This is a genomic window from Marinobacter salarius (assembly GCF_032922745.1).
In the GTDB taxonomy this organism is placed as follows: domain Bacteria; phylum Pseudomonadota; class Gammaproteobacteria; order Pseudomonadales; family Oleiphilaceae; genus Marinobacter.
In genome coordinates, this window is record NZ_CP136693.1 from 2117675 (window position 1) to 2175345 (window position 57671).

The 57671-nt window shown below is 57.7% G+C and carries 48 protein-coding genes (1 of these 48 cut by a window edge); 30 read left to right on the top strand and 18 right to left on the bottom strand.

Annotated elements, in window-relative coordinates; all coding sequences use genetic code 11:
• Nucleotides 1-116: 116 nt before the first annotated feature.
• From R1T46_RS09825 to R1T46_RS09840, 4 genes are all read right to left on the bottom strand, one after another.
• Nucleotides 117-1277, bottom strand: coding sequence for an acyl-CoA dehydrogenase family protein (locus R1T46_RS09825; RefSeq protein WP_151982692.1), 1161 nt, complete (start codon nt 1275-1277; stop codon nt 117-119).
• Nucleotides 1278-1444: 167 nt separating this feature from the next.
• Entirely contained in the window at nt 1445-3061 is a 1617-nt protein-coding gene (locus R1T46_RS09830) for an acyl-CoA carboxylase subunit beta (RefSeq protein WP_317308114.1), read from the bottom strand.
• Between the two features lie 10 nt (nt 3062-3071).
• Nucleotides 3072-3938, bottom strand: a complete 867-nt coding sequence (locus R1T46_RS09835; protein ID WP_317308115.1) for an SDR family oxidoreductase — start codon at nt 3936-3938, stop codon at nt 3072-3074.
• Nucleotides 3939-4091: 153 nt separating this feature from the next.
• Nucleotides 4092-5897 (bottom strand): acyclic terpene utilization AtuA family protein, encoded by a 1806-nt coding sequence (locus R1T46_RS09840; protein ID WP_317308116.1) that lies wholly within the window; start codon nt 5895-5897, stop codon nt 4092-4094.
• Between the two features lie 171 nt (nt 5898-6068).
• Here R1T46_RS09840 and R1T46_RS09845 point away from each other — a divergent pair, with 171 nt between their 5' ends.
• From R1T46_RS09845 to R1T46_RS09880, 8 genes are all read left to right on the top strand, one after another.
• Complete coding sequence (locus R1T46_RS09845) at nt 6069-6686, top strand: TetR/AcrR family transcriptional regulator (RefSeq protein WP_317308117.1); 618 nt, start codon at nt 6069-6071, stop codon at nt 6684-6686.
• A gap of 260 nt (nt 6687-6946) precedes the next feature.
• Nucleotides 6947-8008 (top strand): hypothetical protein, encoded by a 1062-nt coding sequence (locus R1T46_RS09850; protein ID WP_085681972.1) that lies wholly within the window; start codon nt 6947-6949, stop codon nt 8006-8008.
• Between the two features lie 58 nt (nt 8009-8066).
• A complete protein-coding gene (locus R1T46_RS09855) occupies nt 8067-9077 on the top strand; it encodes a putative solute-binding protein (RefSeq protein WP_317308118.1) in 1011 nt (336 codons plus the stop codon).
• A gap of 16 nt (nt 9078-9093) precedes the next feature.
• On the top strand, nt 9094-11145 hold the full coding sequence (locus R1T46_RS09860) for a TRAP transporter large permease subunit (RefSeq protein WP_317308119.1): 2052 nt from the start codon (nt 9094-9096) through the stop codon (nt 11143-11145).
• A gap of 173 nt (nt 11146-11318) precedes the next feature.
• On the top strand, nt 11319-13979 hold the full coding sequence (locus R1T46_RS09865) for a S8 family serine peptidase (RefSeq protein WP_317308120.1): 2661 nt from the start codon (nt 11319-11321) through the stop codon (nt 13977-13979).
• Nucleotides 13980-14045: 66 nt separating this feature from the next.
• Nucleotides 14046-14516, top strand: coding sequence for a protease complex subunit PrcB family protein (locus R1T46_RS09870; RefSeq protein ID WP_317308121.1), 471 nt, complete (start codon nt 14046-14048; stop codon nt 14514-14516).
• A 114-nt stretch (nt 14517-14630) separates the two neighbouring features.
• Nucleotides 14631-16526: a DNA topoisomerase IV subunit B gene (gene parE, locus R1T46_RS09875; protein WP_317308122.1), complete on the top strand. Its 1896-nt coding sequence runs from the start codon at nt 14631-14633 to the stop codon at nt 16524-16526.
• A gap of 101 nt (nt 16527-16627) precedes the next feature.
• Complete coding sequence (locus R1T46_RS09880; RefSeq protein WP_317308123.1) at nt 16628-18403, top strand: SLC13 family permease; 1776 nt, start codon at nt 16628-16630, stop codon at nt 18401-18403.
• On the opposite strand, the gene R1T46_RS09885 is transcribed toward R1T46_RS09880, so the two are convergent.
• On the bottom strand, nt 18390-19685 hold the full coding sequence (locus R1T46_RS09885; protein ID WP_317308124.1) for an EAL domain-containing protein: 1296 nt from the start codon (nt 19683-19685) through the stop codon (nt 18390-18392). The genes R1T46_RS09880 and R1T46_RS09885 overlap by 14 nt on opposite strands.
• Nucleotides 19686-20240: 555 nt before the next feature.
• On the opposite strand from R1T46_RS09885, the gene R1T46_RS09890 reads away from it, so the two are divergent.
• Both R1T46_RS09890 and R1T46_RS09895 read left to right on the top strand, forming a co-directional pair.
• Nucleotides 20241-20801: a cytochrome b gene (locus R1T46_RS09890; protein ID WP_317308125.1), complete on the top strand. Its 561-nt coding sequence runs from the start codon at nt 20241-20243 to the stop codon at nt 20799-20801.
• A 53-nt stretch (nt 20802-20854) separates the two neighbouring features.
• On the top strand, nt 20855-21436 hold the full coding sequence (locus R1T46_RS09895; RefSeq protein WP_317308126.1) for a YceI family protein: 582 nt from the start codon (nt 20855-20857) through the stop codon (nt 21434-21436).
• Nucleotides 21437-21501: 65 nt separating this feature from the next.
• Here R1T46_RS09895 and R1T46_RS09900 read toward each other — a convergent pair whose 3' ends face one another.
• The gene (locus R1T46_RS09900; protein ID WP_317308127.1) at nt 21502-21741 is read right to left on the bottom strand and encodes a hypothetical protein; all 240 of its coding nucleotides are present in this window, start codon (nt 21739-21741) and stop codon (nt 21502-21504) included.
• Nucleotides 21742-21953: 212 nt separating this feature from the next.
• Here R1T46_RS09900 and parC point away from each other — a divergent pair, with 212 nt between their 5' ends.
• Together parC and serB are read left to right on the top strand one after the other, a co-directional pair.
• Complete coding sequence (parC, locus tag R1T46_RS09905; protein WP_317308128.1) at nt 21954-24278, top strand: DNA topoisomerase IV subunit A; 2325 nt, start codon at nt 21954-21956, stop codon at nt 24276-24278.
• The gene (gene serB / locus R1T46_RS09910) at nt 24271-25494 is read left to right on the top strand and encodes a phosphoserine phosphatase SerB (protein ID WP_317308129.1); all 1224 of its coding nucleotides are present in this window, start codon (nt 24271-24273) and stop codon (nt 25492-25494) included. Before parC ends, serB begins: the two co-directional genes overlap by 8 nt.
• Nucleotides 25495-25533: 39 nt before the next feature.
• Here serB and R1T46_RS09915 read toward each other — a convergent pair whose 3' ends face one another.
• The 3 genes from R1T46_RS09915 to epmB all read right to left on the bottom strand — a co-directional run bounded on the left by R1T46_RS09915 (nt 25534) and on the right by epmB (nt 30852).
• Nucleotides 25534-27621, bottom strand: a complete 2088-nt coding sequence (locus tag R1T46_RS09915) for an EAL domain-containing protein (RefSeq protein WP_036209690.1) — start codon at nt 27619-27621, stop codon at nt 25534-25536.
• A 159-nt stretch (nt 27622-27780) separates the two neighbouring features.
• The gene (locus tag R1T46_RS09920) at nt 27781-29583 is read right to left on the bottom strand and encodes a GTPase (protein WP_317308130.1); all 1803 of its coding nucleotides are present in this window, start codon (nt 29581-29583) and stop codon (nt 27781-27783) included.
• 228 nt (nt 29584-29811) lie between these two features.
• Complete coding sequence (gene epmB, locus R1T46_RS09925; protein WP_317308131.1) at nt 29812-30852, bottom strand: EF-P beta-lysylation protein EpmB; 1041 nt, start codon at nt 30850-30852, stop codon at nt 29812-29814.
• A gap of 45 nt (nt 30853-30897) precedes the next feature.
• Between epmB and efp the strand changes: the two genes are divergently transcribed.
• Both efp and epmA read left to right on the top strand, forming a co-directional pair.
• Nucleotides 30898-31473 carry an elongation factor P gene (gene efp / locus R1T46_RS09930; RefSeq protein WP_317308132.1) on the top strand — a complete coding sequence of 192 codons (576 nt, stop codon included), beginning with the start codon at nt 30898-30900 and terminating at the stop codon, nt 31471-31473.
• Nucleotides 31474-31484: 11 nt separating this feature from the next.
• On the top strand, nt 31485-32459 hold the full coding sequence (gene epmA / locus R1T46_RS09935; protein ID WP_317308133.1) for an EF-P lysine aminoacylase EpmA: 975 nt from the start codon (nt 31485-31487) through the stop codon (nt 32457-32459).
• Here the strand turns inward: epmA and asd are convergent.
• The gene (gene asd / locus R1T46_RS09940) at nt 32431-33309 is read right to left on the bottom strand and encodes an archaetidylserine decarboxylase (protein ID WP_317308134.1); all 879 of its coding nucleotides are present in this window, start codon (nt 33307-33309) and stop codon (nt 32431-32433) included. The two genes, epmA and asd, sit on opposite strands and share 29 nt — an antisense overlap.
• A 180-nt stretch (nt 33310-33489) precedes the next feature.
• Between asd and motA the strand changes: the two genes are divergently transcribed.
• Together motA and motB are read left to right on the top strand one after the other, a co-directional pair.
• Nucleotides 33490-34341 (top strand): flagellar motor stator protein MotA, encoded by an 852-nt coding sequence (motA, locus tag R1T46_RS09945; RefSeq protein WP_041332403.1) that lies wholly within the window; start codon nt 33490-33492, stop codon nt 34339-34341.
• A gap of 29 nt (nt 34342-34370) precedes the next feature.
• The gene (gene motB, locus R1T46_RS09950; RefSeq protein ID WP_317308135.1) at nt 34371-35330 is read left to right on the top strand and encodes a flagellar motor protein MotB; all 960 of its coding nucleotides are present in this window, start codon (nt 34371-34373) and stop codon (nt 35328-35330) included.
• 5 nt (nt 35331-35335) lie between these two features.
• Here the strand turns inward: motB and rsgA are convergent, their stop codons facing one another.
• On the bottom strand, nt 35336-36391 hold the full coding sequence (gene rsgA, locus R1T46_RS09955) for a small ribosomal subunit biogenesis GTPase RsgA (RefSeq protein ID WP_317308136.1): 1056 nt from the start codon (nt 36389-36391) through the stop codon (nt 35336-35338).
• 228 nt (nt 36392-36619) lie between these two features.
• Between rsgA and orn the strand changes: the two genes are divergently transcribed.
• Nucleotides 36620-37162: an oligoribonuclease gene (orn, locus tag R1T46_RS09960; RefSeq protein WP_036209714.1), complete on the top strand. Its 543-nt coding sequence runs from the start codon at nt 36620-36622 to the stop codon at nt 37160-37162.
• A gap of 17 nt (nt 37163-37179) precedes the next feature.
• Here orn and queG read toward each other — a convergent pair whose 3' ends face one another.
• A complete protein-coding gene (gene queG / locus R1T46_RS09965) occupies nt 37180-38244 on the bottom strand; it encodes a tRNA epoxyqueuosine(34) reductase QueG (protein ID WP_317308137.1) in 1065 nt (354 codons plus the stop codon).
• A gap of 155 nt (nt 38245-38399) precedes the next feature.
• On the opposite strand from queG, the gene R1T46_RS09970 reads away from it, so the two are divergent.
• From R1T46_RS09970 to R1T46_RS10020, 11 genes are all read left to right on the top strand, one after another.
• On the top strand, nt 38400-39971 hold the full coding sequence (locus R1T46_RS09970; RefSeq protein ID WP_317308138.1) for an NAD(P)H-hydrate dehydratase: 1572 nt from the start codon (nt 38400-38402) through the stop codon (nt 39969-39971).
• A complete protein-coding gene (tsaE, locus tag R1T46_RS09975; protein ID WP_317308287.1) occupies nt 39971-40477 on the top strand; it encodes a tRNA (adenosine(37)-N6)-threonylcarbamoyltransferase complex ATPase subunit type 1 TsaE in 507 nt (168 codons plus the stop codon). The genes R1T46_RS09970 and tsaE overlap by 1 nt, the downstream gene beginning before the upstream one ends.
• 43 nt (nt 40478-40520) lie before the next feature.
• The gene (locus R1T46_RS09980) at nt 40521-41867 is read left to right on the top strand and encodes an N-acetylmuramoyl-L-alanine amidase (protein ID WP_407070166.1); all 1347 of its coding nucleotides are present in this window, start codon (nt 40521-40523) and stop codon (nt 41865-41867) included.
• 19 nt (nt 41868-41886) lie between these two features.
• On the top strand, nt 41887-43797 hold the full coding sequence (mutL, locus tag R1T46_RS09985) for a DNA mismatch repair endonuclease MutL (protein ID WP_136633502.1): 1911 nt from the start codon (nt 41887-41889) through the stop codon (nt 43795-43797).
• Between the two features lie 7 nt (nt 43798-43804).
• Nucleotides 43805-44848, top strand: a complete 1044-nt coding sequence (gene miaA / locus R1T46_RS09990) for a tRNA (adenosine(37)-N6)-dimethylallyltransferase MiaA (protein WP_085679784.1) — start codon at nt 43805-43807, stop codon at nt 44846-44848.
• A 40-nt stretch (nt 44849-44888) separates the two neighbouring features.
• Nucleotides 44889-45137 (top strand): RNA chaperone Hfq, encoded by a 249-nt coding sequence (gene hfq, locus R1T46_RS09995; protein WP_007154829.1) that lies wholly within the window; start codon nt 44889-44891, stop codon nt 45135-45137.
• A 119-nt stretch (nt 45138-45256) separates the two neighbouring features.
• Nucleotides 45257-46555 (top strand): ribosome rescue GTPase HflX, encoded by a 1299-nt coding sequence (hflX, locus tag R1T46_RS10000; protein ID WP_317308139.1) that lies wholly within the window; start codon nt 45257-45259, stop codon nt 46553-46555.
• Between the two features lie 78 nt (nt 46556-46633).
• The gene (hflK, locus tag R1T46_RS10005; RefSeq protein WP_036209736.1) at nt 46634-47827 is read left to right on the top strand and encodes an FtsH protease activity modulator HflK; all 1194 of its coding nucleotides are present in this window, start codon (nt 46634-46636) and stop codon (nt 47825-47827) included.
• Nucleotides 47828-47829: 2 nt separating this feature from the next.
• A complete protein-coding gene (hflC, locus tag R1T46_RS10010) occupies nt 47830-48705 on the top strand; it encodes a protease modulator HflC (protein ID WP_036210314.1) in 876 nt (291 codons plus the stop codon).
• Nucleotides 48706-48889: 184 nt separating this feature from the next.
• Complete coding sequence (locus tag R1T46_RS10015) at nt 48890-50071, top strand: ATP phosphoribosyltransferase regulatory subunit (RefSeq protein WP_036209740.1); 1182 nt, start codon at nt 48890-48892, stop codon at nt 50069-50071.
• An 82-nt stretch (nt 50072-50153) separates the two neighbouring features.
• A complete protein-coding gene (locus tag R1T46_RS10020; RefSeq protein ID WP_036209743.1) occupies nt 50154-51449 on the top strand; it encodes an adenylosuccinate synthase in 1296 nt (431 codons plus the stop codon).
• Between the two features lie 25 nt (nt 51450-51474).
• On the opposite strand, the gene cmoB is transcribed toward R1T46_RS10020, so the two are convergent.
• From cmoB to R1T46_RS10045, 5 genes are read right to left on the bottom strand one after another with little or no spacing between them, the layout of a single operon-like run.
• Nucleotides 51475-52470, bottom strand: coding sequence for a tRNA 5-methoxyuridine(34)/uridine 5-oxyacetic acid(34) synthase CmoB (gene cmoB / locus R1T46_RS10025; RefSeq protein ID WP_036209745.1), 996 nt, complete (start codon nt 52468-52470; stop codon nt 51475-51477).
• Nucleotides 52471-52481: 11 nt separating this feature from the next.
• Nucleotides 52482-53237 (bottom strand): carboxy-S-adenosyl-L-methionine synthase CmoA, encoded by a 756-nt coding sequence (cmoA, locus tag R1T46_RS10030; protein WP_036209747.1) that lies wholly within the window; start codon nt 53235-53237, stop codon nt 52482-52484.
• Nucleotides 53230-53601: a hypothetical protein gene (locus R1T46_RS10035; protein WP_036209750.1), complete on the bottom strand. Its 372-nt coding sequence runs from the start codon at nt 53599-53601 to the stop codon at nt 53230-53232. Before R1T46_RS10035 ends, cmoA begins: the two co-directional genes overlap by 8 nt.
• Nucleotides 53602-53634: 33 nt before the next feature.
• Nucleotides 53635-54636, bottom strand: a complete 1002-nt coding sequence (locus R1T46_RS10040; protein ID WP_075196528.1) for a serine/threonine protein kinase — start codon at nt 54634-54636, stop codon at nt 53635-53637.
• Nucleotides 54637-54645: 9 nt separating this feature from the next.
• Entirely contained in the window at nt 54646-55068 is a 423-nt protein-coding gene (locus R1T46_RS10045; protein ID WP_317308140.1) for a hypothetical protein, read from the bottom strand.
• A 145-nt stretch (nt 55069-55213) separates the two neighbouring features.
• Here R1T46_RS10045 and R1T46_RS10050 point away from each other — a divergent pair, with 145 nt between their 5' ends.
• Nucleotides 55214-56329 (top strand): NAD(P)/FAD-dependent oxidoreductase, encoded by a 1116-nt coding sequence (locus R1T46_RS10050; RefSeq protein ID WP_317308289.1) that lies wholly within the window; start codon nt 55214-55216, stop codon nt 56327-56329.
• 15 nt (nt 56330-56344) lie between these two features.
• Here the strand turns inward: R1T46_RS10050 and R1T46_RS10055 are convergent, their stop codons facing one another.
• A complete protein-coding gene (locus tag R1T46_RS10055) occupies nt 56345-57124 on the bottom strand; it encodes a ComF family protein (RefSeq protein WP_036209756.1) in 780 nt (259 codons plus the stop codon).
• Between the two features lie 49 nt (nt 57125-57173).
• Between R1T46_RS10055 and bioB the strand changes: the two genes are divergently transcribed.
• A protein-coding gene (gene bioB / locus R1T46_RS10060; protein WP_407070165.1) for a biotin synthase BioB crosses the window boundary here: on the top strand, nt 57174-57671 show its 5' end (the start). It continues 609 nt past the right edge of the window; 498 of the gene's 1107 nt are visible here — the first part of the coding sequence; its start codon is at nt 57174-57176; its stop codon lies off the right edge, out of view.

Genomic DNA, 57671 nt, shown 5'->3' on the forward strand with positions numbered 1-57671 from the left:
GACCGTCAAAAACATGGATGTTTTTGTCGAGCGTACATGGACGTATTCACAGCGTGTCTCGAAACGGCCCTACCTTCCTGCCTGCCAGTCCTTCCCCCAATGCCAAAACCTAATAATCAGTCCCGTTGTTTACCAGGCAAAGTCCCCATCATCTTGCAGATAATCCCCAACATGATTTCGTCAGCACCGCCGCCAATCGACACCAGCCGCACATCCCGGAACGCACGGGACAGGGGGTTCTCCCACATGTAACCATTGCCCCCCCAGTACTGCAGGCAACTGTCCGTCACCTCACGCCCAAGCCGGCCAGCCTTCAGCTTGGCCATCGACGCCAGCTTGGTCACATCCTTGCCTTCCACATGCAGCTCACAGGCCTGATAGGTAAGGGCACGCAGGGCTTCCACTTCGGTTTGCAACTCTGCCAGGCGGAAGTGAATCACCTGGTTGTTGATCAACGGCTGCCCGAACGTTTTGCGCTCGCGGCAGTATTCAATGGTCTTGTTGATACAGAGCTCCAGCGCCTTGATCACGTTGGCCGCGCCCCACATCCGTTCCTCCTGGAACTGCAGCATCTGCATCATGAACCCGGTGCCTTCCGCACCGATCCGATAACGCTGCGGTACTCGCACATCGTCAAAGAAAATCTGCGCGGTCTCGGAAGAGCGCATGCCTAGCTTGTTCAGGTGTGGGCTGAAGGAAATGCCCGGCGTGTTCATGGGCACTACGATGAGCGACTTGTTCTTGTGGGGCTTGTCGTCGGAGGTGTTGGCCAGCAGGCATATGAAGTCGGCCTTGGGGCTGTTGGTGATCCACATTTTGGAGCCGTTGATGACGTAGTCATCGCCGTCCTGTTTTGCGGTGGTTTTCATCCCCGCCACATCAGAACCGGCGGCGACTTCGCTGACGCCGATACAGCCCACCATATCGCCGGCAATGGCCGGGGCAAGGAAGGTCCGTTTGAGTTCGTCAGAGCCAAAGCGTGAAATGGCAGGGGTGCACATATCAGTCTGCACACCTATTGCCAGCGGCACACCTCCGCAATGGGCAGTGCCGAGTTCTTCGGCGGCCACCAGGTTGTAGCTGTAATCCAGCCCCATGCCGCCATACTCTTCCGGCTTCTGAATGCCCAACACGCCCAGGTTGCCGAGCTTCTTGAAGATATCGTGAATCGGGAACTCGCCGGCTTCTTCCCATTCGTCGCAGTGGGGATTGATTTCCTTCTCCACGAAATCGCGGACGGTTTTTCTGAGGGCTTCGTGTTCGGCTGTGAATTTCACGTTTTTGTTCTCCTGATTGATTGTTAGCCCGTGCCTATTTGGTGATGGTGCACGTTCTCTAGCTTGGGTGGCGGCTGTGTGGGCGGGCCTTCAGAAACACGCTCCTTCGGCACATCCATGTGACGCTCGGGCTCCGCCCCGGTTCCAGCCACCGTAATCAAGACCGCCTACAAGCGGGCAACGCCAAAAGAATTAGGCCGCAACTGCCGAACCTCAGCCTCCCGACAAACCGAGAGCACCAACGCCAGAACCCGCCGGGTATCCCGCGGATCAATAAGCCCGTCGTCCCACAATCGAGCCGTACCGAACAGAGCTGTAGAGCCGTCTTCCAGTTTCTTGGCCGTGGCCTGCTCCAGGAAATTCAGCGTTTTCGGATCCGGCTCCAGGCCGCCCCGGCGCTGTTTGTCCTCGGCCACAATGCGCATCACCTTGCCTGCCTGCGCAGGGCCCATGACCGCCGTGCGGCTGTTGGGCCAGGCGAAGATGAAACGTGGGTCCAGGCCGCGGCCACACATCGCGTAGTTACCTGCACCATAGGAACCGCCGATCACAATTGCGACCTTCGGCACCCGGCAATTCGCCACCGCCTGGATCATCTTTGAGCCGTGTTTGATGATGCCGTTCTGTTCCGAATGGGTGCCCACCATGAAACCCGTGGTGTTATGCAGGAACAGCAACGGCGTGCCGGCCTGATCGCAGAGCTGGATAAACTGCGCTGCCTTGGTAGCGCCGGCAGGCGTGATCGGGCCGTTGTTGCCGATGATGCCCACCGAGTGGCCTTCAATGCGGATGGTGCCGCACACGGTCTGGTCGTCGTAGCCGTTCTTGAAATCCATGAACTTTGAGCCGTCGGCTATGCGGGCGAGGATTTCACGCACGTCATAAGGCTTCTTGGCATCGCTGGGAATAACGCCCAGCAACTCTTCGGCTGGGTAGAGCGGCTCTTCCCATGCCGGCTCCCGCGACGGGGGCAACTGCTCGTTCCAGGGCAGGGCTTCGAGCACATTGCGGGCGTGGCGGATGCCGTCGGCGTCGTCCTCGGCCAGATATTCCGCCGTGCCGGCCACTTCTGCGTGCATCTGGGCACCGCCGAGCTCTTCATCGGTAGCGACTTCGCCGGTGGCCGCTTTTAGCAGGGGAGGGCCTGCCAGGAACATCTTGGCCTGTTCGCGAACCACAATCACATAGTCCGACAGCCCCGGCTGGTAGGCACCGCCGGCGGTCGCATTGCCATGAACCACCGTTACCTGGGGAATGCCAGCGGCGGACATGCGTGCCTGGTTGGCGAAACCGCGCGCGCCCAGCACGAAAATGTCGGTGGCGTAGTTCAGATTGGCGCCGCCGCTTTCAGACAGTGACACCACCGGCAGCTTGTTCTCCATGGCAATTTGTTGCAGCCGCAGGGTCTTGTCCAGCCCCGCCGGCGTAATGGTGCCGCCCTTGATGGCGCTGTTGCTGGCCACCACCAGGCAGCGAACACCGCTAACCGTGCCAATGCCGGCAATAATGCCGCCACCGGACAGGCTGCCGTCCTTGTCGTCGTGCATCTTGTAGCCGGCCAGGGAGCACAGCTCCAGGAAGGGCGTACCGCGATCCAGAAGGCGATTGATGCGATCACGGGGTAACAGCTTCCCGCGTTTGGTGAACTTCTCCCGCGCCGCTTCCGCCAGATCAAGAACCTTCTGCTCCACATCGCGGAAGGTGGCAATGTGCGCTTCCATCACCTCCGCGTTTGCGCGAAAGTCATCCGACTGGGGATTAACGGTGGACTCCAATACCTGCATCGAATTCTCCTCAGTCGTCACTCAACACTTTTGGCGTGACTGCCCGGTGGAACCCATTAAAGGGCTCATTGTTCTTCGCTTTCGGGAACGGCCAAACCCGGCCCCCCTGGGACGCGGCGCCGTCAATTCGCAAACAGTCCCCACTGATAAACGCCGCCGCCGGGCTCAGCAGGAAACAAATCGCTGCACTGACCTCGGACTCCGTCCCCATTCGCTTAAGAGGCACGTTATCCCCGAGGCTACGAATCCACTGCTTCATATGTTCGGGATAGTTATCCATCCCACTGGAGGCAATCCAGCCCGGAGCCACAGCGTTCACCCGAACCCCGGAGCAACCCCACTCAACCGCAGCGGTCTGGGTAAAATTCACCATCCCTGCCCGGGCAGCGCCGGAATGCCCCATGCCGGGCATGCCACCCCACATGTCCGCCACGATGTTCACGATGGCGCCGCCGGTTTTTGACAACACCTGATTGTAGGCCTCACGGGCAATGAGAAAGCCACCAGTAAGATTCGTGCGAACCACCGTCTCCCAACCTTTCTGGTTGATGTTTGCCAACGGCGACGGAAACTGACCCCCGGCGTTATTCACCACGCCGTTCAGCCCGCCATGTTCATCAATGATGGCCGTGACGGTCGCCTTTACAGACTCCTCTTCACGGATGTCACACACGTGAGCGGAAGCGATACCACCGTCCTCGGTAATCTCGGCTCTTACGGTCTCAACCTTCTCGGCCTTCCTCCCAATCAACGCCACCCGTGCTCCGAGCGCAGCGAGTTCATGGGCGTTACAGCGACCAATTCCGGAACCACCCCCGGTAACGATAAAAACCTGATCCCGAAAGAGATTCGGGTGAAAAACAGACTGATAGCTCATAACAAGAGGACCTTTTCAAATGTTCGGGCGCTCTGGTGGGAAGACATGTCCGGGACCGTCAAAAACATGGATGTTTTTGTCGAGCGTACAGGGACGTATTCACCGCGTGTCCCGGACATGTCTTCCCACCAGAGTGCATGCACCAATGTAAAATCAATCAAACAGTTCAGCGCGAACCGGCACAGGAAACTCCAGCAGTTGCTGGGCAAACGCCTTCCCCTGAGGATCAATCCGCAAGCTGGCAACCCCCCCGCCACCAAGACTGTGCTCCAACAGAAAATTAAAGGCCTGAAACCCCGGCAACGCCCAACGGGTCACCCGACCATGCTCAGGGTGTAGCGTATGGGCCATCCATTCCGCCACTGCCAACTCCGTTAACGCCGCCTCAATAAACGGCACAAACTCCGCCTTGCGGGCAATCACCCCGATATTGGTGTGATCCCCCTTGTCACCACTGCGCGCCCAGGCCAGTTGAATCAAAGGCACCGTGGTATCCGTGGCCGGAGCGGCCGCACTGGCAGACTGCTCAACCAGCTGGCTAGGCTCGAACCCACCGTCAATAGCCATGTCTACCGCCTGCTTGTCGCCACCAAGATCCACGGCAACGGATACCTCCGTTTTCGGAACCAGGCACGAATACAACCGAATCTTCGGCCACACCGTCGGCCGTCCACCCACAATACCGGTGATCCCCGGCGCCATCCCCGTGGCCGCCTGGGCGATTTCCCGGGAAAACAGCACCAACGCTTCCTTCTTGAGGTGAGCCGTGCTGATCTTCACCACCACCTCCCGACACTCTCCCATACGCCCCTGAGCACCGTAGGTGGCCTCGGTGCCTAATAGTTCGATGCTGGTTTCCGTGTAGTCCGGCAAACCCCGTTCACTGAACATCCGGGAGGTTTTGGCCAGGATCGCCTCGGCGACTGTCTGGGCCTTGGCCTTCGCATCCAGGCCTGCCAACAGGAAGGTTACCGTGCACTTGAAACCGTCCGGCCAGGTGCCGGACACCTTATAGCTGTCTGAAGCGGGGAGTCCTTTGGCGCCAGAAACCCGAACCTCGTCCGTTGCCACTTCCTCAAGCGAGACCCCGGTAAAATCACAGGTCACATCCGGCAGCAGGTAAGCCCTCGGGTCACCGATTTCATAGACCAACTGTTCTGCCACCGTGCCCCGGGACACTTTGCCCCCGGTACCTTGCGGCTTGGTCATGATGAAATCCCCGGTGGCGGAGACTTCTGCAATCGGAAAGCCCATATCGGCATAACCCTCGGCTACGTCTTCCCAGTCGGTAAAGTTACCGCCAGTGGATTGCGCGCCGCATTCCAGTAAGTGCCCGGCCAGGCTGCCCTGGGCAAGCCGGTCGTAATCGCTCCAGCTCCAGCCAAATTCATGCACCAGAGGCGCCAGCACCAGGGCGCTGTCGGCAACTCGGCCGGTTATGACAATGTCCGCACCCTGTTCCAGCGCTGCGACCAATCCCGGAGCGCCCAGGTAGGCGTTCAGGCTGACCAGCATCGGCGGTATCGGCTGTCCGGTGGTCATCTCGGAGATGCCGGCATCGGCCAGTTGCTTCTTCTTCGGCAGAAGGTCATCGCCCAGCACCAGGGCGATCTTCATATCCAAACCGGCTTTTTCGCACAAAGCCTGCAGAGCATCGCGGCAGGCGACGGGATTGACACCACCGGCGTTCGCCAATACCCGGATGCCTTTCTGTTTGATCTCACCCAGCAAGGGGCCCATCACCGTCTGCACGAAGTCACGGGCGTAACCCTGGCTTGGGTCCTTCATCTTCTGCCCCGCCATGATGGACATGGTGATTTCCGCCAGGTAGTCCGCTACCAGGTAATCAATATTGCCCTTGCGCACCAGTTGAGCGGCGGCGGTTTCGGTGTCGCCCCAGAAGGCGGCGGAGCAGCCTATACGGACGGTTTGTGGCCTGGAGATGTCGGAATCTGGCATGTCTTCACCTTGTTAACGGAAGCCGCGAAGTGCTTTCAAAGACCCTTGATGGGCCGCTTGTAGCGGAGGTCGTCTATCATAAAGCCGACAATACCAAGCAAGCGCTTGGTTTGTAAACAGGCAAATTCGGGATAGAATGGGCGCTCTTCTGTTCCCTGGCTGGAAAACACTGTGAATCAAGACTCTATCCTGCGATCACTGGTTGCCGACAACCTGGTTTCCGATCCCGCCGGAGCCCGTGGCCGGCTTCTCCACGAGGCCGCAAAGCTGTTTCGTGACAAGGGTTATGAGCGGACCACCGTCAGGGATCTGGCCGCCGCCGTTGGCATTCAGTCCGGTAGCCTGTTCCACCACTTCCGCACCAAGGAAGAAATCCTCAAAGCCGTCATGGTGGAGACCATTCGTCTCAACACGGCCCTGATGCAGGCTGCGGTGGATGCGGCCAGTACCCATCGTGACAAGTTACAGGCGCTGATTCGCGCTGAACTGGAGTCCATCAACGGGCAGACCGGGGAGGCCATGGCGGTGCTGGTCTTCGAGTGGCGTAGCCTATCCGAGGCATCCCAGGTTCACGTCCTTGAGCTCCGGGATATATACGAGCAGTTGTGGTTGGATGTGCTGGAGACGTTGCGTCAGGACGGCGTGCTGACGGCAGACCCGTTTGTGGTGCGCCGTATGCTCACGGGCGCCCTCAGTTGGACGGTAACCTGGTACCGACCTGACGGTGGCCTGACGTTGGACGATTTGACGGCGCAGGTGGTCGCAATGATGGGGTTAACGACGCCCTGAACCGGATGCCCTGGCATAAAATGCCGGTCGTGGTACGAATGTCTCAATTGTAATTATTCTCAGAACTCATTGTTTTAAATAAATAAAAAATTTGTTTCCTCCCGTCTATGTGGGCCATTGGCCTGATCGGCATGACCAAATCGGCAATCCAGCCATTTTTGTCTGACAAGATTCAACGCATTCTTGCCCTCGTCAAAGATGAACGGGGCAGTGATTGCGATCGCCCCCGACCTATAAAAACAATGTAAACAGGACGAACTATGAACTCCTCACTGGTGAATTCCTTTGGGCATGCCCTCAACGTTCGCAGCCGTCACCTGCTTCTTCTTGTGGTGACGTTTTTGGCCGGTTGCTCGGCCAACCCCATCTACACTACAACGGGTGTGGTGCTCTCCAATTACTCCGAGGGGGAAGCAACCCCTTACGTCATGCAGATGTCCGATCCGCAAATGGCCTGTGCGTTGGGTGAGGGCGTTGACCCGCTGTTGTACTCGTTTTCCCGCGTGACCGAGGCGCCTGAAAGCACCGGTTCCCTGTTGATGCTGCTGGCCGCGAACTGCTCTGAATACAAGGCATGGGAAGCGGAACTGGAATACCTGCGCGCTGACTTTGCCGGTGATGTACCTGCCGCAAAAGACGCGCGGGAGAAAGCAAAGCGGCTGAATGCCCGAACCGCCAAGCGTCGCTATGTCGCCTATCAGCGCGCCATGGCGGCCTATGACTTTGACCCGGCCGCAAAGGAATTCGAGTGTCCGTTCCTGTTCGATGACCAGGAGGAGCTGACCTTCCTGCTGGGCCTGCTGACCGGCATGCAGGCCATCGTGAACGACGCCAACTCCGGTGCCATGGCAGGGGTTCCCCGCAATATTGCGCCCCGGGCGGAGCGTGCCGCCGAATGCCTGGATAACGAAAAATGGGGCGGTTTACCGAATGCCATACGCGGCATGGTGTGGTTGCTGTTGCCGGACACCCGTCCCAGCCTGTCTCCGGATCCCTGGGAAGTGCTTGAGGATAGCTCCCGCCTGGGAGTTGAATCGGGTATACGGGCGTCCATGGCTCTTGAGGCCGTGGCTGCAGAGACGTTTGGTCGCCCGGAGGTGCTCAAGGATGTCATCGCGCGGTTCGCCGAGGCAGATGGAGAGATCAAAGTATGGGCTGAGTATCGCCTGGTAGACGAGATCGCCCGAGACGTCATTCAGTTCTCGTCCGATAAGCATTGGACAGCCAACTACGGCTACCGCACGCCCCGTACCTATTTTGGCAGGCTGAGCCCGGAACGGCTCGAAGAGCCTGAAACCATGGATCTGGACGGCCTGCTATAAGCAGGCCCCTGACTCACTGCAATTACCTACAAACACAAGAAAGACCCGGAGGTCATTCATGATCCGTAAATCCCTTGCTGCCCTGTCTTTTGCTGCAGTTGCGCCGATGGCCGCCGCACAGTCTGTGACGATGTGCGTTTTCGATGTCATCGGCGCAAACGGTGATATGTACAACATGGTCAAAGACTATGCGTTGGAAATGAAAGCACATGGTGTTGATTTCGAACTGCGCCCTTACACGGACGAAGGCGTTGCTGTCGGCGATTTCAACTCTGGACAGTGCGACGCCGTCGCCGCTACGGATCTTCGGACCCGTCCGTTCAACCGATTTACCGGCAGCATCAGCGCCGTTGGCGCGATCCCGACCTATGACGATCTGAAAACAACCCTCGCCACGCTTGCACAGGCCAAGGCAGCGCCGTTGATGAAGCAGGGCGATTATGAGGTCCTGGGTATTGTGCCGGCAGGGGCCGGCTATCTCTTCGTCAATGACCGGAGCATTGATACTGCGGGAGAGTTAGCGGGCAAGCGTATGGCCACGCTGGACTACCAGAAGGACGCCATCCACATGGTCAACCACGTGAAAGCGACGGTTGTACCCTCCGACATCACCAACTTTGCGGGCAAGTTCAACAATGGCTCGGTGGATACGGCTTACGCACCGGCGTTTGCCTACGAAGCACTCGAACTCTACAAGGGCATTGGCGAAGACGGCGGCATTGTTGATTATCCCCTTGCTCAACTGACCATCCAGATTATTGCCCGTGACGACGTGTTTGACGATACCACGGCCCAGAAGTCCCGTGACGTCGCCTGGGGTATGTACGGCCAGGCCATGGACCTGATTCAGCGCCAGGAGTCTGCCATTCCGGAGGAAAAGTGGATCCGCATCCCCGATGGTGACATCGAAGGCTATCAGGAAATGTTTCGTGAAAATCGCCTGCAATTGAGGGATGGCACCGACGGCGCCAAAAAGGTCTACCACCCGAAGATGATGAGCCTGCTCAGCAAAATCCGTTGCTCCAGCAATCCCGGGGCCTCCGAGTGCACAGCGCCTGACCGCGAATAATAAAGGCTGACCCTCCATGAACTGGCGAGCATTATCAGCGACAGGCCCGAAAACGCTGTACCCCGTGCATCGATTGCACGGGGTTATCCTCCTGCTGCTCCTTATCTTTACGCTTCTTCTGGGTATGGGCAACTCACTCCACTCGCGCATGCTGTGGGTGGGGGAGCAGACCTGGCCGAATTACTACCTGCTGGATCCGGATGCGACGGAGCCGAGCTGCACGTTGTCCATGGATGTGGATGCCGAGGTCAGGAAACGTGTCGAGGCCTACGAGCCAGATCCGGACGACCTTTTCAGCTCGCCGCCGGACCCGGATGCGATCCGCAAGTCCCTGGAAAAAAATCTGGCACTCTGCCAGCAGAAACATCGCCTGTATGAAGAAAACCAGAAACACGCCACCGAGGCGCTGGCAGTTTACAAGGCGGTTGAACAGGGCTTTGCGGATTTCCTGCTGGATAATATCGAGCTCACCAAGTTCCTGTTTATCGCCATGTTTGCCATGGCTGCGGCGATTTCGGCCTTCGACGCCGATCACATAGCCCTGCGATTGCCGCGCAACCGGTCAGAGTGGCGGCTGAGCCAGGGCATGCAGTTCGTGGTCAACGGCCTGATGGTGTATTCCCTGTTCTCTTACGTGGGCAGGTTATCCTCTTCGCCGGGCTCGGGAGGCACCGCTTTGCTGCAATACGCCTGGGCGGCCGTCTTCGGGCTGTTCATGGTGATCAACCTGATGCGGTTTGTGTCGGTGCCGTCTCGAATGAGGCCAGGATCACTGGCGGCGTCCTCCGGCCTGGTACTGCCGCTGTATTGCGCAATGGGCCTGATCGCGATGAGTTATTTCTTCTTCGTGGACGGCTACTCGTCCGGCCTGGCGATCTATTTCGGTATGATGACCAACCTGTCCTCGATGTTTATCAACATCGGGCTCTATGTGCTTGTGGGCATGGCGCTGAAGCAGACTCGCATTCCGGACCTGCTGTTGAACGTCATCAAACCTTACCATCTGCCCGCGCCCATGCTGGCCTCGGTGATGATATTCGCGACCGCTTTCCCCACTGCGTTTACTGGCGCCTCGGGGATTTTCATCCTGGCCGTGGGTGGTGTCGTCTACGATGAAATGCGCAAGAGTGGCGCAGGGCGACAGCTATCGCTGGCGACCACGGCCATGTCCGGCAGCTTGGGGGTGGTTCTTAATCCCTGTTTGCTGATCGTGGTTGTGGCGGCGCTGAACAAGGAAGTGACCACCTCCGAAATGTACGGCTGGGGTTTCTGGGTGTTTATTATGTCGGCCACTCTGTTCTCTGTGGTTGTCTGTAAAACCCAGGGCAACTGGAAGCCTCGCCCGGCTCCGGGGGCGTTCCGCAAATCGCTGGCGCAGCTTCGGCCACTGGCGCCATATGCCATCGTTACCGCGGTGGTTATCCTGGCCATCTGGATCATCCTCGGTTTGGGATTCAACGAGTACAGCGCTCCGATGATCCTGCCGCTGGTGATGCTGGCGCTGGTCTATCTCGACTCCGGCAAAGATCCCAATGAACAGGGCCAATCCCGGGTGCGCGCTTTTTGTATGCGCACAACGGCGGCCGCCAGTGACTCTGCTGTACACATTGGTGCACTGTTGGCGTTGATCGGATTTTCCATCTGCCTGGGGGGCATCCTGGAACGTTCCGATGTGGTGCACGCATTGTTCCCGGAAAACCTGACCAGTCCCTGGATCGCCATGCTGGTAATCGTGGTCATGCTCACGGTTATCGGCATGGTGATGGACCCGTTCGGCGCGGTTATTCTGGTGTCAGCCACCATCGCGCAACCGGCCATCCAGTTGGGCATCGACCCGCTGCACTTCTGGATCGTGTGTCTGGTGGCGTTTGAGCTGGGCTACCTGAGCCCGCCGGTGGCGCTGAACCACTTGCTGACGCGGCAGGTGGTGGGTGAAACCGAGGTGTTGGCCGCTGAGCGTACGGGGTCGTTCTGGCACCGCTACGAACGACTGTTGTTGCCGCTGGTGGTGATGGGGCCAACATTGCTTGTGGCAGCCTTTGTGCCACTGCTGTTCTACGCTCTCTGATCGCGCAGTGTCATCCGACCAAAACCGCCTGTGGGGAAACCTGCAGGAGGTTTTTTTGCATTTGGTGAAAGGATTGGAACGTATGCGGTTTTATCAGCGTTAATTGCTTATCATACTGAACATCAAATGGCGCTGTTCTCGCGTGTACACGATGTCGCATTAGTGAGCCTGTTATGAGCTGGAACGTATCCGTAACCAATAGCTTGATCGTCTGTTCGCTGCTGTTGTCGGGCTGTGGGGGAGGGTCTTCGGGTAATTCGTCTGACTCGCCGTCCGAGCCGTTTCCATCGAATGTAGCTTTAGCGGGTAGTATCAATATTGAAGCCAATACCCGTGTTGACCTGGATACCGGTGACAGCCTTGCTATTGGACAGAACCCCCTTTCGGTCCCTCAGGAACTTCCTGTAAGTTTTGTTCTGGCCGGCTACGTCAGTGAAGGTGAAGGTTTTTATCCTCCACTTGATGGGCTACAGAGTTCGAGATACGTTGCAGACCCAGTCGATGAATTCAGGGCACCTTTGAGGGCCGGTGATACGCTCGTTTTGCAGACGTTTGCCGCCCGCACAGCAGATGGTGTGCCTGACACGAGCGTCACCTTCTCGCTCACCACAGTTGAGGGAGTTCTTCTTGATGGTGAGACAACCGATCCAGAAGCCGGGGCAACAGACGCCCGGATAACCCTCCCCGGTGCGCAGCCTGACGGAGAATATCGAGTTGTTATCGAAGCTCAGGGGCAGGCCCCCGTGCGCTATGTTATGACTTCACCGTCAAATGCTCTGGAAACATCCCAGAGTTTCGAGTGGGCAGACCATGAATTTATGCCGGGCGAGGCCATTGTTACCATGGCACCGGGAACGGTGAGGGGCAGTGCAGCCATGTCTGCTTCTGGTACAAGGATGAGCCGAGCACTTGGGGAGAGTACCTGGCTCGTACTTGCACCGTTAACCATGATGCAGCAACGGTCGCCTGCGCAGTCGACTTTGCGATGGCTCGAAGGGTTACGAAACTCTCCCGGCATTTCTTTAGCCATACCGAATTATCTGGTATCCAGCCATGCGCCAACTGCGGAGCCGTTTTATCCGCAGCAATGGCACTATAGCCTGATAGACGCGCCAACGGCCTGGCAGCTAGAGCCGGATGGGGGCGCCGGTGTGACGGTGGCAGTACTCGATAGCGGTTTGTTCCGGGAGTCAGCATCAAGCTGGCATTCTGATCTAAATGCCAATGTCGTTTCCGGCGACTTGCTTACCGGCTCAGATTTTGTCGATGGAGACGATTTGCCGGCCGACCCCGGAAACTCTGTTGGCAGTAGTGTTTTTCACGGTACTCATGTGGCCGGCACTGTGGCTGCAGTAGTAAACGATTCTGGCGGTACGGGGGTAGCGTTTGGTAGCACCCTGCTACCGGTAAGAGTACTTGGTGAGGGCGGCACTGGCTCGTCCGCTGATTTACTTGATGCAATCCGTTGGGTAGGTGGGCTGGATGATGGTCGAGACCCAAGAGCTGACATCGCAAATATGAGTCTGGGCGATTTGCCCTTTATTCAACCCATGCAGAATGCGATCACCGCTGCCACTGAAAAAGGGGTCATCTTTGTCGCTGCGGCTGGCAACTCCAGCTCATCGGTGCCCAGTTATCCTGCTGCCTTCGAAAATGTTTTCTCTATCAGTGCCGTGGACGGTGCTGGTGACTTAGCCTCCTACTCAAATTATGGCAATTGGATCGACCTGGCGGCCCCCGGAGGAGATGCCACACGTGATGCCAATAGTGATGGCGTCGCCGATCGGGTTTTGAGTACCAGTGCGGCTTTCGTCGATGACGAGTTGAAACCGATCTATACCGGATTGCAGGGAACCTCCATGGCTGCGCCACACTTTGCGGGCGTGCTGGCACTTATGAAAGGTGCCAGAGAGGGTGCGGGAATGAACTACAATACTGTTTTGACCTGGCTTGTTAACGGTGATCTGACAGACTCCGGCACTGCGGGGCGCACCAACGATCTTGGCTATGGCGTGCTTGATGCGGGCAAGGCCTTGTTCACCGCAATCAGTGATCCTTCGTTGACCATCCTGTCTTCGTCACCATCTCTGGTCAGCCTGAACACCGAGACTCAACAGTCAGAAACAGTCACACTCTCGGTGCTGGGTAACGAGACTCAAATGGTCTCGATTCAGTCAGTGAATTCCGGGCAGAATTGGTTTGACGTGAGTGTGGTTACAGCGATCAGCGATGATACCTTCACCTTTGAAGTCGGGTTGATCCCAGAAGAGTTGGAGCCTGGCGCAGTCCAGCGCGGCACTATTACTGTGAGTTATACGTCCGATGTGCAGAGAACACTTGATATTCCGGTATCGGGACAGCGGATTACCGACCGGCAAGCTCGTGATGCTGGCCGCCACTTTGTGCTTCTGGTTAGGCCGGAACCTAATGAGCAAGGGCTATACGACAGTGTTGCCGTTGCGCCTGTCACTGTCGAGGACGGGCAGTATCGCTTCACGTTCTTGCACGCGGACGGAACGGAACCCAGACCTTCTAACCAGGTTCCTGCCGGAACATATCTGCTGGTTGCGGGGTCTGATCCGGACAATGACAACATACTCTGTCAAGCGGGAGAGGCCTGTGCAGAATACCCGGTTTCCGGCCTGAGACAGGAAATTGAGATCACTTTTGGTCAAACCCGTTCAGGTATCGAGATGACGACCAGTTACAGTCGTCCAACGATTTCTTCGCTGTCGCCTGCGCAGTTGCCAAGACCGGATTTTCAGGGATACAGGTTGATACTGGACGATGAGGATAGAGCTCTGTTGGACAGCGCACGAAAAGCCCGACGATAGAATGGACTAAGGTAAAGTGCCGGCTCGCAGCTTGGAGAATGACCGTTGATGATACGTTTTATACACATGGCAGCTTTAACTTTGACTGTTGCGCTGGTAGCAGGCTGTGCGATCAATCGTTCAGCAACTGCTGATGGTGCGCCCCTGGCGAGACAGGTCACCGAGTCCGATCACTGCGGGCTGACGGCACCGGGGCTCGTATACGTCTCCAACGCAGAGGATCTGGACAAGCTTGCCCAACTGCCTACTGGAAACCTGGCGCTGAGCATGCTTCGCGCCATCGATTTTACGCAGGAGCACCTAGTATTGGTGGGCCTGGGGCAGAAGACCACTGGCGGCTACGGCCTGACACTGCAGTCGTCCGAGATCGTCGACGACGTCCTGGAATTGATGGTCAAGGTGAGACGGCCAGCCGCAGGCGCCATGGTGACCCAGGCATTGACCACGCCTTGCGCCGTTATCGCCATCAGCCCCGACGATTGGGAGCAGTTGCGGGTGTCTGGCAACGGCCTCAAGGGTTTCTCGCGACAGCGGTAACCGTGTCAGGGGCGTGCTGGTCCACACCGGCACAAAACAACCGTTGATCTTTCCCTGCGAATCCCTAAGCTATGGGCCAGTTTTATAACAAACCCGTGGAGTCGCTTCCTTCCCATGAGCCAGAAACAGTACAACGCCGATGCCATTGAAGTTCTGAGTGGTCTGGACCCTGTCCGCAAACGCCCAGGCATGTACACCGACACCAGTCGGCCCAACCATCTGGCCCAGGAAGTTATTGATAACAGTGTCGACGAAGCCCTGGCCGGGCACGCCCGCCGGATCGATATCATACTGCACAGCGATGGTTCCCTGAGTGTGGAGGATGACGGTCGCGGTATGCCGGTCGACATGCACAAGGAACATGGTGTTCCGGGTGTTGAGCTGATTCTTACCCGCCTCCACGCCGGCGGTAAATTCTCCCAGGGCAACTACAACTTTTCCGGTGGTTTGCACGGGGTGGGGGTGTCGGTGGTCAACGCCCTGTCGACTCACCTTGAAGTCTCCATCAAGCGTGACGGGCAGCTGCACCGGATGACCTTCGCCAACGGCCACAAGGAGACGGAACTCAGCGTTGTTGACACCGTTGGCAAGCGCAACACCGGTACTCGATTGAAGTTCACACCGGATCCAAGCTATTTCGACAGTCCGAAATTTTCCATCAGCCGTTTACGTCATAACCTCCGCGCCAAGGCGGTTCTCTGTCCCGGTCTGAACGTGACCTTCCTGCAGGAGCACACCGGCGATAAAGATGAATGGTGCTACGAGGGCGGTTTGCGGGACTACCTGCGCACTGAGCTTGCCGACATCGAGGCCGTTCCGCTGGAGCCGTTTACGGGCAGTTTTTCTGGCAACAAGGAAGCGGTGGACTGGGCTTTTCAATGGCTTCCGGAAGGTGGCGAAGCGGTCATGGAGAGCTATGTAAACCTGATTCCGACCGCACAGGGCGGCACTCATGTGAACGGCCTGCGCACCGGTCTGCTTGAGGCGATGAGGGAATTCTGTGAGTTCCGCAACCTGTTGCCGCGGGGCGTCAAACTGTCACCGGAAGACATCTGGGAACGTTGTGCCTATGTGTTGTCTTTCAAGATGCAGGAACCCCAGTTTTCCGGCCAGACCAAGGAACGCTTGTCCTCCCGTGAAGCGGCTGCGTTTATTTCTGGTGTCGTCAAGGATGCCTTCAGTCTGTGGCTAAACCAGCATACTGATATTGCTGAAGCACTTGCCGAACTGTTCATCAGCAATGCCCAGCGTCGCCTTCGGGCCAGCAAGAAAGTGGCCCGAAAGAAGGTCACGTCAGGTCCCGCACTACCAGGTAAGCTGGCGGACTGTTCCGGCAGCGATACAAACCGCTCCGAACTCTTCCTGGTGGAAGGTGACTCCGCCGGTGGCTCTGCAAAGCAGGCCCGTGACCGTGAATTCCAGGCAGTAATGCCCCTGCGGGGCAAAATCCTCAACACCTGGGAAGTGGACTCCGGTGAGATCCTTGCCTCCCAGGAGGTCCACGATATTGCGGTTGCTATCGGGGTGGACCCGGGCTCCGATAAACTGGAGGGTCTGCGTTACAACAAGATCTGTATCCTGGCTGACGCCGACTCCGACGGCCTGCACATCGCCACCCTGTTGTGCGCGCTGTTCGTCAAGCATTTCCGGCCGGTGGTGGCGGCCGGCCACGTATTTGTTGCCATGCCCCCGCTGTATCGTGTCGATTTGGGCAAGGAAACCTTCTACGCCCTCGATGAGCACGAAAAGCAGGGCATTATCGACCGGCTGGCCGCGGAAAACCGCCGTGGCAAGATTTCCGTCACCCGTTTCAAAGGCTTGGGCGAGATGAATCCGCTCCAGCTGCGCGAGACCACGATGGCGCCGGATACCCGCCGGCTGGTGATGCTGACCATCGAAGACGGCGACGATACCGACAGTCGTATGGACATGCTGCTGGGCAAAAAACGGGCGTCTGACCGCCGTACCTGGTTGGAGACCTACGGGAATATGGCGGATATTGAAGTCTGACTTGCTCTATATTCTTTCTGGTGCTTTAAGCAGCATCCTTTATTCTTTCTAAGTCTTCAGCAAACTCGTTATCCTGCCCCTTTTATCCAAGGGACCACCAGATGGATTGGCAGGGCTGGTTTGCATTAAGCCTTACGGGTGTGGCGTTGTTACTGATGAGTGTCGGGCGTTTCGGCCCGCATCTTGTCATGCTGGGCGTACTCATCGTTCTCAGTGCCAGCGGTATTATCAGCGCCGATCAGGCCCTTGCCGGATTCAGTAACAGTGGGTTGATCACGGTGGTTGCCATGTTCGTGGTCGCGGCGGGCATTCACCATTCCGGTGGGGTGGACCTGGTTGTCCACCACCTCCTCAGGTCGCCTCGCACGGTGCGCTCGGCGCAGGCCCGTATCGCGTTCCCTGTCGCGTTGCTGAGTGGCTTCCTCAACAATACCCCGGTAGTGGCCACCATGATTCCGGCGGTCCATGCCTGGTCCCGCAAGATCGGCATATCGCCCTCGAAGCTGATGATTCCCCTGAGTTACTCCGCCATTCTGGGGGGTACTTTGACGCTGATTGGCACCAGCACCAACCTGGTGGTCAACGGCCAATATCAGCAATTGACCGGGGAGGGCGGTTTCTCGATTTTTTCCATCACTGCTGTCGGGTTGCCGGTTGCCGTTATTGGCGTCGCCGTCATGCTTCTGGTCCTGCCAAGGGCGTTGCCGGACCGTAAGGACCAGCAGAAATTCGGTTCCATGCGGGAGTTCACACTGGAGGTGGCGGTTGCCTTCGATGGACCGTTGGTGGGCAAGAGTGTCGGAGAGGCCGGGCTGCGTGAGTTGGAGAGGCTGTACCTCGTCGAGATCGAGCGGGATGGCAGCGTGGTGACGGCGGTGCCCTCGGAAGAACGCCTTCGGGGCGGCGATCGGCTGGTTTTCGCCGGCGACACCCAGGCTATTTCCGACCTTCTGCGTATCAACGGAATTGTCCCCTCGGTACACGATGATGAACCCAGCCTGAGTAAAGACCGGGCAGAGCGCCGGCTGGTTGAGGCGGCGTTGTCCCCGCAGTCGGAAGTGCTGGGCCTGACGATTCGGGATGCCCGTTTCCGGGATCGCTACGGGGCCGTGGTGTTGGCGGTCGCACGTGGTGGCGAGCGGGTATCCGGCAATCTGGGCAACATTCGCCTGAAAACCGGCGACGTCCTGTTGCTGGAGGCACGTCCCGCCTTTGTCAGTCGTCAGCGATACGCCAAGGACTTCCTGCTGATCAACGATCTGGAAACAGAAACACCCCGCCATGACCGTGCTTACCTGTCCTGGGGCATCCTGCTGGTGCTCGTGGGGGCTGCCGCGTTTGGAGTGCTGAGCATGCTGAACGCTGCGCTGATGGGCGCCGCCCTGATGGTCCTTAGCGGTTGCTGTTCCGTCGGTCAGGCTCAGAAAGCCGTGGACGTGCCCGTGATGCTCACGATTGCAGCGTCATTTGCCTTAGGGGCTGCGCTTCAGGAAACCGGGGCTGCGGGTTACGTTGCGACGGGCATTCTGGAGGTGAGCAGTGGTCACCCGCTGCTCACCATCCTGCTGGTGTACTTTGCGGTGTCGGTGCTGACCGAGGTCATTACCAACAACGCGGCCGCGGTGTTAGTTCTACCAATAGTACTGTCAATGACAGCAGCCCTGGGTATCGCGTCAGAGCCCTATGTTATCGCCGTGATGATGGCGGCATCCGCCAGTTTCGCAACGCCACTGGGCTACCAGACCAATATGATGGTGTTTGGCCCCGGGGGGTATCGGTTTATGGACTTCGTGAAGGTCGGCTTACCGATGAATCTGTTTATCGGGCTGGTGACTGTTGGTGTGATTTCCGTAGTCTACGGGATCAGCCTCTCTTGAGAGTGGTTTCGGTGGGGTTGGCGAGAATGTCGCAGCAAAGGACCCTCAGCTCGCCCTTGTGGTGGTAACCGAGGGACAGGGTGACGCACATGTAGGCGCCCGTAATACAGAGGTAGGGCGCGGTTATATGAACCTGGCCGGGCTGGGCGATGGCCTGGCGCAGATACTGCTGACGATACCAGTCGGCACTGGTGGTGCTTTCCAGAGGCCGGAACCTAGGGTCCAGACTGCGGGCCATGGCGTCCGACACCATGGTGTCATCGATTTGCACGCCATTGGCATCGACCAGGTAACACCGCGACACTGCAGGATGATTCAGCAGGCTGCTGCATGCCTCGTTCATCGGCATGTCTTGCGAGAGTTTATCCACCGCACCATGAAAGAAATCCTCGAAGTACGAAGTCAGTTGATGTGTTGGGTCTCTCGTTATCCGGTTTTTACTCTTATAGTCTCGCAGTAATCCGTCCAGGTCCGTTACTTCGTAGGGAATGTCCGCCAGGGCAGTACTTGGCCTGCTGAAATAGAATCCCTGGACAAAATCAACACCTGCGTCGATGGCGATCATCGCCTGGTCGTGAGTTTCCACGCCTTCGAGGAGCACCAGGCAGCCGGACTGATGAAGCAAAGAGACGATGCCGTTGAGTATCTGTCTGGCCTTGTGGTCGTCGGTGGCCCGGGTCAGAAGCTTGCGGTCCAGTTTCACGATATCCGGTGACAGGTTCCAGATGCGCTCAAAGTTGGAATGGCCAGCACCAAAGTCATCGATAGCGGTCAGGCAGCCCAACTGTTGGTAGTAAGCAACGGTTTCACGCAGCCGTTCTGCGTCGTCCGTTGGCTGCTCCACGATCTCCATTACGATGCGATGGGGGGGCAGGCCCGTTTTCTTCAACAGTTCCCCGAAAAAGCTGTCTGCACGGTTGCCGGCAGACACCACGCGGGGAGAGACGTTCAGGAACAGCCAGTTCAGCTGGTCCTGGAATCCGGAATAGTTGCTGATGTGCAGGTATCGGCACAGGCGGTCAAGCAACAGGTTTTCGGCGTCAGAGCTCGGTAGCTCAAACAAATGGAGAGGCAATACCGCAGCATTATCGGTATCAAAGGCACGAATCAGCGCTTCGTAGCCGACAACGCGTTTGTGGGAAATACTGAAAATTGGCTGCAGCGCCGTTCGTAAAGTCAGGCCCTGGTACTCGGCCGTCCATGATTCGCCTTCCCTGGTTAACATCGGCGACAGCACATCAACTTCCGGTGCGGTCATCTGCTCTGGGAGGGTTCGCGACATAGGCCTTTTCTGGTCCGGATAAACGAAAACATCGGAAAGCCCTGTAGCAGCCCGATCTGTTGATCCTCGTCGTATTCCAATGATTATCAGTAAATAAATCAGTCAGAACGAACAGGATAGGTTAGTTAGACAGAAGATTGCCAAAAACAGCAGGTTATTACCACTATTTCATGTAAAAACAAGTAGCGTCGGGTGACGATGCTCAGGAGGCGTGGCGGGAGCGATGTCCGGCAGCTCCGATGGGAGCCGCAGGAAATCAGTTGTTGCTGGGTACGGCGACGGATTCGTCGAATTCAAGTTCCATGTCTGTTCCTCTCGTTCACTGAGTAACCCAAACCGGGTAAATAAAGTATGTGAAAAGTTTATCGTGTCCATTGGTTTCCACAATCCGTAAAACCCGTATCAGACCAAAGGTATAAGGGATCATGCGTATGGGCTTCTTGGTCAGATATTCTGATCTTTATATCCAAAACATTTTGATTGGTTTTGCCTTGGGCTCTTCTAAACTGGTGTAATTAAACTTGTCTGGTTTCAGGGAGTGCGACGTTAAGCGTCATGCAGGTACGCAATTCGAGCAGTAAATTTGGTGTGGTATCCGTCGCTATTCACTGGCTGGTGGCTGTAGCGGTGTTTGGCCTCTTTGGGTTGGGTTACTGGATGGTTGATCTATCCTACTACGACGACTGGTATCGCACCGGCCCGGATATCCATAGAAGTATCGGTATATTGCTGCTGTTGGTCATGCTGTTTCGCCTGGTGTGGCGACTGTTCAATCCGCTGCCGCGTGCACTCCCGAGCCATAGCCGACTGGAAGTGTTGGCCGCTCATGGCGCACACTCTCTTCTCTATGTGCTGATTTTTGTTGCCATGGCCAGTGGGTACCTGATTTCGACGGCGGATGGGTCCTCGATCAGTGTGTTCAACTGGTTTGATGTGCCTTCGGTGACCGGCCAGATTAAGGGGATGGAAGATACTGCCGGGCTTGTTCATTACTGGTCTACCTGGGCACTTGTCGTGCTTGCTGGTGTACACGGTCTGGCTGCGGTCAAGCATCACCTGATTGACCGGGACGACACCCTTCGGCGCATGTTGGGTGCCGGTCGCCGCCAATCGTAATTCAGACTATCGATTCAATCGTGCCTACGGGCTGTTTCAACAAGGAGATAAACATGAAAAAACTGCTGCTTGCATCTGCGGTTGCACTTACGGTGTCTGGCGGAGTCCAGGCGTCCGAGCACAGCGGAACCTATGCTTTTGATGCCAAAGACACTCACCAGTTTATTACATTCAAGATTTCCCATCTGGGCTATAGCTGGTTGTATGGCCGGTTTAACGATTTCGATGGTGAATTTGTGTACGATGCACAAAACCCGGCGAACAGTTCCGTTGAGGTTGCGGTGGACACCTCCAGCGTTGATTCCAACCACGCCGAGCGCGACAAGCACCTGCGCTCGGAAGACTTCCTGTACGTTGACGAATTCCCAGAGGCCACATTCAAGAGCAAAAGAGTGGTTGTGGACGATGAGGGCGAGGCCGATATCGTCGGTGACCTGACCCTGCGCGGTGTGACGAAAGAGATCACCCTGGACGTGGAAATGCTCGGGCATGGTGACGATCCGTGGGGTGGTTACCGCATGGGGTTTGAAGCTGAAACCGAATTCAAGTTGACGGACTTCGGTATCCCCATGGATCTGGGCAAGGCATCTGAAACCGTTGAGATGATTATTTCTGTGGAAGGCATTCGCCAGTAAAGGTTATTTAGAGGCCCCACCTCTGGTGTTGACCAGACGTGGGGATCGTTTGCCAGGAATACCTGCTAAAGAGTATCCGGGGATTCCTGGGTCGATTGCCCATTCCGGCAAAGGTGGCGCTGACGCCAGAACTGGGCGAAGAATATAACCAGTCCGATAAGTACCCCCGCCCACAGATAAGGACCCGCCAATTGGAAAGTGCCGGTGATGGCAAACTCCACCAATAGCATCAGGGTAAGAGCAAGAACAGCGTTCACCATGGCCGTAATCAGGGCCTGCCCGCAGGCTTTCAGGTTGGGTCTCATAGTTCTCCACTCGTGGGTGTCGTGAAACGGATCATCGTTTTACTGATGGCGAGCATACGGTGAGGGTTACACTCTCTCCATGCGGGAATTCCGCTATTGGAAATTCGACGGGGTGTTGGTGTATCTGCCCCCGCCTCCATATAATGTGCAGTCCCGGCTACTGGCCGGGATAACCAGCGGAATTCATATCAGGCAATAATAAAGGGGCATCCATGCCAGAGTTTCAGACCACGGATGAAGGCTTTGAGCGGGTTTCACTGCGGGACTACACCGAAAAAGCTTACCTCGACTATTCCATGTACGTCATCCTGGACAGGGCGTTGCCCAATGTCGGAGACGGACTGAAGCCGGTGCAGCGGCGCATTATCTACGCCATGTCCGAGCTTGGCCTGAAATCCACCTCAAAGTACAAGAAGTCCGCCCGTACCGTGGGTGATGTTCTGGGTAAGTTTCACCCCCACGGCGATAGTGCCTGTTACGAAGCCATGGTGTTGATGGCCCAGCCGTTTTCCTATCGCTACCCACTGGTGGATGGCCAGGGCAACTGGGGCGCGCCTGACGACCCCAAATCTTTCGCGGCCATGCGTTACACTGAATCCCGCCTCGCCAAATTCGCGGATGTCCTTCTCAGCGAGCTGGGGCAGGGCACGGTGGACTGGGTTCCGAACTTTGATGGCACCATGGATGAGCCTTCGGTGTTGCCTGCAAGGTTGCCTCATGTGCTTTTGAACGGCACCACCGGTATTGCCGTGGGTATGGCAACGGACATTCCGCCCCACAATGTCCGGGAGGTGGCAGCAGCCTGTGTAAGGCTACTCGACCAGCCGGAAGCCACCACCGATGACCTGTGTGAGCATGTCCAGGGGCCGGACTTTCCCACCTACGCGGAGATTATTACGCCTCGCAAGGATATCCGCCAGATGTACGAGACCGGCCGGGGCTCGCTAAGGATGCGGGCGCGCTGGATTAACGAGAGTGGGGAAATCGTGGTGACGGACCTACCTCATCAGGTTTCCGGGAACCGCGTGCTGGAGCAGATCGCTCAGCAGATGCAGACCAAAAAGCTGCCCATGGTCGCGGACCTGCGCGACGAATCCGACCACGAAAACCCGACCCGGTTGGTGATTGTTCCGCGCTCCAATCGCGTGGACCATGAAGGGCTTATGGCTCACCTGTTTGCCAGCACCGACCTGGAGAAAACCTACCGGGTGAATATTAACGTCATTGGCAATGACGGCCGCCCGGGCGTTAAAGGGCTGCGTGAAATGCTGACGGAATGGCTCAGCTTCCGTCGTACCACCGTCACCCGGCGCCTGCAGCACCGTCTGGACAAGGTGCTCGCGCGCCTGCATATCCTGGAAGGCCTGTTGGTGGCCTATCTGAACATCGACGAAGTCATCGCGATTATCCGCTACGAAGATAAACCCAAGGCTGAGTTGATGTCCCGCTTTGGACTGTCCGGGGAACAGGCTGAAGCCATTCTTGAGTTGAAGTTGCGCCACCTGGCCAAGCTTGAAGAAATGAAGATTCGTGGCGAGCAGGACGAGCTGTCGGCTGAGCGGGATGAGTTGCAGGCGATTCTCGGCTCCGAGGACCGCCTGCGGGAACTGATTAAGGATGAATTGCTGGCGGACGCAGAAACCTATGGGGATGATCGTCGTTCACCCATCGTCGAGCGCCGGGAAGCCAGGGCCTTTAGCGAAACCGAACTGGTTTCCAACGATCCGGTCACGGTTGTGCTGTCGGAGAAAGGCTGGGTCAGGGCGGCCAAGGGTCATGATATTGAGCCGGAAGGGCTTAGCTATAAGGCTGGTGACAGTTTTGCCATGGCGGCGAAGGGGCGCAACAACCAACAGGCGGTATTCCTGGATTCCACAGGTCGCGCCTATTCTCTGGTTGCCCATACGTTTCCGTCTGCCCGAGGCCAGGGCGAGCCACTGAGTGGCCGCATTAATCCGCCGTCGGGGGCAACGTTCTCCGGGCTGTTGATGGGTGACCCGGCGCGGAAGGTGTTGTTGGTCACCGATGGCGGCTACGGGTTCGTGACCTCTCTTAACGACATGATCAGCAAGAACCGCAACGGCAAGGCCGTGGTGTCGGTACCGAAAGGGGCGAAGATCATGCCGCCGGTGGTGGTGCCCGACTCCGACAACCCGCTTTATCTGGGCGCCATTTCCAATGAGGGGCGAATGCTGGTTTTCCCGCTGAACGAGTTGCCGGAGCTGGCCAAAGGCAAGGGCAACAAGATCATCAGCATTCCCTCGGCGCGGGTTCAGAACCGGGAAGAATATGTGGTGGCTGTCGCCGTTTTTGCTGAGGACGACCAACTGGAGATCCGCGCCGGTAAGCGTAAGATGGGGCTTCAGTTCAGTGATCTCGAGCACTATCTGGGTGAGCGTGGCCGCCGTGGCCACAAGCTGCCTCGCGGGCTTCAGAGAGTGGATGCCATAGATGTGATCCAGTCAGCCAGCAATGCGGCAGACGTCTCCGATGCCGACAATGTTGCCAATGCAGAGGAGCAGCCCGACAGTGAGTGAGCTGGTTCTGATTAACGTTTCAGGGCGGGACAAGCCAGGCCTGACGTCTGAGATAACCGGCATCATGGGGCAGTATGATGTGCGTATTCTCGACATCGGCCAGGCGGTGATTCATGACCACCTGACCTGGGGTATCCTGATTGAGATTCCTGATGAGTCCAAATCCTCGCCGGTGATTCGCGACCTTCTGTTTCGGCTGCATGCGCTGGATCTGCAGGTGCGTTTTGCGCCGATTACGATCGAGGAGTACCAGCAGTGGGCGGAGGGACGTAACCGCGCCTGCTACATCGTCACGCTGCTATCACGGGATATCAAGGCCGAACAGATAGCGCGGGTATCCGCCATTACCGCCCGCCATGGCCTGAACATCGATAACATCAGCCGGCTTTCTGCCCGTCCGTCGCTGAATTCTTCCAATAACCGTATTGCCTGCGTCGAATTTTCCGTCCGTGGCACGCCATCCGACCTGGAACAACTGCGTTCCGACTTCCTGCATATCGCCGGGGAAATGAACGTGGATATTGCCTTCCAGGAGGACTCCATTTTCCGCCGTAATCGACGGCTTGTTGTGTTCGATATGGATTCCACCCTGATCGACGCCGAAGTGATCGACGAGTTGGCATTGGAGGCGGGCGTCGGGGCGCAGGTGGCGGAGATTACCGAGCGGGCCATGCAGGGAGAACTGGATTTCGGGCAGAGCTTTGCAGAGCGCCTGGCGCTGCTAAAGGGGCTGGATGAATCGGTGCTTGAGGGCATCGCCGCCCGCCTGAATATGACTGAAGGTGCGGAACATCTGATACTCAGCCTGAAATCCCTGGGCTACCGTACGGCGATACTGTCTGGTGGCTTTACCTACTTTGCCCGTCATCTGCAGGAAAAGCTGGGAATTGACTATGTGTACGCCAACGAGCTGGAAATTGAGAACGGCAAGGTAACCGGCCGGGTGTCTGGGCAAATTGTTGATGGCAAGCGCAAGGCGGAATTGCTTCAGGAAATCGCGGAACGCGAACACATTTCCCGGGAGCAGGTCATTGCGGTGGGTGATGGGGCCAACGACCTTCCCATGCTTAGCCAGGCGGGGCTGGGCGTGGCTTTCCGGGCCAAACCTCTGGTCAAGGAATCTGCTCGCCATTCCATTTCGACCCTGGGGCTGGATGCGATTCTCTACCTGATCGGGTTCAGGGAAAGCGATAGCCTTCAGGCTCGAGGACGGTAGGTGAGGCGCACGGCATGGAGGGGCATGCCGTGCAATTCTTCAGTGGTCGCCGAAGTCGTAGTTCATTTCCGGAACCGGCGCCTGCAAGTAATAACCCTGAATGTAGTTCACCCCGGCCTGCCACAGGGTTGCAAGCACGCTGGCGTTCTCGACCAGAGGCACGATGGTCAGCTTGCCTGCACTCTGCAGGCTCTTGACCATTTCCTTGACCTCTTCCTTGGCGTCGTCCTTCTTCTGAAGTTCTTCAGTAAAGGAACCGTCGATCTTCACGTAATCCACGTCGATATGCTTCAGGGTGTTGAACGGATTCAGGGCGCACCCGAACTGGCAGATCGAGACCTTGCAGTGCAGCTCGTGAACCGCCTTGGCAAACTCTTTGGCCTGTTTCATGTAGTTGTTGGCATCACCTTCGCGTATCTGGAAGATCAGTGAGTCGCCCGGCAGGCGAGCCGCCTTCAGGGCCACACTCAGCCAGGGGGTAAAGGTTTTGTCTTCCAGGGTCTCTGCCGTCACGTTCAGGAACAGGCGGGTATCGTGCCCGCGCGATCGATGGCTGGAAAGCTGCTTGATGGTCTGCAGAATCACCCAGCGGTCAATCTTGATAGCCATCTCCGAGGGGCCAACGGGCGGCAGGAAGTCGTACGGTGAGACTTCCTCGTTGTCCTTGTTCAACATCCTGACGAAGGCCTCGTAGTGTTCTTCACCCTCGCCGCGTAGATTGATAATGGGTTGGAAAAGCAGCTTGAAGCGATTGTCATCTAGGGCTTTCTGGATGGCATCGACCGAGTTGCTTTCATCCATGGCCTCGTAATCTGCCGGGTTGTACACCAGAACGCCGTTGCCCTGCTCATGGCCCGGCTTTTTCTTCAGCTCCGATGAGGCGGTGTGGGCCCGGCCCATCAGGTCCGGTGCCTTGGGTGCATTCTCGGTAATCGCGGCAACGCCGATGCTGAGAGTCAGTTGTACCGTGCGGCCGTTGATGTCGAACAGATGGTCTTCGACCTTCTTGCGAATGGCTTCACATTGCTCCGCCATGACTTTCTCTTCGCACGGTTGGCACAGCAGGCAGAAGGCGTCGTCGCTGAGGCGGGCGAGGACCATATTCTCAGGCGCCTGCTCCTTCAGCAGGGTAGCCAGGTCGCCAAGCATCAGGTCGGCGCCGGCAATGCCCACCTGGCCTTTCAGGCTCATGAAGTTGTCCAGGGCGATATAGGCCAGTGCACCAGTCTTGTTGTCCTTGCCAGCCGTCGCAATCGTTTGGCCCAAGGCATCCATCAGGTATTGACGGTTGAACAGGCCGGTTAGCAGGTCCTGGCTGCTGATCTGACGAATCTTCTCTTCCAGCTCCGCGTCGCTGTGCTCTGGCTGGATCACGATCTGGGTGCAGGTCTCACCATCATACGTCGCTGCGGATACCGACATGGTGACGCTGAGTTCCTGGTCGTCACTGCGGCGGGCGACGCAGTTCATGGTCATGCCATCCTCACCACTATCGGCGAAGGATTTCATGAACTCCTTGTATTTTTCCTGGCTTTCCGGTGTCAGTGTGTCGAGCACAGGGATGCAGATCAGGTCGTCGATGTCGTCGTAGCCCAGGAACTCCATGTACGATTGGTTGGCGTAGATGTGCATGCCATCGTTAATGTAGGCGATGGCGTCCTTGGAACTTTCCAGCAGAAGCTGGCAGCGTTGTTCAGATTCCCGTAGGTGGGATTCGAGAGTCCTGCGACGCCGCCGATCCTCCAGGGCGCTCAGCTCCCGGTTAACCACCAGCACCAACTGATCCGTGTTCTCGAACGGAACCGTGTCCTGTCCACCGGCTTTCATAATGGAGACTGTGCGCTCGCGATTGAATTCGCCGGTCAGGAGAACGAACGGAATGTCCTTGTCCAGGCGCCGAATCATCGCCAGGGCGCCATCCGCGCCGAACTCCTGTTCAACATCGTCGCGCGCTAAAAGCAGGTCCCAGTTACCCGTTTTCAGGGTTTCTTCAAGGTCTTCCTCGGACGTGATGCGATGGGCTCGCGTGGCTTTGCCCGAGTTTCGGAGCAGGCTGACCAGGGTCTCGGCGTCGTTCTGGGACGGATCAAGGATGAGCAGGTGTACGGTTGCGTTCTTTTTCTGCATTTCGTCAGATGTCTCGTGATACACGTTGGCTGTGCCGACACCTGTCGTAGAACTCAGAGCACGGGGCCGGCTTTCACTAACGCTGAATGATGCAGGGGTTACCGGTTAATAACAACCCTTCGGGCGGGTTCATAAGCGTCCGTTCACAGTAACGGTGCGCTATAGCGAGGGCCATAGCGAGTCGAACTCGTCTTCACTGGTGCCTGCCTCCGGCGGACTGCCGCCGGCTGGCGTTACACTGGCGCTCTGAAGCTTGAGTTCAAACTGACTGACACTGCCGGTCGCTGAAATCTTGCGGGACAGTGTGCCCTGATCTTCCCGACCGTCATGAAGCAATGAAATCCGGCTGCCGGACTGGAACGGAAGTCGCGGTGTGATTAGGGTTGCTGCCTGGTTAACGACGCTGATTTCCGGTAGCAAGAGGCCGCGCAGGTACTCGCTGCTGTTGCCAATTTTCTGAATCAGTCTTACGCCGCATGGCGCCGCACTGGGGGCCAAAAGCTCAATGCCAACCTGTGTGCCCTGGTTGCGAACCTGTCTTATCCAGCGCACAACCGCTACGCTCCAAGGGTGGTTTGACTGCTCGCGGACGCCGAGAACCTCGCCCGCCTGAAGGGAGGAGGGGACGTTGGTCTCCCACGCGGCGCAGTATCCGCCGGGACTGGTGTTCACCAGCAGTGCACGGTGGCGCTTGGGTTTTCTTCGATCACTTTCACTGTCTGGTGTGGCGCCAATACTGTTACGGAAGTTGATGGGCGTATCTGCCGATTGCAATGGCTCGTCGTTGGGCCCGGCGTCATGGGCGCCGGCCCAGGCATCCTGTTTCTGCCGGGACGAGCGCAGGAACAGGTTGTCGTCGCCGTTCTGGTTGTCGTTGCCGCTGACAAATTCGTTGAACGTTTTTTCGCCGGCCACGTAATAATGGGTTGCGGTCAGGCCTACGCATATCTCGAGCGTGCCCTGACTGGCAATGCGATTGAAGTTGCGCTTGGCAAGGATGCCGAGCGCCTGGCTCAGGTGAGTCAGAAGTGTGTCGCCAATGCGGGAGGGCAGCTCAAGTTCGCTGGACCCACCATCCCGTTTGTTGCGGGCGTGCAAGGCGTCCGTGATCTGTTCTGATAATTCCCGAGTGTCGAAGTTGTAGCAGTCGTTACCCGGCTTTTGTTCCAGCAGGCTGCGGTAGACCGGCGAGGTGTCCCGCTCCATGTTTACCACGAACAGGCTGTCGTTATCGGTTTCGGGCCCGCAGGAAACCAGGTGGGTCCAGTTCTCGAACAGCTCGTAAACCTGCGCCAACTCGCCTTGCCGGAGTTGATTGGGGCGGGCGCAGCCTAGCAGCAGGATGCGCTTGTAGCAGTCTTCCACGGAGCTTCCGCGGCGATGGGTCAGAGTATCGTCGTCGACGGACAGCCCCTGAATCTTGTTGCGATGGGCGAATCGGAAAAGTCGATGACATTCCAGCCAGCTTTGTGCGGGGCTGGGGCAGTAGAGTTGGTGGGCTCGCACGATGGTGGCAGCCAGTTCCGAAGTGGCGCGATGAATGGCCATCGCGACCGATTTTCGGTTTTTGTCCAGGCCGCCGTTGTCCAGGAATTCATGCACGCACAGTTTATAGCCACTGGCGGCATGAAGCTGAAGAGCCTGGGACAGGTTGGCAACCTTGCGCTGTTTTTCCGGTAGGGCAACGGCCAGGCCAAGGTAATGCCGGGACAGTTCGGAACAGACGAAGTGTATCTTTGGGCGAATCAGTTCCAGCAGTTGCAATCGCTGTTGTGGCGCGATGAACAGGTAGTTGAGTTCAATAATGGCATGATAGAGCTGTCGCGAAGCCTCGCCAATGTTCGCCATTGGCAACTGGTTTACCCAGTCCCTGAAGGCTTTTGGGGAAGTCTGGCAAAATGAGAGGCTTGCCGTCTTCTGTTCAGGAACACGGAGATCGGGCTTCAATATCATGCCTTCCATGCTTTCACGCCAATTGTCTGGACCACGGTAGGTACTCCGGGTTGCACTACGATCTGCAGGCGTACCTTATATTAACGCCTGCGTGTTTTAATCGGAAAACGCCGCCAATACAGCTTTTTATTGTTATCGCTTACTGCACTGTAAAATAGCAAACGCATAACAGAAAGCGAGAAAAGCACGAGTTGACAATGTTTAACAAGTAAATTTGGGCCAACTTTGCCAAATGCGTCACGCAAATAGGTCCAGCGGCGTTTTTCCGGGCCGGCCTGGAATCTCCCTGACGAGCCGTGGTATCAGAAAACCTGGCAGCGAGGTAATCAGTTGCCGGACCAGTTCCCTGGCCTTGTTGTCACTGACTTCGAAGTGATGGGCGCCGGCCACTGGGTCGAAAGCGTGGAGATAGTAAGGCAGCACGCCACACTCGAACAATCGCTCGCTGAGTTCTGCCAGCACGCTGGCATCGTCATTCACTCCTTTTAATATCACGCTCTGGTTCAGCAACGTGACGCCTGCGGCTTTCAGGCGCCCGAGAGCCTGTTGCGTGTCATTATCCAGTTCGGCCGGGTGATTGACATGGATGACGACGACAGCCTGCAGGCGTGAGCCCGAGAGCCACTTGATCAGCGAATCAGACACCCTTTGGGGGATGACAACCGGCAGTCGGGTATGGACTCTCAGCCTGCGGATGTGTGGGATGTCTGCCAATGCCTCGGCCCAGGCCGACAGCAGCCGGTCGTTCGCCACCAGCGGGTCGCCCCCGCTGAAAATCACTTCGTTTATGCGAGTGTCGTCGGAGAGGGCCTTGAGGGCCTGCGCCCTGTCCTCCGGCGACAGTCGGTGGTCCTCGTAGGGGAAGTGCCGGCGGAAGCAGTAGCGACAGTTAATGGCGCATTGCCCGGTCACCATTAACAGGGCTCGGCTATCGTACTTGCGAATCAGCCCGGTCGCTGGCATGGAGCCGCTTTCCTGGAGTGGGTCGGAGACGAACCCGGGATAGGTGTCTGCTTCGGACGATAAAGGTAGTACCTGACGTAACAGGGGATCGTCGGGATCGCCCTTCGTGATTCGATTCAGATAGGGTTCGGGTACCCGTATGGGGAACAATCGGTGGCCTTCGTCCGCGCCATGGAGCCAAGCTGCCGGGTCAAGGTCAAGCCGGCGCAGGAGGGCATCCGGCGTAGTGACGGACTCCGAGAGCAGTCGCTGCCAGCTGTGATCAGTGTGATCGACGGGGCGGGCTTCTATACGGGTGGCGGTTCGCTGTATCATAGCCACCTTCGAATTTTCAAAAGCATCGTTTCAGGTGATAATTTCATGGCTTCATATTCTACCAACGAATTCCGTGGCGGTCTTAAGGTTTTGCTGGATGGCGACCCCTGTATTATTCTCGAGAACGAATTCGTAAAGCCCGGTAAAGGGCAGGCGTTCAACCGGGTAAAACTGCGTAACCTGATGACCAATCGCCAGTGGGAGCGCACCTTCAAGTCCGGAGAGAGCCTGGAAGCTGCTGACGTGATCGATCTGGAAATGGAATACCTGTATACCGATGGCGAATTCTGGCACTTCATGAAAACCGACGGGTCCTTCGAGCAATTCCCGGCGGATACCAAGGCGGTCGGTGATGCTCTGAAGTGGCTGAAGGAGCAGGATGTGTATACCGTGACTCTCTATAACGGCGCGCCTCTGACAGTCTCCCCGCCCAACTTTGTCGAGTTGGAAGTGGTGGACACGGATCCGGGTATGAAAGGCGACACCGCCCAGGGTGGCTCCAAGCCGGCGACGCTTTCCACGGGTGCCGTTGTCAGCGTGCCACTATTTATCACCATTGGTGAAGTGCTCAAGGTGGACACTCGCTCCGGTGAATACGTCAACCGGGTCAAAAACAGCTGATTGGAGCCCTGGTGACTGACTCCCTTCAGTGGCGGCCCTCGGCTTCACAGGTGGCTCTTAAAAGCCGCGCACAACAGTTTGCCTGGGTGCGTGGCTTTTTTGCGCAACGTGATGTGATGGAAGTCGAGACGCCCGTGCTTGGCCGGCATGGTGTTACTGATATCAATATTGACAGTATCTCCGCGAATCCCGCCTCGATCGGAGTCCGCCCAGCGGGCGGGTGGCTGCAGACATCCCCGGAATATCACATGAAACGGATGCTGGCGGCTGGATCCGGCCCTATTTATCAGATCGCCCGGGTGTTTCGCGACGGTGAGTTCGGGCGGCGACACAACCCTGAGTTTTCCCTGCTTGAATGGTACCGGCCCGGTTTTACGGATGTCGATCTGATGGAAGAGGTCTCCGAGTTGGTTTGTGGCTGGCTGGGTTGTGAGCCGCCACGCACCATGGATTATCGCGATGCGTTTGTCCGGTTCGCGGGTATTGATCCGTTTTTGGCCGGTAATGACGAGTTGTCAGAGCGTTGCGAACAATGGATGGAACCATCCCAGCTGGATGGCCTCTCTCGTGACGATTATCTGGATCTGCTGATGAGCTCTCAGGTGGAGCCGGCACTGGCGGGCGTTGGGCCGGTATTCGTGACCGGTTATCCGGAGTCCCAGGCTGCACTGGCCCGTGTGTCTGAACGGTCCGGGGTGCGGCAGGCTCATCGTTTCGAGCTCTACGTGGGCGGTGTGGAGCTGTGCAATGGCTACTGGGAACTGACCGATCCCGACGAGCAGAGGCGTCGGTTTGAGGCGGACAACCAGGCTCGCCGCAGAGTGGGAAAGCCCGAGATGCCCATCGACCAGGCGTTCATTGCGGCCCTGGAGTCGGGGGTGCCCGATTGTTCCGGAGTGGCCTTGGGCCTGGACCGCCTGTTGATGCTGAAGTTGGGGCTTGATGAGTTGTCCGGCGTTATTGCGTTCCCGGCTGACCGGTGTTGATGTCGCCGAAAGCTTCACCCATACGCACCGTACCGCCTGCTACCTGATTGGCGTTCCATTTCACAGCGCCCTTGGGCATAACCATGATCACCGTTGAGCCCAGGCGGAACCGTCCCATTTCCTCGCCTTTTTCAAACTGGATGGGTGTTTTGAGGCTGTCATAGCGACTCTCGGAAACCTCACCCCCGCTGGGTGCCACGACGCCGGCCCAGGTCGTCTCGACACTGCCCACGATCATTGCGCCGACCAGCACCACGGCCATTGGGCCTGCTGGGGTGTCGAATAGACAGGCAACCCGCTCATTTCGGGCGAACAGGTTGGGCACGTTCTCCGCGGTGGTCGGGTTGACGGAAAACAGCTTGCCGGGAACGTACACCATTTCCCGGAGCGTGCCGGCCAGCGGCATATGAATGCGGTGATAGTCCTTAGGGGAGAGGTAGATGGTGGCGAATTCGCCATCGGTAAAGCTTGCCGCCCGCTCCTCATCGCCACCGAGCAGTTCGTTGAGGCTGAAGGACTGGCCCTTGGCCTGGAATACCCGATCATTGCTGACTTGACCCAGTTGGCTGATGGCGCCGTCAACGGGACTGACCAGAGTGCTTTCTCGCTCGTCCACGGGCCTCAGGCCGGGTTTCAGGGCGCGGGTAAAAAAGGCGTTGAAGCTTGCATAGGCCGCTGGGTCCGGTTCCAGCGCTTCGTTCATATTGACGCCATAGCGGCCGATGAACCACTTCACCACACGATCCTTTAGCCCGGACATGCTTTCATTGTCCGCAAGTCGGCCCGCAAGGCGTGAAACCGCGAGTTGCGGCGTTATGTACTGGCTCATTACAAACAGCTTGTCGAACATTGGAAAGTGATCCTTGGCGCTCAAAGGCGCGAAGTTTAACAAATCGCGGGGTGTGTATAGAAATTGTTTCATATCTTCGCGGTTCGGTCCGCTGCTTGCTATTATCTGTGCAGGCCGGCCAGGTGGCTCCGCTTCAGGCGCCTAGCCTGACAGAAATCATAGAAGGTGTGTTCTCAATCCATGCTACTCATAATCGGTGCAGTCATTGTCATTGCCAGCGTCCTCGGGGGTTATGTCCTCCATGGTGGTAATCTTCTGGTGTTATGGCAGCCCACGGAAATACTTATTATCGGCGGCGCTGCGGTCGGATCCTTTGTCATCGCCAATCCTCTGCATACAGTCAAGGAAGTTGGCCGGGGCGTTCTGGGTCAGCTCACCGGTTCGTCCTTCAATAAGTCCTTTTACATGGATTTGCTCAGCCTCATGTACGAGATTTTCGACAAATCCAGAAAGCAGGGTGTGATGGCTATCGAAGAAGACATCGACAATCCGGAGTCAAGCCAAATCTTCAGCCGCTACCCGGCCATCATGAAATCCAAGTACCTGCTCGCCTTTATTACCGATTATCTTCGCATCATCAGTTCGGGGAACATGGCGACCCATGAGCTGGAAGGCATGATGGAGAATGAGATCGAAAGCCGCCAGCATGAACTTGAAGAGCCCGCCCATGCGGTAAATAAGATAGCGGATGCACTTCCGGGCCTGGGGATTGTTGCCGCTGTGCTGGGTATCGTTGTTACCATGAACTTTTTAAGCGAAGGGCCTGAGAGGATTGGTCTGAGCGTGGCAACGGCCCTTGTGGGTACGTTCCTTGGTATCTGGATGGGGTATGGCTTCGTAGGGCCCACGTCAATTGCCATGGAGCATGCAGCCCGGTATGAACTCAAGGCCTATGAGTGTGTGAAGTCAGCGATTGTCGCGACGGTATCGGGCCAGGCGCCGCAGATGGCCATCGAGTTCGGCCGCAAGGCCCTGCCGTCGGATAAGCGTCCCGGGTTTCAGGAACTCAACGACCACGTGCGTTCAAAATAGTCTGAGCAAGAGCCGTCAGGAGCAGTTTCTTGGAAGAACAGCCAATCATCGTAAAGAGAAAAAAGAAAGTTGCGGCTGGGCACCACGGCGGTTCATGGAAAGTGGCCTTCGCCGATTTCGCCACCGCCATGATGGCGTTTTTTCTCGTACTCTGGCTCACCGCCACGGCGTCTCCGGAACAGATTCGTGCCGTCGAGGGCTACTTCAAGGATCCGGTGGGATTCACTGAAGGTGGGTCTCCCAACCCGGTTGATCTTGAGGGCAGCGCTTCGGTGATCAACGAAAGCAGCGAGGACATCGAGCGCAGCGATATCCAGATTGAAGACCAGGTTGTTGAGGAGTTGGCACAGACCCTGGAGCAGCAGCAGATGGAAGAGTTGTTTCAGGACCTGAAGGAACGCATTGAGCAGAATGAAACCCTTCAGGAGTTCAAGGACCAACTGCTGATCGACATCACCAGCGAAGGGTTGCGCATCCAGATTGTTGATCGCTCACAGCGTCCCATGTTCGACAGTGGCCGCGCCGAGCTCAAGTACTACTCGCAGGATATCCTGTTCGAACTTGCCAAGACGCTTAGCACGGTCAACAACAAGCTGAGCATTACCGGCCATACGGACTCGACACCATTCAGTGGCCGCCCGGGCTACACCAACTGGGAGTTGTCGGCGGACCGAGCCAACACAGCCCGCAGGGCGCTGGTCGCCGGTGGTGTCAGGCCGCAGCAGATTGGCCGGGTAGTGGGCCTGAGTGACTCCGTGCTGTTTGATCAGGACGACCCGCAGGCGCCGGTTAATCGCCGTATATCCATCATCGTGATGAACAAAAAGACGGCGGCTGGCATCCAGAGCAATGCCGGCCGATCAGGGGAGCCACTGATTGACCTGACCGCTCCCTCCGAAGAGGAGCAGCAGGAAGCCATGAAACGGCTGGAGGAGGGTAGCTGGGCGGAAGAGAAGGAAGAACCCAAGCCGGGCGAGCTGAATTGGTAAGCTGTTCAGTCGACCTTCAGGCCTCGGGACTGCTGTTCCGCCATATCCTGCAAAATCCGGTTAAAGCTTTTCAGCCGCTCTGTACTGATGCGGCCGTCTTCAGCGGCCTGCGCAATGGCGCAGCCGGGATCGCCCATGTGGCTGCAGTTGCGGAACTTGCAGTGACCGATCAGGTCGCGGATCTCCCGAAAGCCGTACTCGATCTCCTGCGGTGTCATGTGCCACAGCCCGAACTCCCGGATACCTGGCGAATCGATGAGATCGCCTCCGCAGTCGAGGTGAAAAAGCTTGGCGGTGGTGGTGGTGTGAACCCCTTTCCCGGTGCTTTCCGAGACCGCGCCTACCCGGATTGACGCTTCCGGCAATAACGTCTGGATAATGGACGATTTGCCAACTCCCGATTGGCCCACGAATACGCTGGTCTGGCCTTTTACCAGGTCTTCAACCCTCACCGCCTGCTCACCCTCCAGGGTTTTGGCGGAGGTGCGTTCTATTCGATATCCGAGCTTTTCGTAACGAGCCAGCAGTTGGTCGATTGCTTCCCGATTCTGGTCAGTCACCAGGTCGGTCTTGTTGAGCAGGATGATGACCGGAATATCCGTACTCTCTGCTGCCACCAGGTAGCGGTCGATCAGGTTGTCGTGGGGTTCCGGTTCAGAGGCAATCACCAGGATGATGTAGTCGATATTGGCAGCGACGGGTTTGAGCGCGCCGAAGTTGTCGGGCCGCTGGAGCAGGGTATGACGGTCGCAGCGCGCCACGATGACGCCGGTATTGTCGCTGCCAGGGCGCCAGATCACCTTGTCGCCAGTCACCAGGCTGTCGATATTCGCTCTCACGAAACAACGCAGCACCTTGCCGGTGTCTTCCCCCTCCAGGGCTTCCACGTCGAGTTGCTGCCCGTAGTGAGCGATAACAAGGCCCTGTTGTTCTGGCCCCAGGTCGCCCGCGTCCAGCTTTTCGCTGATGGATTCTTCTTTCTTCGCCGCCCGTGCAGCCCGCTCTTGCTGAATTTTCTTGATGCGCCACTGCTGCTGCTTGTTAAGTCGACGTTTAGCCATATCGTGGGTCGGTTAATTCCTGCTGGGAAATGGTGATTGCTGTAACATCATACGTGATTCATCCACAATAGGCAGACTATGTGCAGCAACGGCCGGGCAGGGCTTCCCGGGAGACGCTACGAGCACGTCCATGTGCGCTTGACTGAAGCCATCCATGGCTTCAGACACTCCCGGGAAGCCCTGCCCGGCCGTTGCCCGAATCACGAGTTAACCGCTGGAGACCAATGAATGCCAGAAGCCAACTATCTTGTCTGGATTGACCTGGAAATGACGGGGTTAGACCCGGAAAAAGAGCGGATCATCGAGATAGCAACCATCGTTACGGATTCTGAATTGAACACGATTGAAGAAGGGCCGGTGATTGCCGTTCACCAATCAGACAAACTGCTCAGTGAAATGGACGAGTGGTGCACGCGGACCCATGGCGAAAGCGGACTGACCCAGCGGGTGAAGGACAGTAAGTACGGCGAGATCGATGCCGAACAGAAAACCCTGGAATTCCTGCAGCGGTATCTCGAGCCGGGGCAGTCACCATTATGTGGCAACAGCATCGGCCAGGATCGTCGTTTCCTGGTGAAGTACATGCCGGAACTGGAAGCCTTCTTTCACTACCGCAATCTGGATGTGAGTACCATCAAGGAGCTGGCCAGGCGCTGGCGGCCGGATGTGCTGGACGGGGTGAAGAAGAAAGGCAGTCACCTGGCGTTGGACGATATCCGCGACTCCATAGAGGAGCTGCGGCATTACCGGGAACACTTTTTCCAACTTTAGGCCGCGGCGCTTTCAAGCTATAGGCCGTGCCTGCGAAGGGCCCAGTGCACATGCTCCCGAACCATCTCTGACGGAAAGTCAGCCCGCTGTTTTAGGGCCTCGATCACTGGGATGGTTGAAGGCGCATTGCCAAGGCCCACCGCCAGGTTCCTTAGCCAACCCTCGTAACCGGTGCGGCGGATGGCGGAGCCTTCAGTGCGTTTGAGGAATTGTTCTTCCGTCCAGAGGAACAGCGTAGCCAGTTCGCTGTTGTCCAGGCCATGGCGGGGCTGGAAGTCTTTTTCCGCCGTTGGCTTGCTGAACTTGTTCCAGGGGCAGACCAGTTGGCAGTCGTCACAACCGAACACGCGGTTACCCATTTTGGGCCGCAGTTCTTCCGGAATGCTGCCCTTGAGTTCAATGGTGAGGTAGCTGATGCATTTGCGGGCATCGAGTTTGTGGGGGCCTTCAAAGGCATCTGTGGGGCAGATGTCCAGGCACGCGGCGCAACTGCCGCAATGTTCCTTTTCAAACGGTTCGTCCAGCGGTAATGGCGCGCTGGTGAAGATTTCTCCGAGGAAGAAAAACGACCCCGCTTTTGGATGAATCAGCATGTTGTTCTTGCCAATCCAGCCCAGGCCCGCGCGCTGGGCAAGGGCCCTTTCGAGCACAGGAGCGCTGTCTACGAAAGCTCTGTAATCGTATCCCGATACTGCCTCGTCAATGCGTTTTGCCAGGGTCGCCAGTCGTTTGCGCATCAGCTTGTGATAGTCACGCCCAGTGGCATAGCGGGTAATGTAGGCCTTCTCGGGGTTAGTGAGTATTCGCCCCGGGTTATCGGGCGCAGGCAGGTAGTCCAGCCGCACGGAAATGACTCTTTGCGTTCCTTCCACCAGTGAGGTGGGGGTATAGCGTTTGTCGCCATGATCTTCCATATACGACATTTCGCCGTGAAAACCTTTGCGGAGCCAGTCCTTCAGGCGAGCTCCGTGAGCACCGGTGTCCGGGAGGGTAATGCCAACATCACTAAAGCCCAGTTCCCGGGCCCAGGATTGGATATGTTCCGGCAGATGTTCGAAGTTTTGGTCAATCGATTCGGTCATGGAATGCCAGTCGAGTGGCGGCCGGTTTTCCCGGCGGCCCGAAGGGTAACGAAGTTTAATTTGATTAAGTTATGACCTTTTCCACTGTTTTGCTATTCTTTACAGGTATCTGGCCATTTTTCTTAATCCGAATTCTTTAGCGGGAGCCGACTTTCATGCCCCTGTCTGGTGGTCATAGTTTACCAGAAGACCTCTACTCCGCCGATGCGGTGAGGGAGATTGATCGCTATGTGATTGATCAGCAAGGGGTTGACGGATTTGACCTGATGCAGGCCGCCGCCGCCGGTGCGTTTCGCAGGCTGGTACGCAACTGGCCTGAGCCGGGCAGGGTCCTGGTACTGTGTGGTTCTGGCAACAATGGCGGTGACGGCTATCTGGTGGCGGCCAATGCCGTACGCCATGGTTTGGATGTGGACTGTATCGCCGTTGCGCCGACGGGGAAGCTGTCTGGTGATGCCCGCAAGGCCTGGCAAAAATCCGTGGCCGATGGAGTAAAAGTGCGGGAACTAGCGGATCTTGGTAACGACAATGCGCAGCGGTCAGTTGCCAGCGCCGGGTTAATCGTGGATGCCCTGCTGGGAACTGGCGTAACGGGCGCTCCCAGAGAGCCCTTTGCGACTATTATCGACGCGTGTAACGAGGCGCTCGCGCCCGTTATGGCGATTGATTTGCCGTCCGGGCTGAACGCAACCACCGGAGCGGTGGCCGGACAGGCGATACGGGCTGATGCAACAGTGACCTTTATTGGGCTCAAGGCTGGCCTGTTTACGGGGCAGGGGGTCGAATGTGGGGGGGGCATCCTGTTCGAGTCTCTGGATACCGATGACTGGGCCTCCGAGAGCGGTCAGCAGCCTTTGGCTCGCCGGGTTGACTGGCAGTCGATCCGTTCGGTCATCCCCAGGCGACCAAGAACCGCGCACAAGGGGCGTTTCGGGCATGTGCTCGTGGTGGCCGGGGACCGGGGGTTTGGTGGTGCCGGCCTATTGGCAGCCGAAGCAGCTGCAAGAACCGGGGCTGGACTGGTTACCCTGGCCACGCGCCCGGAATACGTCTCACCGGCTCTCGCTCGCTGCCCATCGGTCATGGTGCAGGGGCTGATTCATGGTTCTGAACTGCCGCCGTTGATTGAAGCGGCGGATGTCATAGTCTGTGGTCCGGGCATCGGCCAGGGCGCCTGGGGGCAGCAGATGCTCCAGCAGGTCGTTGCGAGCGGTAAGCCAAGGGTGCTCGATGCAGACGCGCTCAACCTGATGGCCTCAAGGGTGGCGCAGCCGGCACACAATCATATTCTTACCCCGCATCCCGGAGAGGCTGCGCGGCTTCTGGCGTGTGATGTGGCGGAAATTGAAGAGGATCGTATAGGCGCTGCCGGGCGAATCTCTCAGATGTTTGGCGGAGTTGTGCTGCTTAAGGGTGCCGGCACGGTGGTGGCAGGCGGAGGCGCAATGCCGGACATTGTCAGCGGCAGTAATCCTGGCATGGCGACCGGTGGCATGGGGGATGTTCTTTCGGGCGTGCTGGGTAGTTTGTATGCGCAGTTGGGAGATGCCCGTGCTGCAGCGTCGGCAGGGGCTGCATTGCATCTGGCGGCTGCGGACCTCGCGTCGGAAACCCGCGGTTATATGGGGCTACTGCCGATGGACGTTATTGAGGCCCTATCACAGGTATTGGTGGATTCTGAGCGCCGGCCGGATCGTCGTTCGGTTGGCGTCGGTGGAGACGAATGATGGACGTTGCAGAGCAGAATCTCTCACTGTTTCTTGAGGATGAGATGGCAACGGAAAACCTTGGAAGGGGGCTCGCTACGGTTGTGGTTCAGGCCGGACAGGGAGTCACAGTGTTTCTCGAGGGCAATCTGGGTACGGGGAAGACAACCCTGAGCCGTGGAGTCATGCGTGGTCTTGGCCATGAAGGGGCTGTTAAAAGTCCGACCTACACCATTGTGGAGCCATACGAGCACCTGAGCCCTCCGGCTTACCACTTCGACCTTTACAGGTTGGGTGATCCGGAGGAGCTGGAATACATGGGGATACGTGATTACTTTCAGGGCCAGAGTCTTTGTTTGATTGAGTGGCCCGAGCGGGGGCAGGGAATCCTTCCGGATCCCGACCTTTGGATACGCTTGAGTGTCAGTGGAGATGGGCGTAAAGCGCTTGTCTCGGCGGCAACGACTGTGGGCGAAGGGTTGCAGGCCAGGCTTGCCGCAATGCCGTTGTCGAGTCATCGAGGTTAATTATGTGTGATCAGTGCAGGTGGGCAGGAAAATGATGGCAAGAATGTTCTCCAGATGGTGCCTGGCCGGTAGTGTAATGCTGACGCTGTTGTTTCCTACGGCAGCAATGGCGGGCGTTAACGTGGAAGGCGTGAGGATCTGGCCCGCGCCGGACCATACCCGGCTGGTGCTGGATGTTGCCGACAAGATTGGTCACAAGGTGTTTGCCCTGTCCGGGCCTTCGCGCCTGGTGATTGACCTTGAGAACACGACGCTCAAGGCCGATTTTGACAAGCTCGATCTCTCGGGCAGTCCCGTAAAGCGTATCCGCAGCGCCCCGCGCAACGGTAATGATCTTCGGGTAGTGCTCGATCTGAAGAGTGACATCAAGCCGCGCAGCTTTCAGCTCGAACCCAATCAGCAGTACGGTCACCGGTTGGTCGTCGACCTGATCGACGAAGGTGGCCTGAAGGCTCGAAAGCCTTCGGAGCCAACTGTCACCGAAAACGCCAACGGCAAGCGGGATATTATTGTGGTGGTTGATGCCGGCCACGGCGGCGAGGACTCGGGAGCAATCGGCCCTCGTGGCACCCGTGAAAAAGATGTGGTGCTCAAAATGTCGAAAACCCTGGCGGAACTGATTGACGCCAAGCCGGGTTATACCGCGAAGCTCACCCGCACCGGCGACTATTACATCGATCTGCGCAGCCGCACGGTGCTGGCCAGAAAACACAATGCCGACCTGTTCGTATCGGTTCATGCCGATGCATTTCGCACGCCGCAGCCTCGTGGTGCTTCAGTGTTTGCATTGTCACAGCGGGGTGCGACCAGTGAAACCGCCCGCTGGCTGGCAAAGACCGAGAACCGTTCCGACCTGATAGGGGGCGCCGGTGGTGTGTCTCTCGACGGCCGTGATGACATGCTGGCCGGAGTGCTGCTGGATCTGTCCATGACCGCCAGTATCAATTCCAGCCTGGGAGTCGGGGACTCCATCCTCGGCAGGCTTGGCAACGTTGCCGAGCTCCACAAGAAAGGCGTTGAGCAGGCTGCGTTTGCGGTGCTGAAATCACCGGATATTCCATCGGTTCTCGTTGAGGCGGGATTCATCTCGAACCCGAAGGAAGAGCAGAACCTTTCCAGTGCCTGGTATCGTGAAAAACTGTCCCAGGCGGTGTTTCGGGGTATCGATGACTACTTCCAGAAAACGCCCCCGCCAGGCACGTTGCTGGCGTGGCAGAAGCAGAACGGCCGTGGCGATGGCAGTGTCAGTCAGTACCGGATTCGCCGGGGGGATACGCTCTCAGGTGTCGCTCGGGAGAACCAGACAACCGTCAGCGAACTGATGCAGTATAACGGCCTCAATGATGACCGTGTTATGGTAGGGCAAACCATTCGTATTCCTGCATCCTGACACGAGGTCCCCTGGTAACATGCCCTCCATTCGATTACTCACGCCCCGCCTGGCCAACCAGATTGCTGCCGGTGAGGTGGTTGAGCGCCCGGCTTCGGTCGTGAAAGAACTGGTAGAAAATGCGCTCGATGCCGGTGCCCGCCGGGTCGATATCGAGGTGGAGCAGGGGGGTGTCAAGCTGATCCGGGTACGTGACGACGGCATGGGCATAGACGAGACGGACCTTCCCCTTGCGCTCAGCCGTCATGCCACCAGCAAGATTGAAAATCTCGAAGACCTCGAAGCAGTGGCGTCCCTTGGTTTCCGGGGGGAGGCCCTGGCCAGTATCAGTTCCGTTTCCAGGCTGGCACTGACATCACGCACAGAGCGCCAGGAGGCGGCCTCAAAGGTAGAAGTGGAAGGGCGCGACATGGACGCCAGTATTTCCCCGGCGGCCCATCCGGTGGGCACGACGGTGGAAGTCCGGGACCTGTTCTTTAACACGCCCGCCCGACGCAAGTTTCTCCGTACGGAGAAGACCGAGTTCAACCATGTTGAAGAATGCATTCGCCGCCAGGCCCTGAGCCGTTTCGACACCGGTTTTACGCTTCGACATAACCAGCGTGTGGTCCAGAGCCTCAGGCCGGCTGAGAATCCGCTGGACCGGGAGCGGCGGATTGGCTCTCTATGCGGTCAGCAGTTTATCGACAACGCCGTGGTGATTGATGCTGAGGCTACGGGATTGAAACTTTGGGGTTGGGTTGCCCTGCCGACCTTTTCCCGCAGTCAGGCGGATTTGCAGTACTTTTTTGTCAACGGGCGGGTGATACGGGACCGGCTGGTAGCGCATGCCGTGCGCCAGGCTTATCGGGATGTGCTTTACAACAACCGTCACCCGGCGTTCGTGTTGTATCTGGAGGTTGATCCCGCGAACGTGGACGTGAATGTTCACCCCACCAAGCACGAAGTGCGTTTCCGCGATGGGCGCCTGGTTCACGATTTTATTTTCCGGACGCTTCACAAGGCGCTGGCAGATGTGCGCCCGGATGATCATCTCAAGGGAGCGGTAGCCCAGTCCCACGGTCGGGAGGCCGGTACGGCAACCGGTGGTTTTGGCGTTCAGGCTGCCATGCCGGGTGTCAATCACCAGCCCGCCTCCGATCCGTTTGCAGGTTCCGGCGGCAGCCCGCAGCATGCCGGGTTCTCAGGGAGCCCGAGGCCCCCGCAGCCTGAATGGCAGGCCCGCGATCAGATGGCGTTCTACCAGTCCCTGAACGAGGGCGGTGGAACCGGGGCGCAGCCCGCGATGGCCGACACCGGTGATCTGGCCGTTGCGGCGCCTACGCCACCGCAGGACAGCGGTGATGAGCCGCCGCTTGGCTACGCCATTGCCCAACTGCACGGAATTTATATCCTGGCTCAGAGCCGTCAGGGCATGATCGTGGTGGATATGCACGCGGCCCATGAACGTATTACCTATGAGCGTATGAAGCGTGCGCTGGAGGCGCAGGACCTCAAGAGTCAGCCGCTGCTGGTGCCGGTTTCCCTGGCTGTCAGCCAGAAAGAGGCGGCATTGGCCGAGACTCATGGTGAAGAGCTTTTGCAGTTGGGATTGAGGGTGGAGCGCATTGGCCCCGAAACTCTCGCTGTGCGGCAGGTGCCTGCGCTGTTGCGGGGGGCGGACACCGAGCAATTGGTTCGGGATGTGCTGTCTGACCTGATTGAGAACGGCGAAAGCGACCGTGTGGAGGCGGTGATACATGAGTTGCTTGGTACCATGGCATGTCATGGTTCCGTGCGTGCCAATCGGCAACTGACCATTCCGGAAATGAATACCCTGTTGCGGGACATGGAGGCCACCGAGCGCAGTGGTCAGTGCAACCATGGTCGGCCCACCTGGACTGTGGTCACCCTCTCGGAGCTGGACAAATTATTCCTGCGCGGGCGTTAACACCGGTATGACGGCATCAACCGCTAAAGGCACCAAGCCCCTGGCCATATGCCTGATGGGCCCGACTGCCTCGGGCAAGACCGACCTGGCCATCGAGCTCTGTCGCCACCTGCCCTGCGATATCATCAGTGTTGATTCGGCGATGATCTACCGGGGTATGGATATTGGAACCGCCAAGCCCTCGCACGAGGAGCTCTCCCAGGCGCCACACCGGTTAATTGATATCTGCGACCCGGCGGAAACATACTCGGCAGCGGACTTCCGTCGCGATGCCCTGCGTGAAATGAACGACATTGTGTCAGCGGGGCGGATTCCGTTGTTGGTGGGTGGCACCATGATGTACTTCAAGGCATTGCTGCATGGTATGTCCAACCTGCCGTCTGCTGATCCAGTCGTCCGGGAGGCCCTTGAGCAGGAGGCGAAGGAGCGAGGCTGGGGTGCCCTTCACCAGGAGCTGGAGCGACAGGACCCTGTGGCGGCGGGTCTCATTCATCAGAATAACCGGCAGCGACTTATTCGGGCACTTGAGGTGATTCGTCTGACGGGACGGCCGATTTCCTCAATATGGCAGGACAAGGCGAGCAGAGGCCAGGCAGAGAACCGTCAGAACAGCGATGGCATTGAGGATTACACCTATTTCACCCAATGGCAGGCAGACGAATCGCCGTCTCTTCCGTATACTGTAGTGCAGCTTGCGATGGCTCCCGCCGAGAGGCGGGTGCTCCATGAAAGAATAGCCCTGCGTTTCAACGCCATGCTGAATGCGGGTTTTCTTGATGAGGTCAGGGCGCTGAAGGCCAGGGGTGATCTGAATGCTGGCCTGCCCTCCATGCGTTGTGTCGGATATCGTCAGGGCTGGGCACATCTGGCCGGTGATTATGATTACGACACCATGGTGGACAAGGGCGTTGCTGCTACCCGGCAGCTTGCCAAGCGACAGCTGACCTGGTTGCGAAAGTGGTCCGATGTGGACTGGTTGGATAGTGGCGACAAACTTATGTCCGACACTGCCTTGAAAATTATTGAGTTTCGCACCACATTTAACAATTGAAGTTGACGATCTGCCTTTACTTATAAACAGGAGAAAACACATGTCAAAAGGGCACTCTCTACAAGACCCTTACCTTAATGCATTACGCAAGGAACGCATTCCGGTTTCCATCTTTCTGGTCAATGGTATCAAGCTTCAGGGCCAGATCGAGTCTTTTGACCAGTTCGTGATTTTGCTGAAAAACACTGTCAGCCAGATGGTCTATAAGCATGCCATTTCCACTGTGGTGCCCGCGCGGAACGTTCGTATTCCGCCACAGGCTCCGGGCGGAGAAGAATCTGAAGACTGATTTATCCGGGCACACCGGTGTTGTCACCCGCGCTCCCGAAGGGCCCGAAAAGGCTCCCAGGGCCGCGGGTGTTTGTTTTGGTGACAGGTGCAGCCTGACTGATTTGGAGTTGTTACTACTTGTTTGAGCGTCCCGACGTTGGTGAACGGGCGATTCTCGTTCATATCGAGTTTTCCTCACACGAAGAAGCTGAGGATCTGGGGGAGTTCCGTGAACTGGTCTGGTCTGCCGGTGTCGAACCCGTAGGTGTTGTCACCGGCTCGCGCAAGCAGCCCAGCCCGAGACTGTTTGTCGGAGAGGGGAAGCTGGAAGAAATTCGTGATGCCGTGACCGCCAACGAAGCGGATGTGGTGCTTTTCAATCACGCACTCAGCCCCAGCCAGGAACGAAACATTGAGCGTGAGCTGAGCTGTCGTGTGCTCGATCGCACGGGCGTCATCCTGGATATTTTCGCGCAGCGTGCTCGCACCCATGAAGGTAAGCTTCAGGTGGAATTGGCTCAACTTGAGCATATGTCGACCCGCCTTATTCGGGGTTGGACGCACCTTGAGCGCCAGAAGGGTGGTATCGGGTTGCGTGGCCCGGGTGAAACCCAGTTGGAGACGGATCGGCGGTTGCTGCGGGAGCGTATCAAGTCCATTCATCGCCGCCTTGAAAAGGTCCGTAAACAGCGTAACCAGGGTCGCCGGGCCCGGATGCGTGCGGATATTCCAACCGTCTCACTGGTGGGCTACACCAACGCGGGCAAGTCCACGCTGTTTAACCGCATAACAACGTCAACCGTTTACGCGGCGGATCAGCTGTTTGCGACCCTGGACCCGACGCTGAGGCGCCTGGAACTTCCTGACATTGGCCCGGTCGTAATGGCCGACACTGTCGGCTTTATCCGTCATCTTCCCCACAAGCTGGTTGAAGCCTTCCGTGCCACCCTGGAAGAAACCACCGAAGCCTCAATTCTGCTCCACATAATCGACTGCCACGATCACCGGCGTGACGAGAACATGGAGCAGGTGGAAGAAGTGCTGGCAGAAATAGGTGCTGACGAGATTTCGGTGCTGCAGGTTTTCAACAAGATCGACCTGCTGGATAACTTCCAGCCGCGGGTTGAGCGCAACGAGGACGGCGTTCCCGTGCGTGTCTGGGTTTCTGCGGTCACCGGGGAAGGTCTTGAAGGCCTGTTTGATACCATCGTCGAACGATTGGCGGAGGACGTGATCCATCAATTCGTACTGCTGGGCCCGACGGACGGCAAGTTGCGGGCGCTTTTGCATGAAGCGGGCTCTGTCGTGACGGAAAGTCACCGCGATAGCGGGGATTCGGTACTGGAAGTACGCCTTCAGCATCGTGACTGGTTACAGCTTTTGAGCCGCGCTGGCGTGCGCGAAAATGATGTAAGGCTTGAAGAACAACGTACATAGGCCGGCTGTGCTATTGCCGGGGCGCTTATAAATCCCTAGTATTTGCAGCCATTCGATTAGTTTGGAACGGAGAACACTATGGCCTGGAATGAACCGGGTGGAAACCGCAACGACAATGACCCCTGGGGTACTGGTGGTGGTCGTGGCGGAAATGACCAGGGCCCACCGGACCTGGACGAGGCGCTGAAAAAGGGTCTCGACAAGCTCAATCGCTTGCTGGGTGGCAAGGGCAACAAGTCCGGAGGCAGTGGCGGCAGTTCGTCCTCGGGTGGCGCCGGCGGTTTTGGTGCCATCCTGGCGTTGGCGGCCATCATTTTTGCCGGATACGTGGTCTTTCAATCGTTCTACACCGTGAACGAGCAGGAGCGTGCGGTTGTGCTTCGCTTTGGCGAGTTCAGTCGTACTGAAACGCCGGGTCTGCGCTTCAAGGTTCCGTTGATCGATAGCGTTTATCTGGTCCGGGTGACGAACGTCCGGAATGCGGAATCTACAGGCCAGATGCTGACACAGGACGAGAACCTCGTCTCTGTCGACCTTCAGGTCCAGTATCGTGTTGGTGATGCTCAGGCTTATGTGCTGAACGTCCGTGATTCCAACCAGGCATTGGCGTTTGCTACTGACAGTGCCTTGCGCCATGAAGTTGGTAGCTCAACACTTGATGACGTGTTGACGGAAGGTCGTGCCGAGTTGGCCGTTCGCGTGGAGCAGCGCCTGCAGAGCTTCCTGGAAGAATACGGCACTGGCTTGACCATTGTCCGTGTCAACGTCGAGAGCACTCAGCCACCCGATGCGGTGCAGGATGCCTTCCGTGAAGTGCAGCGCGCCCGTGAGGACGAGCAGCAGGTCAAGGAAGAAGCTGAAACCTACCGCAATAAAGTGGTCCCCGAGGCTCGTGGCCGGGCACAGCGCCTGACCGAGGAAGCGGCGGCCTACAAGGAAGAAGTGATTGAGCGTGCCCGTGGTGAAACCTCACGTTTCCTGGCGGTTCTTGGTGTGTATCAGACTGCGCCGGAAGTCACTCGCGAGCGTATGTACATCCAGGCGCTTGAAGGGGTTCTGTCGAATACCAGCAAAGTGCTGGTGGACACCCAGAGCAGCGACAATATGATGTACCTGCCTCTGGATAGGCTGACTAACCGTTCCGGTGCCAGCACCGGCAGCCAGAGCGGTTCCGGAAGCTCCGGCAGTGACATCGACATCAAGACCCTGTCAGATCAGGTGATTCAGGAGCTGCGTGGCAGACAGGATACTGGCGTTCGGAGGAGTAGATAATGATGGGACCCAAAAGTATTGTGGGCCTTGCAGGCGCCCTGATCGTCGTACTCGTTACGCTCTCCAGTGTGTACATCATTCCGGAAACTCACCGTGGTGTGCTGCTTCGGTTCGGTGAATTGATCGAAACCGACATAAAAGCAGGTATCCATTTCAAGGTGCCGGTGATTGATCAAGTGCGGGAGTTCGATATCCGTCTGCTGACCACCGACCTTCCGTCGCGTCAGTACCTGACCATCGAGAAGAAGCCTCTTGATGTAGACTCCTACATCGCCTGGAAGATTCGCGATGTCGACCAGTTCTACCGTGCCACCGGTGGCGACGAATACCGCGCCTCCGAACTGCTGTTGTCCAGGGTGGACAATGGCTTACGGGATGAGTTTGGTGTTCGGACTATGGTCGAGGTTGTTTCCGGCCAGCGTGATGAGCTGATGCAGATCCTGCGGGATCGCATAACCGAGAATACGGTCGAGGCATTCGGTATTGAAGTGGTGGATATCCGCGTCAAGGCCATTGAATTCCCAGGGCAGGTAAGCCAGAACGTTTATCGTCGAATGGCCACTGAGCGCGAGAAGCTGGCGCAGGAATTCCGCTCCCGCGGTCGCGAGTTGGCGGAGGGTATTCGCGCGGATGCTGATCGCCAGCGCACCGTCATCCTGGCGGAAGCCTTTGCCAAGGCTGAGGAAATGCGTGGTGAAGGTGATGCTCAGGCCGCCCAGATCTATGCCGATGCCTATGGGGCTAACAGCGAGTTCTATAGCTTCTACCGCAGTCTGGAAGCCTATCAGAACACCTTTGCCAATGAAGACGACATCATGGTCATCGACACTGATAGCGACTTCCTGAAGTTCCTGAAGGACCCTCAGGGAAACCGCTAACCACGACGATGGTAGTGACAAAACCGGAATACCTCGGTATTCCGGTTTTTTTGTGTCTGCCAACAGTGTAAAATTCTGCCGGTTTTGGTTCGGGTTTTTATCTTTCCCCGAGCATCGCCCTAAATCCTGTGCACTCTCGCGGCAAGAAGCTTCCGCCCCGGGACAGAACGGACAACCGAATCTCATGACAGTATCTGATCGCTGGCTACTGCCTGATGGCGTGGAAGACATCCTTCCGCCATTGGCTGGACAGATTGAATCCCTGCGCCGGGATGTAATGGATACCTGCCAGCGTTGGGGTTACCAGCTGGTTATCCCGCCGTTGATCGAATACCTCGAATCACTTTTTACGGGCACCGGGCACGACCTGGAGCTTCAGACCTTCAAGCTGACTGATCAGCTGACCGGCCGGATGATGGGGCTGCGTGCGGACATGACGCCGCAGGCAGCACGCATTGATGCCCATACCCTCGGCCAGGAAGGTATTACGCGGCTGTGTTATGCCGGCCATGTGCTCCACACCCGACCGCGCCATATGCTGACAGGGCGCACGCCCATCCAGGCGGGTTGCGAGCTGTTTGGTAGCGCCTCCGAATCGGCGGATCTGGAAGTGATCAGCCTGATGCTTGAAACCCTGCGTGTATCGGGTTTGCCCAGAATCCATCTGGATCTTGCCCATGTCGCGATCTACGAGACATTGGTTGGAGAGGCCGGGTTTGATCGCGATACCGGCGCGGCCATCTTTGATGCCATGGCCCGTAAGTCTGTGCCGGAACTGGATGAATTGCTGGGCGGGTGCCCACCGGGTTCTGCTGGCGGCATGCTCAGAGAACTGGCCAGAGTCAGCGGTGGGAAGGATGCCCTGCGTGAGGCAAAGCGCATTCTTGAAGGGGCGCCGGAACCGCTTCGTCAGGCGCTGGATCAACTGGATCGAGTGGCGGATATGCTGTCCGCGAGCTATCCAGAGGTAAGCTTCGGGTTCGATTTTTGTGAGCTTCGAGGATACAACTACCATACCGGGCTCGTGTTTGCGGCCTATGTGCCGGGGCATGGTGACGCGGTTGCCAAGGGCGGTCGCTACGATGCCATTGGCAGTGATTTCGGCCGTGCACGTCCGGCGACGGGCTTTAGTCTTGATATCCGTGCGCTGGTCTCACTTGGTCAGCGAACCGGCCGCGCTGGCAAGGCCATATGGGCGCCAGCCACCGAGGATCCTGCGCTGGATGGCGTGATTTCCGGCCTGCGGATGACGGAGACGGTTATCCGCGCCCTGCCGGAAGACGAGGGCGTTGATCCTGGCACGCGCAATTGCGATCGTGCCCTGGTGAAGCGAGACGGCCAGTGGGTCGTGGAGCAGTTGGACTGATGACCTTCGGGGTCGGGCCACTCATTTACAGGTAAACCTGCGGGCACCCCATCAATTGGCGGGGCCGCACTGAGAGAGAGTCATGGGTAAAAACGTTGTAGTGCTGGGCACCCAGTGGGGTGATGAAGGAAAAGGCAAGATTGTTGACCTGCTGACCGATAAGGTTGCGGCGGTGGTGCGCTTTCAGGGCGGCCACAATGCCGGCCATACCCTGGTTATTGAAGGCAAGAAAACCGCCCTTCATCTGATTCCGTCTGGCATTCTTCGCCAGAATGTCCAGTGCCTGATTGGCAACGGCGTCGTGCTCTCTCCGGAAGCGTTGCTGAAGGAAGTCCGCGAACTCGAAGGCAATGGGGTTGCTGTGCGGGAGCGTTTGAAGATCAGTCTGGCGTGCCCGGTCATCCTCAAGACCCACGTTCGTATCGATCAGGCGCGCGAGCGAGCGCGAGGTGTCGACAAGATTGGCACCACCGGTCGCGGTATCGGGCCGGCCTACGAAGACAAGGTTTCCCGCCGTGGGATTCGCGTTGGAGATCTGTGTGACCCGAAGAGCTTTGAAGAGAAGCTCCGGGAAATCATGTCGTACCATAACTTCGTGTTGACCGAGTACTTCAAGGAAGAGCCCGAAGACATTGATCAGGCGTTTTCCGAACTGATGACCATGGGCGAGGAAATTCTACCCATGTCTGCCGACGTCACGGATATCCTCCATGACCTTCGCAAGCGCGGCGAACACATCCTCTTTGAAGGTGCGCAGGGCTCGCTGCTGGACATTGATCTGGGTACCTACCCGTACGTCACCTCCTCAAATACCACGGCTGGCGGCACGGCTACCGGGTCTGGTTTTGGGCCGTTGTTCCTGGATTACGTGCTGGGGATCACCAAGGCCTACACCACTCGTGTCGGTTCCGGTCCGTTCCCGACCGAGCTGTTTGACGATATGGGCCATCACCTGGCGGTCAAGGGCAACGAGATTGGCACCACCACCGGGCGTTCACGCCGTTGTGGCTGGTTTGATGCGGTTGCACTGCGCCACGCCATCCAGATCAACAGCGTATCGGGCATCTGCCTGACCAAGCTGGACGTGCTCGATGGCATGGATACGGTGAAGGTGTGCATTGGCTACAAAACGCCTAACGGGGAGATTACCCGCCCGCCGATCGGTTGCGATACCTACAAGGACATTGAGCCGGTGTATGCGGATCTTCCGGGTTGGCAGGAGAGCACGGTCGGGCTGACAGGCCTGGACCAGTTACCGGAGAACGCCAGGGCCTATATCCGTTTCCTGGAAGAGCAGATCGAAGCACCGATCGATATCATTTCCACCGGTCCTGACCGGGTAGAGACAGTCATTCTGCGCCACCCCTTCGGCGAGTAACCTTCCCGGGTTATCGCGGACACCTTCAGGGCTTGTCCGCGATAACCGTCGCCCTTTTCGGACCCGGATAGCCTTCCACGGTCTTCGTTGGGTCGTCCGGGTCGAGAAAGTCCTGCAGCGACTGGAATTGCATCCAGTCAGTGCTGCGTTGCTCCTCGATCGTGGTTTCTGTCACATCCACCACGCGGGCGTTGCGAAAACCGGTTCGGTCCAGCCAGCGCAACAGAGTGTCGCAGCTGGGCAGGAACCAGACGTTGCGCATCCGGCCGTAGCGGTCCTCCGGCATCAGGCTGTAACCTTCCGGCCCATCCGCTATCAGCGTTTCCAGCACCAGTTCGCCACCCGGGCGGAGTGTGTCTTTCAGTTCCAGTAAGTGATCAAGTGGTGAGCGACGGTGGTAGAGCACACCCATTGAGAAAGTGGTGTCGAATGCTTCCAGCTTTGGCGGCAGATCCTCTACGCGCACCGGGAGCAGATCAATGCGCTGCTCCTGGCCTGCATACTGTTTGACGCTGAGAAATTGGAACAGGAATAACAGTCCCGGGTCGATGCCAATTACCCGGCCAGCCCCTTCACCCAGCATGCGCCAACAGTGATAGCCAGAGCCGCAACCGACATCCAGTATCTGCCGACCACTCAGGTCTGACAGGTAGGGGGCTACGCGGTCCCACTTCCAGTCGGAGCGCCACTCGGTATCGATATAGGTGCCAAAGAACTCGAACGGGCCCTTACGCCAGGGCATCAGTCCTCGCAGCCCTTCTTCGAGCTTTGCACGGTCTTCTGTGCTGAGGGGCTGGTCGGAGTTCAGGGTAATGGCCGACTGGTTCAGGTTCGCCGTGGCATCACCAATGTGGGGCAGGGTGTCCAGAGCCCGGTTCCATCGGGCAATATCCCCATGAGGGTTGTCGTCAAAGCGCTTTTGTAGCTGTTGCTGCAGTTGCTTTCGCCAGCGCTCAAGGCCACGGCTATCAAGATCGTCAAGCAGCGGGGCAAAGCACCCCTGCCAGTTGAAGGTCGTCATGGAGGCTCCGTTCAGTGCGATTTAATGGCGAGCATGGAGACAAAGTTGAAACACTGGTACCACACCATAACCTGACTAAATCCTGCGTTTATCAGTCTCTCACGGTGTTCGGCCAGGGTTTCCGGTATCAGTACCTGTTCCAGGGCGGAACGCTTCTGACTGATCTCCAGGTCAGAATAGCCGTTGGCCCGTTTGAACTCGTGATGGAGTTGGGTCTGTGTCGATTGCTCGGAATCGGATTCAAAGCGAATTTTCTCGGAGAGGATCAGTACTCCGCCGGGCAGTGTGGCGTCGGCGATGCGAGCCATCAGTTCTGCGCGTCTGTCTGGCGCCACGAACTGCAGTGTGAAGTTCAGGGTGGTCACCGACGCGTTCTCAATCGGGGTGTCGAGGATGTCCTCGCACCGCAGTGAAACCGGCAATGGGTGGTCGTCCAGAGCAATATAATGCTCGCAACGCTCAATCATGGCAGCCGAGTTGTCCACGCCTGTAAGGGTGCAGTCGCGGTCCCCAATGCCATGGCGCATGGCCAGAGTGGAGGCGCCGAGCGAGCAGCCGAGATCGTAGCAGTGACTGCCCGGGCGGGCATACTGTTCGGTGATCACTTCAATCATCGGAATAATCGTGGTGTAACCCGGTACTGAGCGCCGGATCATGTCCGGAAATACCCGAGCCACCGATGTGTCAAACCGGAATTCTCCGGTTTCCCGTTCAGTGGCGAACAGACGGTCCAGCGCCTGGCCCGGTTTTTTGTTCCTGTCAGCCATTGTCTGCTGGCTCCTGGCCCTCATGGACAGGCCTGTCGTGTGCGGGTGTCGGGCCTCGGCTGCAGCGTACGCCCCGGTTCTTGTAATCAACGAGGATGCCCCGGAACTCCGGGTCCACATCGGCGGCGATGGCCAGATACCCCTGTTCGCAGACAGCGTGGAGTTCCGATGACTTGGGCGACATGCGGAACTCTTCGCCAGGTTTGATGTGAACGGCCTCAAATTCCCCCACCGGCACATGATCCTTATTCTCGGCATGATCAATCCGCCCGCTGGCCTCCAAAACCACGATGGTAACGATGATGGTGGCAATGGCAGTGACAATCAGGCTGCGGACGGTAAATCGGGCCTCACTTTGGCTCATCGGTTGGTCTCCGGTCTGTCGGTAATAGTGGCCTCAATATTGGCCGGGTACATGAATGGAAGGGGCCTGTAGTGCCGCCAGTTGTTCCCGAAGTGACAGGATCTGGTCGGACCAGAAACGCGGCTGGGCAAACCAGGGGAAGAAACGCGGGAAGGCCGGGTCGTCCCAGCGCTTGGCCAGCCAGGTGCAGTGGGAAATCTGCCGGAAGCAGCGCATGGGTTCAATCAGATGACGCTCACGACGATTGAAATCGCGGAACATCTCGTAGCCTTCCAGTAGTTCACCAAATTGCTGGCCACGTTCAACGTCATCTCCGTTCAGTAACAGCCACAAATCCTGAATCGCAGGCCCGGTACGGCAATCGTCCAGGTCGACAAACAGCATCTGTTCCTCGCGGCAGAGGATGTTGCCGGCGTGGCAGTCACCATGAATTCTCAGGGAGTGCACCTCGCCAGCGTCATCGATCCGACGGGCGCAGTGGTCGACAAGATCGGGAATCAGCGAGTCCCACGCTGGCCGAAGGTCATCTGGAATCCAGCGGTTTTCCGTAAGGAACCGATTGTTATCCTCAATGCCCGAAAGAATCGACATAACCGGGCGATGGTTGAAGGGCTCAGTGTCACCGATATTGTGGAGCTGGCCCAGCCACTGGCCAAGGCGGTACAGGGTATCTGTCACGCTGGTGTCGGGCGCCTGCCCGCCCCGCTGCTGAAATACGGCAAACAGAAAGTCTCCGCAGCGGCCCAGCGTATCGCCGGAGGGCATAGCCATAGGCGCCACGACCGGAATATCGGCGTTGAGCAACTGGACGGTAAACTGATGTTCTTCCCGGATCTGGGCTTCGCTCCAGCGCCCCGGACGGTAAAACTTGGCGATTACCGGTGGCTGGTCTTCAATACCAATCTGGTAAACACGGTTCTCGTAGCTGTTGAGGGCAAACAGACGTCCACTGACCACAAATCCGGCGTCTTCCAGGGCATCAAGAATGGTATCGGGGGTAAGGGCGTCGTAAGGATGGCTGGAGGTTTCGGTCATAAATAAGGTTTAGTATCTCGAACTCTGTTGGGACTTCATGCTGGCGAGGTGATACCAGTTTTCGTCCAGTTCCCATCGCACCCGATCAATGCCAGACGCGCTGAGGACGATGTTGCCTGCCTGGGCCTGGACCTGGGCCAGTTCACGCTCGGCCCGTTGCCAGTCACGATCATTATCTCCCAGGTTACGCATGCTCGGAAAAATGGTGGTGAGTGCTTCGTGCGTCGAGGTTTCATGGGAGCGCAGTGAGCTCATGATGGCGGTCCCTCCTTCAACCCTGAGAACACGATGCTGATAAGGATAGTTGGCCACCATTTCATCGGCCTTCAGTGCCTGGTTCAGGCTGATGACTTCAAAGCCTCGCCAGCCAAGCCAGCCAACAAATATGGCCGCCACCAGCATTACAATAATAAACTGCTTCCTGTCAGACATCGGTTCCCTGCTCCGTGCACTCAATTCACGGCCAAGTATAACGTTTCGGGGGCGACACCGTAATGCGATTCGGGCTTTTTAGCCAACGAGCGTGTTGGTGATGCTGACAAACGATCGAAACACAACGCGGGTGACGTTAAAGCAGATGACAGGGCGAGACATAGTACAGGCAGATACCGTGGTCGTCGGTGCCGGCATTGTCGGCCTCGCAGTGGCCAGGACGCTGGCCATGCAGGGCAGGGAGGTGTTGGTGCTGGAATCCGGCGCTCACTTTGGCGAAGGGGTGTCGTCCCGCAATAGTGAGGTTATCCATGCTGGGATCTACTATCCCGAGGACTCCCTCAAGGCCCGGTTGTGTGTTCGTGGTCGTCGGATGTTGTATGAGTACTGTCAGACCCGTGGCATCGACCACCGCAAAACCGGCAAGTGGATTGTTGCCAATGGCGTGTCCCAGGTGGAGAGGCTCGACACTATCGCCAGTCAGGCCCTTCGCAACGGTGTTCTGCTCCAGAGGGTAACCCGCAGGGCCTTGCGGGTTTCTCTGCCGGACGTGACCGCCCAGGAGGCGTTGTACTCACCGGAAACGGGCATTGTAGACAGTCATGGAGTGATGCTGTCGTTGCTGGGAGAGCTGGAGGACTACGGTGGCCATTTGGTCCGCCAGGCGCCTGTAGAGCGTGCGGCGACCTGTGACGGAGGGCATCGGTTGCAGGTTGGAGGGCCAGCGCCCTGTGAGCTCAGGGCGCAACGGGTGGTGAACGCAGCCGGCCTCGGAGCAGTACCATTGGCCACGAGCTGGCAGGGAGTACCAGCGGATATCGCGCCCCGCCAGTGGCTGGCCCGTGGTGTCTACTTCAGCTATTCCGGTCGCCACCCCTTCCGTTCATTGGTATACCCTATCCCTGAACCAGGCGGCCTCGGCGTTCACCTGACGCTTGATCTGGCGGGCCAGGCTCGATTCGGGCCCGATGTTGAATGGATAGAGCGGGTGGACTTCTCGGTTGACCCCGGTCGGGCAAGGTCATTTGCTGAAAGTATTCGCCGTTGGTGGCCAGCATTGGACGAGTCCCGCCTGCAGCCCGCCTATGCCGGCATTCGTCCCAAGCTTGCTGGCCCGGATGGTGGGTTTGCGGATTTCCGGATCGCCGGAGAACGTCGGCACGGCGTTGCCGGGCTGGTGCACCTGTTCGGCATTGAGTCGCCGGGATTAACGGCTGCTTTGGCCATTGCGGATGAAGTGGCAGGGCAGCTCGCCGACTAATGCGTTTGCATACCTTTATCCGGGGGTTCTTGCCAGCGCCCAGATCTGAACCTCCCTGGCGCCGGCCTCAAGCAGCACTTCAGTCAGGCTTCGCGCAGTGGCGCCGGTGGTGACCACGTCATCAACGATGGCAATACTGGCCGGTGGTATACGGGTAACCTGGTAGATTCCCCGCAGGTTGGCCAGGCGCTCTTCGCGGTTCAGTCCTCGTTGTGGGCGGGTGCGCCGGTTCCTGACGACGAGGTCAGCGCTCCAGGGAATGCCCGATTGACGGCTGATGTGCTCTGCAATATCCGCCGCTTGATTGAATCCTCGTTTTCGTCGACGGGCCGGATGCATCGGGCTGGCCAGAAGCAGGTCCGGCGTGCGTTCAGGATGGGTCTCCAGCATCAATGTCAGATGAGTGCCCAGATCCTGGATCAGGGGGCGGGCATAGGCGCGTTGGCCATTGTATTTGTAGCGTTGGACCATACCGTCAACCGGGAATCGATAGCGCCAGGGCGCGACGATTCGGCTGAAGGGCGGTGGGTCTTTCAGGCACTGACCGCAGATGAGGTCATCGCCAGCGTAGGCGATAGGCAGTGCGCAGCAGCGGCAGTGCGAGTGGTTGGCGGGCAAGTCCTGCCGGCAGGGAGTGCAGAGCCCGAAATGGGCATGCGGTTCCAGGCAGGCCACGCATTGCCCGCCGCGCAGCGGAAACAGGCCTTTGATGCTGATTTGAGCGCGCGGAATCCGTTTCGTGCTGTTAACCTTTGGTGTTATCAAGGTTGACAGCGATTTCAGTCCCTTTATCATCTGTTCAATCCGTAAACCAGAATCCCGGTAAAGTTAACAGGACTGAATCATGACTGCCACCGCACACGCCGATGCACCCTCTATAGCGCCTTCTGCCGCGCCTTCTACCTCACCGCGCCACGATTGGACCATGCAGGAAGCCCGTGCGTTGTTCGAACTGCCATTCAATGACCTGGTGTTTCGCGCCCAGAGCGTCCATCGTGAGCATTTCGATCCCAATGAGGTGCAGATCAGCACGCTCCTGTCCATCAAGACCGGTGCCTGCCCGGAAGACTGTAAATACTGCCCCCAGAGCGGTCATTACAACACCGGCCTGGAAAAGGAAAAATTGCTGGAAATTGAAAAAGTGGTTGCGGAAGCCAAGGCCGCCAAGGCAAAGGGTGCGTCCCGTTTCTGTATGGGGGCGGCCTGGCGTAGCCCGTCGAAGAAAAACATGGAATATGTCGTGGATATGGTGCGCCAGGTTAAATCCCTGGGCCTGGAAACCTGCATGACCCTCGGCATGTTGGAGCAGGAACAGGCCGACGAGCTGGCCGAAGCCGGGCTG

What these genes read in the sequence shown, in the direction of transcription:
- R1T46_RS09830 (WP_317308114.1), bottom strand. Translation starts at nt 3,061, where the DNA reads ATGCAGGTATTGGAGTCCACCGTTAATCCCCAGTCGGATGACTTTCGC.
- R1T46_RS09835 (WP_317308115.1), bottom strand. Translation starts at nt 3,938, where the DNA reads ATGAGCTATCAGTCTGTTTTTCACCCGAATCTCTTTCGGGATCAGGTT.
- R1T46_RS09840 (WP_317308116.1), bottom strand. Translation starts at nt 5,897, where the DNA reads ATGCCAGATTCCGACATCTCCAGGCCACAAACCGTCCGTATAGGCTGC.
- R1T46_RS09850 (WP_085681972.1), top strand. Translation starts at nt 6,947, where the DNA reads ATGAACTCCTCACTGGTGAATTCCTTTGGGCATGCCCTCAACGTTCGC.
- R1T46_RS09855 (WP_317308118.1), top strand. Translation starts at nt 8,067, where the DNA reads ATGATCCGTAAATCCCTTGCTGCCCTGTCTTTTGCTGCAGTTGCGCCG.
- R1T46_RS09860 (WP_317308119.1), top strand. Translation starts at nt 9,094, where the DNA reads ATGAACTGGCGAGCATTATCAGCGACAGGCCCGAAAACGCTGTACCCC.
- R1T46_RS09865 (WP_317308120.1), top strand. Translation starts at nt 11,319, where the DNA reads ATGAGCTGGAACGTATCCGTAACCAATAGCTTGATCGTCTGTTCGCTG.
- R1T46_RS09870 (WP_317308121.1), top strand. Translation starts at nt 14,046, where the DNA reads ATGGCAGCTTTAACTTTGACTGTTGCGCTGGTAGCAGGCTGTGCGATC.
- parE (WP_317308122.1), top strand. Translation starts at nt 14,631, where the DNA reads ATGAGCCAGAAACAGTACAACGCCGATGCCATTGAAGTTCTGAGTGGT.
- R1T46_RS09880 (WP_317308123.1), top strand. Translation starts at nt 16,628, where the DNA reads ATGGATTGGCAGGGCTGGTTTGCATTAAGCCTTACGGGTGTGGCGTTG.
- R1T46_RS09885 (WP_317308124.1), bottom strand. Translation starts at nt 19,685, where the DNA reads ATGTCGCGAACCCTCCCAGAGCAGATGACCGCACCGGAAGTTGATGTG.
- R1T46_RS09890 (WP_317308125.1), top strand. Translation starts at nt 20,241, where the DNA reads ATGCAGGTACGCAATTCGAGCAGTAAATTTGGTGTGGTATCCGTCGCT.
- R1T46_RS09895 (WP_317308126.1), top strand. Translation starts at nt 20,855, where the DNA reads ATGAAAAAACTGCTGCTTGCATCTGCGGTTGCACTTACGGTGTCTGGC.
- R1T46_RS09900 (WP_317308127.1), bottom strand. Translation starts at nt 21,741, where the DNA reads ATGAGACCCAACCTGAAAGCCTGCGGGCAGGCCCTGATTACGGCCATG.
- parC (WP_317308128.1), top strand. Translation starts at nt 21,954, where the DNA reads ATGCCAGAGTTTCAGACCACGGATGAAGGCTTTGAGCGGGTTTCACTG.
- R1T46_RS09915 (WP_036209690.1), bottom strand. Translation starts at nt 27,621, where the DNA reads ATGCAGAAAAAGAACGCAACCGTACACCTGCTCATCCTTGATCCGTCC.
- R1T46_RS09920 (WP_317308130.1), bottom strand. Translation starts at nt 29,583, where the DNA reads ATGGAAGGCATGATATTGAAGCCCGATCTCCGTGTTCCTGAACAGAAG.
- epmB (WP_317308131.1), bottom strand. Translation starts at nt 30,852, where the DNA reads ATGATACAGCGAACCGCCACCCGTATAGAAGCCCGCCCCGTCGATCAC.
- efp (WP_317308132.1), top strand. Translation starts at nt 30,898, where the DNA reads ATGGCTTCATATTCTACCAACGAATTCCGTGGCGGTCTTAAGGTTTTG.
- asd (WP_317308134.1), bottom strand. Translation starts at nt 33,309, where the DNA reads ATGTTCGACAAGCTGTTTGTAATGAGCCAGTACATAACGCCGCAACTC.
- motA (WP_041332403.1), top strand. Translation starts at nt 33,490, where the DNA reads ATGCTACTCATAATCGGTGCAGTCATTGTCATTGCCAGCGTCCTCGGG.
- rsgA (WP_317308136.1), bottom strand. Translation starts at nt 36,391, where the DNA reads ATGGCTAAACGTCGACTTAACAAGCAGCAGCAGTGGCGCATCAAGAAA.
- orn (WP_036209714.1), top strand. Translation starts at nt 36,620, where the DNA reads ATGCCAGAAGCCAACTATCTTGTCTGGATTGACCTGGAAATGACGGGG.
- queG (WP_317308137.1), bottom strand. Translation starts at nt 38,244, where the DNA reads ATGACCGAATCGATTGACCAAAACTTCGAACATCTGCCGGAACATATC.
- R1T46_RS09970 (WP_317308138.1), top strand. Translation starts at nt 38,400, where the DNA reads ATGCCCCTGTCTGGTGGTCATAGTTTACCAGAAGACCTCTACTCCGCC.
- tsaE (WP_317308287.1), top strand. Translation starts at nt 39,971, where the DNA reads ATGGACGTTGCAGAGCAGAATCTCTCACTGTTTCTTGAGGATGAGATG.
- R1T46_RS09980 (WP_407070166.1), top strand. Translation starts at nt 40,521, where the DNA reads ATGTTCTCCAGATGGTGCCTGGCCGGTAGTGTAATGCTGACGCTGTTG.
- mutL (WP_136633502.1), top strand. Translation starts at nt 41,887, where the DNA reads ATGCCCTCCATTCGATTACTCACGCCCCGCCTGGCCAACCAGATTGCT.
- miaA (WP_085679784.1), top strand. Translation starts at nt 43,805, where the DNA reads ATGACGGCATCAACCGCTAAAGGCACCAAGCCCCTGGCCATATGCCTG.
- hfq (WP_007154829.1), top strand. Translation starts at nt 44,889, where the DNA reads ATGTCAAAAGGGCACTCTCTACAAGACCCTTACCTTAATGCATTACGC.
- hflK (WP_036209736.1), top strand. Translation starts at nt 46,634, where the DNA reads ATGGCCTGGAATGAACCGGGTGGAAACCGCAACGACAATGACCCCTGG.
- hflC (WP_036210314.1), top strand. Translation starts at nt 47,830, where the DNA reads ATGGGACCCAAAAGTATTGTGGGCCTTGCAGGCGCCCTGATCGTCGTA.
- R1T46_RS10015 (WP_036209740.1), top strand. Translation starts at nt 48,890, where the DNA reads ATGACAGTATCTGATCGCTGGCTACTGCCTGATGGCGTGGAAGACATC.
- R1T46_RS10020 (WP_036209743.1), top strand. Translation starts at nt 50,154, where the DNA reads ATGGGTAAAAACGTTGTAGTGCTGGGCACCCAGTGGGGTGATGAAGGA.
- cmoB (WP_036209745.1), bottom strand. Translation starts at nt 52,470, where the DNA reads ATGACGACCTTCAACTGGCAGGGGTGCTTTGCCCCGCTGCTTGACGAT.
- cmoA (WP_036209747.1), bottom strand. Translation starts at nt 53,237, where the DNA reads ATGGCTGACAGGAACAAAAAACCGGGCCAGGCGCTGGACCGTCTGTTC.
- R1T46_RS10035 (WP_036209750.1), bottom strand. Translation starts at nt 53,601, where the DNA reads ATGAGCCAAAGTGAGGCCCGATTTACCGTCCGCAGCCTGATTGTCACT.
- R1T46_RS10040 (WP_075196528.1), bottom strand. Translation starts at nt 54,636, where the DNA reads ATGACCGAAACCTCCAGCCATCCTTACGACGCCCTTACCCCCGATACC.
- R1T46_RS10045 (WP_317308140.1), bottom strand. Translation starts at nt 55,068, where the DNA reads ATGTCTGACAGGAAGCAGTTTATTATTGTAATGCTGGTGGCGGCCATA.
- R1T46_RS10050 (WP_317308289.1), top strand. Translation starts at nt 55,214, where the DNA reads ATGACAGGGCGAGACATAGTACAGGCAGATACCGTGGTCGTCGGTGCC.
- R1T46_RS10055 (WP_036209756.1), bottom strand. Translation starts at nt 57,124, where the DNA reads ATGATAAAGGGACTGAAATCGCTGTCAACCTTGATAACACCAAAGGTT.